This is a genomic window from Sphingomonas citri (genome assembly GCF_019429485.1).
GTDB classification, from domain to species: domain Bacteria; phylum Pseudomonadota; class Alphaproteobacteria; order Sphingomonadales; family Sphingomonadaceae; genus Sphingomonas; species Sphingomonas citri.
Genome location: NZ_JAHXZN010000002.1, coordinates 452,781 through 510,451 on the forward strand (window position 1 = coordinate 452,781; position 57,671 = coordinate 510,451).

Consider the following 57,671-nt stretch of genomic DNA (forward strand, 5'->3'; position numbering starts at 1 on the left):
CTCGCTCGGCAGCTTCGAATCCTCGGAATAGCCGACCTTCTCGCCGTTGACCCAGACCTCATAGGCCGAGCCCGCCGCGCCGATGTGGAGGATCACGTCGCTGCCCTGCCAGCCCGCGGGCACGTCGACGTCGCGGCGGTAGGAGCCGACCGGGTTGGTCGCGTGCGGGATCAGCGGGCGGTTGGCCGGGAACGGATAGGTGACATTGTTATAGCGCGGCTGGTCGAAGCCCTGCGCCTGCCAATCGCCGGGGACCTTGATGTCCTTCCAGCCCGCGACGTCGAAGTCGGGCTTCTCGAACCCCGCGGGCAGGTCGTCCGAGCTGGGGGACAGCGCGAACTTCCACGTGCCGTCGAGTGCGACGTAGCGCGACGAGCGCGCCTCCTCGCCCGCCAGCGCGAGCGCGCGCGTCTCGTACGGGAAACCGGTGGCGTGCGCGGGCATCTTGTTACGCGCGTTGACCGCAGGATTCTCCCAGTCGGGCCGCGCGGGGTCGACCTGCACCGGCTGTACCTGCGGCAGTCCCTGCGCGACCGCCTCCGATCCGAGCGGCATGACCAGCGACGCGGCGGCGACGCCGGCGAGCAACAGCGAACGCATTCCCTCTTTCCTCCCCCTACGGACGGCCTGTCGCCACCCTCTTGTTGTCTGACAATAATACCACGCGGCGTCGGCACAAGCGATCTCGGGCAAGCCGCTGATGTTGATCGCAAACCATTGCTAAGCGATGGCAGAGACTCGGGCGCGGGGCGACGATGTCACGCCAGTTTCACGCGCGCTTCCTAGGGCGACGCGCATGATCCGTCTCGCCCGCGCGCTCGCGCTCGCCACCCTTCTCGCCGCGCCGGCCGCCGCACGCGACGCCGCGCCGCTGCGACTCAACGATGTGCAGGTGATCGGCACGCACAACAGCTACAAGCGCGCGATGCCCGCCGCGACGATGGCGCGGCTGCGCGCCGCCGACCCGAAGCTCGCCGACGCGCTCGACTATGCGCACCGCGACCTGAGCGAACAGCTCGACAAGGGCGCGCGCCAGCTCGAGATCGACGTCAACTACGATCCTCAGGGCGGCCATTACGCGCGCGGGTCGGACGATCCGGCGCTGCGCCGGCCGGGCTACAAGGTGCTTCACATCCCCGGCATCGACAATTCGTCGAGCTGCGTGGTGCTGACCGACTGTCTCACGATCATCCGCCGCTGGTCCGACGCCCACCCGCGCCACGTGCCGATCATGCTGATGTTCAACGTCAAGGACGAGCAGAATGCGGCGCGCGGCGGGATCGACTCGGTCGTGCCCGACGCCGCCGGCTATGACGCGCTCGACGCCGAGATCCGCGCGGTGCTGTCGCCGGCCAAACTGATCACCCCCGACGACGTCCAGGGCCGCTACCCGACACTGCGAGAGGCGGTGCTGGCGAACAACTGGCCGAGGCTCGAACAGGCACGCGGCAAGATCCTGTTCGCGTTGGACGAGACGCCCGCGAAGGTGGCGCTGTACCGCGGCGCGCGGCGCTCGCTGGAGGGACGCGTGTTCTTCATCAACACCGACGAGGACTCGCCCGCGGCGGCCTATCTCACGCTCAACGAGACGATGGCGGAAGCCGCGCGCATCCGCCGCGACGTCGCCGCGGGCTATCTCGTGCGCACCCGCGCCGACGCCGAGACACGCGAGGCGCGCAGCAACGACCCGCGCCGCCGCGACACCGCGCTGGCGAGCGGGGCGCACTATGTGTCGACCGATTATCTCTGGCCCGACCCGCGCTTCCCCGGCGGCTACCACGTGGCGCTGCCCGGCGGTGGCGTGGCGCGCTGCAACCCGGTGCGCCGGCCGAAGGGGTGCGCGATCGGCGAGCGGTGAAGCGGAAAAACGTGAGGACAAGCGAAGCCCTTCTTCAGCGTCATCCGGAACTCGTTTCAGGATTCACCGGGCCGCGAGCACCGATCCGATCGGTCATGCCGCCACGTGGATCCTGAAACGAGTCCAGGATGACGCCAGCTCTCGGCTCAAGTCTCGCGCACCCACGCACGCAGCTAACGCGACCTTTACCCATCCTGGGCTATGCCATTCGGCGATGACCGCGCACTTCCTCATCCAGGTCGACGTGCCGCGCGCGCTGGTGCGCATTACCATGTCGGGCTTTTTCGACGCTGCCGCGATCGCGCGCTTCGTCGCCGCGCGCGACGCCGCCCACGCCCTGCTCACCTGCGGCGCCAACGCGCATGTCACGCTCGTCGACATCCGCGAAATGGACATCCAGGCGCAGGGCAGCGTCGCCGAGTTCCGCGCCGTGCTCGCCGACCCGCGCCACGCCTCGCGTCGCCTCGCCTTCGTCGTGGCGCGCTCGCTCGCGCGCTCGCAGATCCGCCGCGCCGCGGCCGAGCGCGCCGCCTGCTATTTCGAGACGGTCGAGCAGGCCGAGGCCTGGCTGCTCGGGGCGGAGTCGGCGGCGGCGTAGCGGCGAACGCCGGCTCGTCTCACACGACCGCGGCGCAGCGCCGGCACTATGCCGACACAGTCGATGTCCTGGCCCCCGAACACGGTGGTGCCGTGCAGATGGTGGCGCACCAAAGCGAGAAGCGGGATCGGCACGCGCTAAGTGGTCGGTGAGCGTCACGTCCTTCAGACGGGAAGCGGCGTCTACGTCCCCCGGCGAAGGCCGGGCCCTAGGTGGGAAACGGCAGTGACCGCTACTCAGACTCGTCAACTGGACCCCCGCCTTCACCGGGGGATCAATGAGCGACGCTCGCCGCCCTAGCGCCACGAGTGCGCTCCCCTTCCGCGTAGCAGCGCTGCTCGCCATGACCCCCGGGCGCGCCTTTTCCGCCGCGGATCGCCGCTTTGCGCTGTCCTACATGGAACAGGCATGGAACATGGGATCGGCGACGTGACCCGATTCGGTGATCTCGCCCGCAGAGATGGAGGTAAGCCGCCCGCCATGCGCCGACCCGCCACGCCTATCGCCGCGCTCGCCGCCGCGCTGCTGCTCACCGGCTGCGCGACGAACGCGGTGCGCATCCAAGCCGCGACCGACGTCACCGCACGCGGGCGGGAGGCGACCGCCGCCACCGCCGCCTATCTCGACTCGGTCGAGCAGCGGCGCCGCGACGCTGCCGCAGCGCTGGTCGCCAGCGACCCGAGCTGCCTCCCCGCCTCGCCGCTGCGCATCCAGGTGCCGACGATCGCCGCCGCACCACCGGCATCGCTCTGCCCCGAGCGCGACACGCCCGCGCCCGGCTACACCCTCCTCAGCATCGACGTCGGCACCAGCCCACGCGCGCTGCTGGAGCCGCGCGTCGCGCTGCTCGCCGCGGTCGGCGACTATGTCGAGGCGCTGGCGACGATCGTTGCCGCCCCCCAGGCCGACGTCTCGACCGAGCTGACCGCCTTCGCCGAGCGGGTCGGTCGCGTCGTAGCCGCCGCGGGCGTGGCCGACGTCGATCCGGCGACGCCCCGCGGGCAAGGCCTGGTTGCCCTCGCCACCTTCGCCGCCGAGCTCGCGCGCGAGGCGCGCACGGCCGGCCAGGTCCGCGCGCTGGTGGAAGAGCGCGGCGCCACGGTCGACCGCGTGCTGGGCGAGCTGCGCGGCGAAGTCGAGGGCTGGGGTCGCACCGCCGCGCGCAGTGCCGACGATCTGTACGGCAACGCGCTGTTCCGCACCTATCTGCGCCACCGCGCCGACCTCACCGCCGAGCAGCGCGAGCAGCTCGCCGCACGCGTGTTCGCCGCGCGCGAGGCATCGCGCACCGGTCCCGCGCGCGCCGCGGCGGTAGCGGACGCGCTCGCGCTGGCGTCCACCGCCCAGGCCGACCTGCGCGCGGCGCTGTCCGGGCGACTCACCCCGGCGCAGCGCCGCACCGCCGCCAAGCTCAACCTCGACCGGATCGCACGCGCGCTCGCACTGGTCGCCACCGTCGCGCGCCCGCTGTGAGGAGGAAGGCATGACCCGCTACGCCGAGGCACTGGCGGCCGCCGACGCGCTCGCCGAGCAGGTGCAATCCTATGTCGCCGACGGGCGCTTCCTGCCGCGCTATTTCGACCGGTTGTTCGGGCTGCGCACCGCACTGGGTGACGCGCTCGACCATTTCTCGGCGACGCTGATCACCGTGCCGGGCGACGCCGCGGTGTTCGCCGCGGTGCTCGACCGCTCGGTCGAGGCGCGTCGCGCGGGCGAGGAACTGATGCCGAGCGACGTCGCGGTGGAGCGCTACGCGGCCGCGGTATCGCGCGCCACCGCCGCGCTGCGGGCCGAGCCGCCCAACGCCGTCGCTTCGGCCCCGTCCGCGCCTCTGCTGCGCGGCGCGCTGCGGCTGGACCATGCGCGCGACGAGCCGGCACGGCCGGCCCTCGCGCCCTCCCCCGCGGCGGCCCCGATCGAGCCTTATTACACCAGCTTGGCCAAGCTCTTCCCGGTCGAAGCGGTAGCGTTATACCCGCTCGCTACCGGGATCGCGGGCGAGGACCGCTCGGTGCGGCTGATCCTGATCGCGGTGATCGGCGTCTTCGTCGTCGCGCTGCGCTGGCTCGGCACGCAGGACAGCGGGGGCCAGCCCGACCCCGCCGCGATCGCGGTCGCGCTGGCCTCCTTCCTGCTCTACGCCGCCGCGCTCGGCGGGTTCGGCTACCTGCCCGACGGCGCCGAGCAGACGCGCCAGCTGCTCGCGTTCGTCACCATCATCTGGGTCGCGCTCGCACCGCTGTGGCTGCGCCGCGCCCGCCGCTGATCTGCCAAGGAGAGACGCCGATGTGCACGCTCACCCACCGCCACTCCCTCCACTGCATCCTTCCCCCCTACATCCTCTCGCGCATCGCCGAGCACGGCCCACCCGAGCTAAGGGGCACGGCAATCCGCGCGCTGCTGGTCGATCCCTCGATCCGGATCGTCCGCGCCACCACCGCCGGTCCGGTGCTGGGCAGCGTCGCGCGGCTGCGCAGCGCCGCCGGCAACATCCTCACCCCGAGCCCGCTGCGCACGATCCGCGACGCCGGGAACAAGCCCGAGGCGCCCGGCGCCACCGTCGTGCGCCGCGAGGGCGACGCGCCCACCGGCGACCCTGCCGCGGACGAGGCCTATGACGGGCTCGGCGCCACCTTCGCGCTCTTCTGGGAAGCCTATCAGCGCAACTCGATCGACGACGCCGGCCTGCCACTCGACGCCACCGTCCACTATGACCAGGACTATGACAACGCCTTCTGGGACGGCACGCAGATGGTGTTCGGCGACGGCGACGGCGCGCTGTTCAACCGCTTCACGCTCGCGCTCGACGTGATCGGCCACGAGCTTACCCACGGCGTCACCGAGAAGGAGGCGGGACTGGCCTATTTCAACCAGTCGGGCGCGCTCAACGAGAGCATCTCGGACGTGTTCGGCTCGCTGGTCAAGCAGAAGGCGCTCGGCCAGGACGCCGCCGCGGCCGACTGGCTGATCGGCGAGGGGCTGTTCACGCCCAAGGTGAAGGGCAGCGCGCTGCGCTCGATGAAGGCGCCGGGCACCGCCTACGACGATCCCGTGCTCGGCAAGGACCCGCAGCCCGCGCACATGGACGACTTCGTTCGTACCAACCAGGACAATGGCGGCGTCCACATCAACTCGGGGATCCCGAACCGCGCTTTCTACCTGGCCGCGACGGCGATCGGCGGCAATGCCTGGGACCGCGCCGGCACGATCTGGTATAATGCGCTGCTCGACCCCAATGTCAGGGCCAACACCGATTTCGCCGCCTTCGCGCGGGTGACGGTGGACGTGGCCGGGCGATTGTACGGCGCGAGCAGTGCCGAGGCGACCGCGGTCGGCTCGGCGTGGAGCGATGTCGGAGTGAGCTGATGGCGGACGGGTCGGGGTGCGGCGGCGAGGCGCGGATGCGGGTGGAGGGCGGCTTCGCGCATCTGCCCGGCCGCGCCACTGACTCCTGCGTGCCGCTCGAGCGGCTGGGCGGCGACGAGCGCGCCGAACTGGCGCGGCTCGCCGACGAGGCCAGCTTCTTCGACTGCACGCCCGAGGCCGCGGCGCCGCGCCCGGACGCGCGGACCTACACGATCGGGCTCACGATCGACGGCCGCAGTCGCGAGTTGCAGGTCGCCGAGCCGATCCACGATCCGAAGCTCGCCGCGCTGGTCTCGACGGTGCGCCGCATCACGCGCGAGCGCGGCGGCGCCTGATCGCAGCGCTCAGGCGACGGTGGCGACCCGATCGTCGCGCGCTTTCTCGGAGCGGCGGCTGCGCGACGCCATCGCGACCCAGGCGGCCTCGGCGCGCAGGCAGCGGTCGCGCACATTGTCGAGCGTTGCCGCATCAGCTTCCTCGCGGCAGCGCACGGCGTTGGCGGTGAAGGTCTCGCTGTCGCGCATGATAGGCTCCTCGTCTCCGGCGCGGGAGAAGCCCGTGCCGGGGCGGACGCGTCTGCCGCGATGAGGGGGAGCGGAACGCGCTGACCTCTCGTCGTGACGGCCGTGTTCCTCCGCTCGGTGCCTCAACGCGCCATGGCGCTTTCCGGGCGCATCGGGACGGAGATAGCCGGGACACCGGCCCCGGCGCCCGTCAGCTGCCGCGCTGGCGCACCGTCTGCTCCACCGCCGCCAGCAACGTCGCGCCCCGATAGGGCTTGCGCAGCAGCTCGACGCCGTCGGGCAGCACGCCATCGTCCTCGACATGGCCGGTCACCATCAGCACGGCGACCCGCGGCCACTCGGCGCGTATCTGCTCGATCAGCTCCGCGCCCGAGCGACCGGGCATGATGAAGTCGGTCACGACCACGTCGACCGGCTCCCGCGTCGCCAGCAGAGCCAGTGCCTCGTCCACGTCCGCCGCCTCGACGACCGCGTGACCGGCCTCGGCGAGCACCTCGGCCGTGGCGCGCCGCACACGAAGATCGTCGTCGACCAGCAGGATCGTCAGCGCGCTCATGCCCCCCGCCGCCGCGGCGAGCGGCGTCGCGACCGCCGGTCCCGCGCTGCACGGCAGCACGATCCGCGCGCTCGTCCCCCGGCCCGGCTCGCTCTCCAGCACGAAGGCTCCGCCCGACTGCGAGGCGAAGCCGTCGACCATCGACAGCCCCAGGCCGGTCCCCTTGCCGATCGGCTTGGTGGTGAAGAAGGGGTCGACCGCGCGTGCGACCGTCGCCGCGTCCATGCCGCTGCCGGTGTCGGAGACGGTGATCGCGACATAGTCGCCGGCGGCGAGACCCGCGGTGTGGCGCGGCTCGGCGCGCGCGACCGAGAGCCGCAGCGCGCCGCCGTCGGGCATGGCGTCGCGCGCGTTGATGACGAGGTTGAGGATGGCGAGTTCGAGCTGCCCGCGATCGGCCTCGGCGGCGCAGAGCTCGGCCGCGACCGCGACCGTCATCGTGATCGCGGGCGTTAGCGACTTCTCGATGAGGTCCATCAGCCCGTCGACCAGCCCCGCGAGCTCGACCGGCTCGGGCGAGAGCTGCTGCTGTCGCGAGAAAGCGAGCAGCCGGCTGACCAGCAGCCGCGCGCGCTCGGCGCCGGCCATGGCGACGTCGACGTGGCGCGTCGACGCGGCGTCGCCGGCGTGGCGCCGCAACTGCTCCAGGCTGATCATGATCGGCGTCAACAGGTTGTTGAAGTCGTGCGCGACACCGCCGGTCAGCCGACCGAGCGTCTCCATCCGCTGGCGCTGCAGCTCGGAGGCGTCGCGCCGACGCTGCTGCCGCAGCTCGACCGCGAGCAGCCGCGCGAGCAGCGCCAGCAGCAGGATGCACAGCGCCGCCGCGGCGAGCAGCAGCAGCACCGCGCGCCGCACCGGGACGAGAAAAGCCTGCGCCGGCGCGGTGATGCGGATCGACCAGCGCGCGCCGTTCACCGGCATCCACAGCTCGACCGGGCGGGGATCGGTGTGGATGAGCGGAGCGGCGTCGCGCGGCACCATCAGCGCGGCGCCGGCGGGGGTGATGATCGAGGCGGTCCAGCCCGGCGCGAGCGGCTCGACGCGGAGCAGCCGCTCGAGCCGCGCCGCGGGCAGCAGCGCCGCCACGACGTAGCGCACCTGTCCCGCGCGGCCCACCGGCGCGGCGACGGGGAAGACCCGCGCGCCGTCGCTCGCGATCGAGAAGGTACCGATCTGCGGCTCGCCGCGGTCGCGCAGCCGACGCAGCGCCGTCGCGTCGAGGACGGCGAGCGGCGTCGCCGCCGCACCGACCGGCGCCGTACTGAACAGCACGCGCCCCTCGGCGTCTGCCAGCACGATCGCGTGCCAGTCCTGCTGGTTCGCGAGGATGCGGCGCGCCAGCGTCGCGAAGCGCGCCACGTCCGGCGCGGCACCGTCGAGCGCGGGCGATTGCGCCACCATCTCGACCGCGGCGACATTGCTGCGCAGCGTCTGCGAGACCAGAGCGGCGGCGAGATTGGCGTCGGTGCGGCCGCGCGCGGCGACCGCCTCGCGCTCGCTGCGCAACGTCAGCGCGCCGAACGTGCCGCCCAGCGCCACGATCGGGATCACGCCCGCGAGCACGAGCAGGGCGAGCGAGCGCCTCATGCGTCGATCTCCCTCACCCGCGCTCAATCCCCTTCGTCTCGCACGCGCCCGCCCGACCGCGCCTTTCCTGGCCCAGGCTACTGACTTAGCGAGAGAAGAACCAGCGGCGATGGCGCTCGTCACGTTATCGCCGGTAGCGTTGCCTCCGCGGGTGGCACGGCTATCCTCGTGCGATGAGCCCGCTTCCTCCCCTTGATCCACGAACGTCGCCGCTCCGCGTCACGGCTGCCGCCGCGCTGCTCGTGCTCGGCGCGGGGGCCGATGCCACCGAGCCCGACGCAACGCGCTGGCGCCGCCACGCCGCCGCGGCGACGATCACGCGCGACGACTGGGGCATCCCGCACGTCCACGGCCGCACCGACGCGGACGCGGTGTTCGCGCTGAGCTACGCCCAGGCCGAGGACGATCTCGCGCGCGTCGAAGCCAATTATCTCACCGCGCTCGGTCGCACCGCCGAGGCCGAGGGCGAGGCCGCGCTCTGGGCCGACCTGCGCCAGCGGCTGTTCGTCGATGAGGCCGAGCTGCGCGCCGATTATGCCGCCTGCCCGCCGTGGCTGCGCGCGCTGACCCAGGCCTGGGCGGACGGGCTCAACTTCTATCTCGCCACCCATCCCGCGGTGCGGCCGCGCGTGCTCACCCGCTACGAGCCGTGGATGGCGCTGAGCTTCACCGAGGGCAGCATCGGCGGCGACGTCGAGCGCATCCCGCTGAGCGCGCTGCGCAGCTTCTACGACCGCCCGACCCCGCCCACGCCGGAGGAGCGCGGCGTGGTGCCGCGCGAGCCGTCGGGCTCGAACGGCATCGCCATCGCGCCGCGGCTCACCCGCGACGGCCACGCATTGCTGCTGATCAACCCGCACACCAGCTTCTACTTCCGCTCCGAGGCGCAGTTGAGCAGCGACACCGGGCTGAACGTCTATGGCGCGAGCACCTGGGGCCAGTTCTTCGTCTACCAGGGCTTCAACGCGCACGCCGGCTGGATGCACACCTCGTCGACCGTCGACAACGTGGACGAGTTCGCGGAGCGGGTCGAGCGCCGCCGCTCCGGCTGGAGCTATCGCTACGGTCCGGCGCGGCGGCCGGTCACGGCACGCCCGGTCACGCTGCGCTACCGCCGCGCGGACGGCACGATGGCGGAGCGGCGCTTCACCACCTGGCGGACGCATCACGGTCCGATCACCGCGGCGCGCGACGGGCACTGGATCGCGACCGCGCTGATGTGGCGGCCGCGCCCCGCGCTCGAGCAGAGTTGGCTGCGCACCCGCGCCACCGACCTCTCCGCCTATCTGAAGGTCGCCGAGCGCAAAGCGAACTCCTCCAACGACACGATCTTCGCCGACGACAAGGGCGAGATCGCCTTCCTCATGCCGCAATTCATGCCGCGCCGCGACGACCGTTTCGACTACACGCGCCCGGTCGACGGCAGCGACAAGCGTACCGACTGGCACGGCCTGCATGCGCTCGCCACGCTGCCGAGCGTGCTCCGCCCGCGCACCGGCTGGGTCCACAACACCAACGACTGGCCGTGGAGCGCGGCGGGCGCCGACAGCCCGCGCGCCGCCGACTATCCGCGCTACATGGACCAGACCGGCGGCAACGCGCGCGGCGAGCACGCCGACCTGCTGCTCCAGGGCAAGAGCGGCTGGACGGCCGAGACGCTGCGGGCCGCTGCCTATGACTCCTACCTGCCCGCCTTCGCCCGGCTGCTACCGCCCCTGGTAGCGGCGTGGCGAGCGCTACCGGCGACCGACCCGCGGCGCGCGGCGCTGGCCGCTCCGGTCGACGAACTGGCGCGCTGGGATCATCGCTGGACGGCGGAGTCGGTCGCGACCAGCCTCGCGGTGTTCTGGGGGGACCAGCTGTGGCGCGAGGTCGGCGACGCGGCACAGGCCGAGCGCGTCAACGTGCCCGACTATATCGCGACGCGCGTGAACGCGGCGGCCAAGCTCGCCGCGCTGGAGGCGGCCGTGGCGCGGCTCACGCGCGACTTCGGCACCTGGCGCACGCGCTGGGGACAGATCAATCGCTTCCAACGGCTCGACGACTCGATCGCGCCGCATTTCGACGACGCGCGTCCTTCCGTGACGGTGCCCTTCACCTCGGCGCAATGGGGCAGCCTCGCCTCCTTCGGCGCCAAGAGCTGGCCGGGAACGCGGCGCTACTACGGCACGAGCGGCAACAGCTTCGTCGCTGTGGTCGAGTTCGGCCCGCGCGTGCGGGCGGCGGCGGTGATGGCGGGCGGGCAGAGCGGCGACCCGGCGTCGCGCCACTTCGCCGATCAGGTGGGGCGCTATGCGAGCGGAGCGCTGCGGCCGGTGTACTTCTACCCCGACGAGTTGGCAGGCCATGTCGAGCGGCGCTACCGGCCGGGGGAGTGAGGAGGCCGCGCCTCGCCTTACCTGCCGTCATCCTGAACTCGTTGCAGGATCCACGGTGCCGCACAGCCGACGCGTGAGGCGGTCGCGGTCCGGTGGATCCTGAAACAAGTTCGGGATGACGCCGAACGAGTGAAGCTTCGAGGCGAGCAACAAGCTCGCTTCATCCCTTCACCTCCAACCGCGGCACCAGCAGGTGCACCAGCAGCAGCGCCAGCAGATAGGCGCTGCCCGCCCAGACGAATACCGGCAGGTAGCTCCCTACCCGCTCCAGCACCTCGCCGACGTAGCGCGCCATGATCATGCCGCCGACCGCGCCCGCGGCGCCGCCGATCCCCATCACCGAGGCGACCGAGCGCGACGGGAAGGTGTCCGACACCATCGTGTAGAGGTTGCTCGACCAGCCCTGGTGCGCCGCCGCCGCCACGCCGATGATCGCCACCGCCGCCCACAGGCTCGACACGGTCGAGGCGAAGAAGATCGGCAGCACCAGGATCGCGCTCGCCAGCAGCGCCAGCTTGCGCCCGGCGTTGACGCTATAGCCGCGCTTGATCAGCCAGGACGAGAGCCACCCGCCGCCGATGCTGCCGACATCGGCGAGCAGATAGACCGCGATCAGCGGCGGGCCGAAGGTCTTGAGGTCGAGCCCGTGGCGCTTGGCGAAGAAGTCGGGCAGCCAGAACAGGAACAGGTACCAGACCGGGTCGGTCAGGAACTTGGCGACGACGAAGGCCCAGGTGCCGCGGTGGCGGAAGAGCGACGCCCAGGACGGCCGCGGCGCCGCGGCGTTGAGCTCGTCGGCGTGCTGGTCCGAGGTGATATAGGCCAGTTCCTCGGGCGAGACGCGCGGGTGCTGCGCGGGCGCGCGATAGAAAGCGAGCCACGCCGCCAGCCAGGCGAACCCCAGCAGCCCGGTGATGATGAAGGCGGCCTGCCAGCCGTAGCTGATGGCGATGATCGGCACGACGATCGGCGTCGCGATCGCGCCGACATTGGCGCCGGCGTTGAGGATGCCCGCGGCGAGCGCGCGCTCCTTCTTCGGGAACCACTCGGCGACCGACTTGATCGCGGCCGGGAAGTTGGCGGACTCGCCCAGCCCCAGGGCGAAGCGGGCCAGCGCGAACCCGCCCGGGCTGCGTGCGAGCGCGTGGAACAGCGCGGCGAGGCTCCACACCGTGATCGCCGCGGCATAGCCGATCTTGGAGCCGATCCGATCGATCACCGCGCCCGAGACCAGCAGTCCGATCCCATAGGCCGCCTGAAACCAGAAGACGATCATGCCATAATCGACCTCGGTCCAGCCCAGCTCGGTCTGCAAGGTCGGCTTGAGGATGCCGATGATCTGACGGTCGATGTAATTGATCGTGGTGGCGAAGAAGAGCAGGGCGCAGATCACCCAGCGCACGCGCCCGCGCGGCGCCACCGCCGGCGGACTCATCTCAGCTGCTGAACTCACTCGACCCTCCCCGGGGCGACACCCGCCGCCCGCTTGATTCAACCCTCGCGCAGCCCCGCGTGCAGCGCCGCGCGGTCTTCCGCGTCGGCCTGCCAGTGATCAGCGAACAGCCCGCGCTCGCCGAAGAGCGCCGCGACGATCCCGTGCTCGCCAACCTCACGCCACAGGGCCGCGAGCTGCTCCGCCATAGGATCGTTGACCGGCGCGCCGTTGCCGCGGACGTGGCGCAGCCACGCCGCCAGCGCGGTCAGGATCGCCGGGCAGCGCCGCCCCTCCGCGGCATTGGCGCGCAGGGTCGCGAGCCAGCGCTGCGGGATCTTCTGCGAGCCATCCATCGCGATCTGGATCAGCGCGTGCGGCAGCGCCGGGTTGGTGAAGCGCGCAAGCAACGCGTCGGCATAGGCGCCCAGGTCCTGCCCCGGCGCCGCGGTGAGGCTGGCAGCGGCCTCGTCGCGCATCAGTCGCTCGACCGTGGCGCGGATCGCGGGATCGGCCACCGCCTGATGGACGAACTGATGACCGCGCTCCAGCCCGAGGTAGGCGAGCGCGGAGTGTGCGCCGTTGAGCATGCGCAGCTTGGCGAATTCGTATGGCGCGACGTCGGCGACCAGTTGGGCGCCGGCCAGCTCCCAGCGCGGGCGGCGTGTCGCGAACTTGTCCTCGATCACCCACTGCATGAAGGGCTCGGTGGTCACCGCGGCGGCGTCGTACAGGCCGATTGCGGCGGCGGTGCGCTCCAGGTCGGCCTCGCGCGCGGCCGGGACGATGCGGTCGACCATCGTCGACGGGCAGGCGCACTCCGCCTCGAACCACGCGCGCAGGCCGGGATCGGTGCGATCGAGCCAGGCGCCGAGCGAGGCCGCGAGCGCGGCGCCGTTGTGCGCGAGATTGTCGCAGCTCACCAGCGTGAGGCCGCCGGCGCCGGCGCCGCGGCGATCCGCGAGCGCACGCGCGAGATGATGGTAGATCGTGCCGCCCGCCGCCTCGACCGAGGCGATGTCGAGCGCGCCGTCGGGGCCGCGGTGATAGCCTTTCTCGGTGACGGTCAGCGTGACGAGCGAGGTGGTCGGCGCGGCGAGCGAGGCGCGCAGCCGCTCGCCGTCGCGCGGCGCCACCAGCATCTCGCGCAGCGCGCCGACCAGCGCGATCCGCTCGCCCGCGGCGGAGCGCTGCGTCACCGTGTAGAGCCCGTCCTGCGGCAGCAGCGCCTCGGCCACCGCGGGCGAGCGCAGCGACACGCCGGTGATCGCGAAATCGCGATCGCCCGCCGACATCGCCGCGTCGGTGTAGACCGCCTGGTGCGCGCGGTGGAAGGCGCCGAGCCCCAGGTGGACGATCCCGGTCCGTTGCACCGCGCGGTCGTAGCCGGGGCGCTCGACGCTCGCGGGCAGCCGATCGACGGTGGCCGGCGACAGCCGCTCCGCGCCGCTCACAGCTTGTAGGCCTTGCGCACCAGCCCGACGGTGAGATCGCGCGCCAGCTCGGCCGCCTCCCAATCTTCCAGCCGATGCTCGGCGACGAGCCGCGCGAGATAATGGCAGTCGATCCGCCGCGCGACGTCGTGCCGCGCCGGGATCGAGAGGAAGGCGCGCGTGTCGTCGTTGAACCCGACGGTGTTGTAGAAGCCCGCGGTCTCGGTGGTCATCTCGCGGTAGCGCATCATGCCCTCGGGCGAATCGTGGAACCACCACGCCGGCCCCAGCCGCAGGCACGGGTAATGGCCGGCGAGCGGCGCCAGCTCGCGCGCGTAGGTGGTCTCGTCGAGCGTGAAGAGGATCAGCGTGAAGCGCGGGTCGTTCCCCACGACGTCGAGCAGCGGCTGGAGCGCGCTCACGAAATCGGCGCGCATCGGGATGTCGGCACCCTTGTCGCGGCCGTGGCTCGCGAACAGCTGGCGGTTGTGGTTGCGGAAGGAGCCGGGATGCAGCTGCATCACCATGCCGTCCTCGACGCTCATCTTCGCCATCTCGGTGAGCATCTGCGCGCGGAACAGCTCGGCGTCCGCCGCGTCCCAGCCACCGTTCGCGATGCGGCCGAACAGCGCCTCGGCCTCCGCGGCGGAGAGGTTGGCGGTGCGCGCGCTGGGGTGGCCGTGGTCGGTCGCGGTGGCGCCCGCGGCGCGGAAGTCGGCGCGGCGCTTGCGATGCGCCGCGAGATAGCCCTGCCAGCTCCACACGTCCTCGCCGGTCAGCTCGGCGAAGCGCGCCATCGCCGGCTGGAACTGCTCGTGCTCGACGTCGATTACGCCGTCGGGGCGATAGGTCGTGACGACGCGTCCGCCCCAGCCCGACTCGCGGATCCGACGATGCGACTCGAGCGGATCGTCGGCACCCTCGGTGGTGGCGAGGAACTCGATGCCGAACCGGTCGAACAGCGCGCGCGCGCGGAAGGCGGGCGTCGCCAGCTGCTCGTTTATACGATCATAGTATAGGTCGGCGGTGCCAGCCTCCAACGCGACGTCGAAGCCGAACACCTCGGCGAAGACATGGTCGAGCCACAGCCGCGACGGCGTGCCGCGGAAGAGGTGGTAATGATCCGCGAAGACGCGCCACGCCGCGCGCGGGTCGGTCGCGGGCGTGCCCGCGCGCGAGGGGATGGCGAGATCGTCGAGCGCGACGCCCTGCGAGTAGAGCATGCGGAAGACGTAGTGATCGGGCGCGAGCAGCAGCTCGGTCGCGTTCTGCCAGCGCGAATCCTCGGCGAACCAGCGCGGATCGGTGTGCCCGTGCGGGCTGACGATCGGCAGTCCGCCGACCTCGGCATAGAGCGCGCGCGCGATGTCGCGCTGGGTCGAATCGCTCGGGAACAGCCGGTCGGGGTGGAGGCGGAGCGCTCGGGTCATGCCAGCGCCCCCGCGCGCGCGTCGGCGGTGGCGTGCGCGACGCCGCGCTCCACGCCGCGCAGCTCGGCGAGCCCGCGCATCCGGCCGAGCAGCGAGTAGCCGGGATTGGTCACGCGCGAGAGGTCGTCGAGCATCTGGTGTCCGTGATCGGGTCGCATCGGGATCGAGCGATTCTCGCGCTGCTGGAGGCGGTGGACCGCGGCGACGATCGCGGTCATGCCCGCGTCGCCCTCGAGGTGCGCCGCCTCATGGAACGTTCCCCCGCGCGCGTCGCCGCCTTCGCGCTGGACCGAGCGGAGGTGGAGGAAGCCGATCCGATCGCCCAGCCGGTCGACCATGCCGGGCAGATCGTTGTCGGGTCGCGCCCCGAACGAGCCGGCGCAGAAGCAGAGGCCGTTGGCGCGGCTCGGCACGCGCGCGAACAGGTCGGCGACGTCGGCCTCGGTGCTCACCACGCGCGGCAGGCCGAAGAGCGCGAAGGGCGGGTCGTCGGGATGGACCACCAGATGCAGGCCGAGCTCCTCCGCCACCGGGCAGACCGCCTCGAGGAAGGCGACGTGATGGGCGTGGAGCGCGGCGGCATCCACCCCATCATAGGTCGCGAGCGCGGCGCGAAAGTCCTCGATCGAGAAGCTCTCCTCGCTGCCCGGCAGGCCGGCGATGATGTTGCGTGTCAGTCGGCGGCGCGCGTCCTCGTCCATGCCGGCGAGGCGGCGCTCGGCGCGCTCGACCAGGTCGGCGGCATAGTCGCGCTCGGCGCCGTCGCGGCGCAGCAGGAAGAGGTCGAAGGCGGCGGCCGCCTCATGTTCGTAGCGCAGCGCGCGCGCGCCGTCGGGCAATTCCCAGCCGAGGTCGGTGCGCGTCCAGTCGAGCACCGGCATGAAATTATAGGTGACGACGCGGATGCCCGCGGCGGCGAGATGGCGAAGGCTGGTGCGATAGGCGTCGACCAGCTCGTCCCAGCGCGGCCCGCGCGTCTTGATCTCCTCGTGGACGGGCAGGCTCTCCACCACCGTCCAGCCGAGCCCCGCCGCGGCGATCGTGGCGCGCCGCTCGGCGATCGCCGCCGCGCTCCACACGGCGCCGTTGGGCACCTCGTGCAGCGCGGTGACGACCTCGGTCGCGCCGGTCTGGCGGATGTCGCGCAGCGCGACCGGGTCGGACGGCCCGAACCAGCGCATCGTCTGCGTCATCCATCGCACCCGCCCGTCGTGTCGCGCCATCCGCCCGTCCTCGCTGTCGCCCCGAAACATCATCCGCGGCTCAGAACACGAAATTCACCGCCAGCGCAAAGGTGCGGCCGAAATAGGCGGTGTAGAGCGGGTCCTTGCGCACCGTGTCGACGGTGAGCCGGTTGGTCTCGTTGGTGATGTTCTGCACTTCCGCGATGAGTTTCACGTTCTCGGTCAGGTTGTACGAGGCCGAGGCGTCGACGAAGATCGAACTAGCGTTCGAGGTGGAGTCCGCGTCGACCGAGCCGCTCGGCACCGCGGTGAGGAAGGACGAGCGATAGTTCACCGTCGAGCGGATGCTGAAGCGGCTGTCCTCATAATAGAGCGTGCCGCTCGCGGTCTCCGGCGACAGGCCGACCAGCGGCGCGGTGCGCGAGAGCGTCGGGGAGATGATATAGTTGATGTTCGAGCGCACCCGCGTGAAGTTGCCCAGCGCGCCGAAGTTCTTGAGGAAGCCCGGCAGGAAGGTGAAAGGCAGCTGCACGTTCGCCTCGAAGCCGCGCAGCGGGCCGCCCGGCGTGTTGTTGCTGCGCTGGACGGTGAACTGATCGCCGGGGCGCAGCTGCGTGCCGTTGAGCAGCGACAGCGGCAGACCGATGTCCTGGAAGGCGACGCTGGCGCTGGTCGTCTGAATGTAGGTCTCGATGTTCTTGTAGAAATACGCCACCGACAGCAGCGAGCCCGGGCGGAAATACCATTCCAGCGCGGCGTCGAACGTGTTGGCGCGAATGGGGTCGAGGAACGGGTTGCTGAACGAGGCGGTCTGGATCACCAGGTTGGCCGACCCCGAGGGGATCAGCTGCCCGTAGGACGGCCGCGACATCACGCGCGCCGCGGAGAGGCGTGCGATCAGGTCGGGCGTGACGTCCAGCGCCAGGTTCATCGACGGCAGCCAGTCCTCGTAGGAGCGGCCCACCTCGGAAATCACGTAGCGCGACGGGTAGGTCGACCCCGCCGGCGCGGCGGTGGTGATGGGGCCGTAGGTATCGAGGCTGGTGTGGACGTAGCGCACGCCCGCGTCGCCGCGCAGCGTGACCGGCAGGATGTCCTGCGTGTCGAACTTCACCATGAAATAGCCCGACTTGTACTTCTCGTCGACGCCGCCGTAGGTGCCCTTGGCGCATTCGATGCTGCAATAGACGTAGCTGTCGAGCCCAACCGCGTCGCGGAACTTGTCCGGATCGATCGAGACGAAGTCCTGCAGCTGGCCGTCGAGATTCTTGCCGATCCCGGTGGTGGTGAAGGTGATGTCGGCGAGCGAGACGCCGGTCGGCAGCGCCAGCGGGTTGTTGGTGGCGAGCTGGCGCTCGCGCGCGGTATATTTGTTGGTACGATACTGGCCGCCGAACTGGACGGTGAAGCCCTGCGCCGGCTTCCAGTCGCCGTTGAGCTCGAACGTCTTGCTGACGATCGTGTTGCGGCGGATGAAGTTGGAGAGCTGCCCGCGCTGGTCGCCGTTGGCGAGCGGCGGGCCGTATTGGAACAGGGTCGGGTCGGTCGTGTCGATGCCGTAGCCGATCTTGGGAATGTCGGGATTGTCGCGGAAGTCGATCGACCAATTGCGGCTGTCGTTCGAGTCGATCGCCACCTGCAGGCGGTTCACGTCCAGTCGCGATTCGTTGATGCCGGCGAGACCGAACACGCGGAAGCTGTCGGAGAAGCGATGGTCGAAGTTGAAATTGGCCTGCTTATACTCGGAGGTGAAGCGCTCGCTCTGCATCTCCGAGCGCAGGTCGACGCCGTCGAACAGGCCGTGGATCAGCGAGCCATTGTCATCGACCTCGATCTCGCGCACCGAGGTGAGCGGCTGGCCGTTGTTCGAGATCGCGCGGCCGAACGAGCGCGCGTCGAAATAGGTGTCGAGCCGGTCGACCTTGAAGCGCGAGTAGAGCCCGTCGAGCGAGATGTCGGTATTGTCGCTCGGCTTCCACTGGAAGGTCAGCGAACCGGCGAGACGCTGCTGGTCCTGGCTGCTGCGCACCGGGCGCGGCAGGCGCGGCAGGTAGACGCCGCCGCCCGGCCGGCCGTTCACGCCGGTGCGGCTCATGATGTAATCATAGGTCGCCTGGTTGCCGGTGCGCGGGTTGTTGGTGCTGCAATTGTTGGCGTCCGAGCCGATCGAGGCGCCGCTCGGCTGGGTATAACCGACGCCGGGGCTGGTCACCGCGCCGCCCTTATAAGTGTAGCCCACGGGCGTGCAGAAGGGGAAGATCACGCCCGCGTTGGCGCTGCCGGTCGGCTGGGCCAGGCCGTAGACCGTGGTCGGCACGACATCGACCGCCGAATAGGCATATTCGTCGATACGGCGCTTCGAATAGGCCACGCTGGCGAGCACGCCGAACGTGTCGCCGAACTGCTTGGAAACGAGCGCCGACAGGCGCGGGTCGACGTCCTTCTTGATGTCGTTGTAGATCCCGCGCGCGGTGCCGGAGAAGACGAACGACTTCTTCTGGTCGAACGGCTTAGGGGCGCGGAGGTCGACCGTCGCGCCGAGCGAGCCCTCCTCGACGTCGGCCGAGGTGGTCTTGCGCACCGACAGCGCCGAGAAGATCTCGGTCGGGAAGGTCACGAAGTCGAACGAGCGGCCGGTGGCGACGCCGCCGCGGATGTCGCTGCCGCTGACCTGCGACACGCCCTCCATGCCGTTGATGCGGACGCGCGTGAACTGCGCGCCGAGGCCGCGCACCGAGATGTTGCGCCCCTCGCCGCCGTCGCCGCGGGACAGCGCCACGCCGGGGATGCGCTGCATCGACTCGGCGAGGTTCGAATCGGGGAACTTGCCGATGTCCTCGGCGACGATGCTGTCGACCGCGGCGGTCTCGGCGCGCTTCTGGTTGAGCGCGCTGTTGAGCGAGGCGCGGAAGCCGGTGACGACGATGTCGTTGATCTGCGCCTCGCCGCCTTCCTGCACGGGCGATTGCGTGCCCTGCGCGTCGGTCGCGGGGGGAGCGGCGGGGGCGCCGGCGGAGACGACGTCGCCGGTGGCGGAGGGTGGCGGCTGGTCCTGCGACGTGGCCTGTGCGGCGGCGGCGCCCGCGATCAGCGCAGCGAACGCGCTCGACGACACGAACAGAGCGCATTTGTGGCGACGGTGCATGCCCACATCCCCTCTCCAATATGCGCACGCTCGTCTCAGGCTCGCTGTGCGCCGGTGGTGCCGCCGCCGTCTGTGCGGCATGCGGTCGATGCGAGAGAGCTAACAGTTGCGAACCTGTCTGGCAACTGGCCTGACCAGATTGTAGGAAAAGGAGTGCTTAATTCCTCCCCGCCCTGAGGGGGGGCTTGTTACACCGTCCGCCGCGCCAAAGCGCGGCGGCGCTGGTCAGTCTCCTTGCGCGCGCGCTCCACCGCTTCGGTCTCGGTGACGTCGAGCAGATAGTCGATGACGCGGCTGAGATGGTCGCGCATGGCGTTGCGCGCGTCGATCGGCGAGCGCGCCTCCAGCGCGGCGAGAATACGGCCATGCTCGGCGAGCCGGCTCTCGGTGCGGAGGCTCCCCGCCTTCAGCAGCACCTCGCGCGCCAGTGGCGAGCGGAAGCGCATGTCCCAAAAGTCGGTCACCGCCGAGATGATCACGGCGTTGCCCGTCGCCTCGGCGATGGCGATGTGGAAGCGGCGGTCGGCGTCCTCCGCCACCTCGTCGCGCGCCATGTCGCTCAGCAGGCCGCGCAACTCGGCGAGCTGCTCGGCGTCGATCTCGGTCGCCGCCACCGCCGCCACCTCGCCCTCGAGCAGGCGGCGCGCCTCGGTGATCTCGAACGCGCCGATGTCGAGCTCCTGTTCGACGTGCGGCGTCGCGGCGGCGAGCACGAACACGCCCGAGCCCTTGCGCGCCTCCACCAGCCCCTGCATCTCGAGCGCGATCATCGCCTCGCGGATCGTCGGCCGGCTCACGCCGAACCGCTCGGTCAGGTCGCGCTCGGCCGGCAGCCGCGCGCCGACGGGATAGACGCCCGCGGCGATGTCGGCGACGATCGACTGCACGATCCTGCGGTACAATTTGCCGCCATGCTCGGCCACGCGCGTCAGCTCCTCAGCGCCGCGACGCGCCCGTTCCGCCGCTCCCGCATCGCGTGTTCCTCGACCTGACGGGCCGGCGCGTCAAGCCTTCTCGGCAGCTCGCCACGGCAAAATGTCTGACACTGGTCTTGCATGTGGCCCGACCACGTTCTACGCCTAGCTCCGAGAGTGCCGCCTCCGGTATGCCCGGCGAGTGGACACCCAAGCCATGATCGAGGGGAGAGACGGTGGTTCGCACACTCGCGTTGCTGGCGCTGACGGCATGGTCGTCGGCCACCCTCCCCGCCGTCGCGACGGCCCAGTCGGCGCCGGCGCGCAGCGCCGCCGCGCCATGGCAAGCCCTGATGCCCAAGCCCGGCCTCGCCGGCTGGCACCGCACCGGCGGCAACGCCACCTATGAAGTGGTCGGCGACGAGCTGGTCGGCCGCGCGGTGGTCGGCAAGGGCAACAGCTGGCTCGTCTCGGACCAGCTCTACGGCGACTTCATCGTCGAGTTCGACGCCAAGACCGACCCGACGCTCAACTCGGGCATGATGATCCGCGGCCAGAGCCGCCCCGATTACCGCAACGGCGTCGTCTTCGGCTATCAGGCCGAGATCGACCCCTCGTCGCGCGCGTGGAGCGCCGGCCTATACGACGAGCAGCGGCGCCAATGGCTCTACACGCTCGGGCGCAACGAGGCGGCGCGCAAGGCCTTCCGCTCGAGCGACTGGAACCATTATCGCGTGGAGGCGATCGGCAACCGGCTGCGCACCTTCGTCAACGGCGTGCCCGCCGCCGACATCGTCGACGACACCGACGCGCGCGGCTTCCTCGCCTTCCAGGTCCACGCGCTGCCCGACGACGTCGCCGCCAAGGGGCCAGAGGTGCGGTTCAAGGGCCTGCGCATCATCACGCAGGACCCGAAGCGCTACGCCATGCCCGAGAACAGCCTCGAGCAGCAGGGCTGGCAGTCGAACGCGCTCACCGCGGCCGAGCGCCGCGCCGGCTGGACCCTGCTGTGGGACGGGCGCTCGTCGAAAGGCTGGCGCGCGGCCAAGGGCGGCGGCTTCCCGGCGCACGGCTGGACCATGGCCAACGGTGTGCTGACGGTCGAGAAGAGCGCGACCGAGGCGGCGCGTGGCGGCGACATCGCTACGGCGGCGACCTACCAGGATTTCGAGCTGTCCGTCGACTTCCGCCTCTCCGAGGGCGCGAACAGCGGGATCAAATATCTGCTGCCGCCGGGGCCGAACGGCGGCGTGTCGAACGTCGGCTTCGAGTATCAGCTGCTCGACGATGCGCGCCACCCCGACGCCAAGATGGGGCGCGACGGCAACCGCACGCTCGCCTCGCTGTACGACCTGATCCCGGCGCGCAACCTCTCGGACCCGGACAGCCCGGGCAAGCGCGCCAACCCGCCGGGCGAGTGGAACCGCGCCACCGTGCTGGTGCGCGGCAACCACGTCGAGCACTGGCTCAACGGCTTCAAGGTGGTCGAGTATGAGCGCGGCTCGGCCGAGCTGAAGGCGCTGATCGCGCAGAGCAAGTTCGCGAAAGCCGCAGGCTTCGGCGAGACCGCGGACGGCGCCATCCTGCTGCAGGACCACGGCGACAAGGTCGACTTCCGCTCGATAAAGCTGCGCAGGTTCTGATGGTCGATCGATGACTTCTTCGAGTACCACCATCCCGGCGCACGCTCGGGTCCAGGTGGAAGACGACGGTGAGTCTCACCACGGCTTTCCCAACTGGGCCCCGGCGTTCGCGGGGCGGCGACCGAGCGCTAGGAACACAAGCACCCCAGGGGAGGCATCACGATGTTCGACCGTCGAACGATGATCAAGGGCGGCGCCGCGACGATCGGCGCGCTGGCGTTCACCGCCAAGAGCTACGCGCAAATCAAGGGCGCCAACGACCGCATCCGCGTCGGCATCGTCGGCGTCAACGGGCGCGGCCAGGCGCATATGAGCGCCTTCTCGAAACAGCCCAACGTCCAGGTGACGCACTTCGCGGACGTCGACTCTGACGTGCTCGCCAAGCGCGCCGCCGAATTCGCCGAGCGCTCCGGCACCAAGGTCAAGACCGTCGGCGACTATCGCAAGCTGCTCGACCGCAAGACCGTCGACGTCGTCACCGTCGCGACCCCGGATCACTGGCACGCCAAGGTCGCGATCGACGGCATGGACGCCGGGCGCAACGTCTATATCGAGAAGCCGATCGGCATCGCCCCCGCCGAGGGCGAGGCGCTGATCGCCACCCAGCAGCGCACCGGGCGCGTGCTCCAGGTCGGCAACCAGCAGCGCTCCAGCATCGAGACGCGCCAGCTGCTCGACCTGATCCGCGCCGGCGAGCTGGGCGACGTCTACGAGGCGCAGACCTGGTACGCCAACAACCGCAAGTCGATCGGCAAGGGCGAGGAGATCGCGCCCCCACCCAACCTCGACTGGAACATGTGGCAGGGGCCGCGCCCGCGCGGGCCGTATCGCTCCAACCTGGTCCATTATAACTGGCATTGGTTCTGGAAGTACGGCACCGGCGAGATCTGCAACAACGCGATGCACGAGCTGGACGTCGCGCGCTGGCTGATGGGCGTCACCTATCCCAAGACCGTGACCGCGCGCGGCGACCGCCGCTTCTTCCGCGGCGACGACTGGGAGATGTACGATACGCTCGCGCTGACGCTCGGCTATGACGACGGCCGCGTGATCCGCTGGGACGGCGAGAGCTGCAACGGCATGCTGCGCTACGGCCGCGGGCGCGGCACGCTGCTGCTCGGCACCAAGGGCTCCGCGGTGGTCGATCGCAACGGCTTCGAGCTGTACGACCTCGCCGGCAAGCAGGTGCGCGAGGTGAAGGCGGCGGCCTCGTCGGAGACCACCGGCACGGTCGGCGAGGGCGCGCTCGACGTGCTCCATGCCGCCAACTTCCTCGCGGTGGTGCGCGGGCAGGAGCAGGCGCTCCACTCACCGATCCAGGAGGGCCATATCAGCACGACATTGTGCCACCTCGGCAACATGGCCTATCGCACCGGCGGGTCGCTCACGGTCGACCCGGCGACCGGCAAGCCCAGCGAGGCGGCGGCGCAGAAGCTCTGGTCGGTCGACTATGAGCCCGGCTGGGAGGTCCGCGCCTGAGGTGACCGAGGTGGAGGCGAGCGTCGCGCGGTTCGCCGCGATGGGCACGCGGGTCGAGCTGCACCTGTTCGGCCGCGATGACCCGGACGCGCTCGCCGCCGCGCGCGCCGCTGTGGAGGCGGTGGAGGACTCGCTGACGGTGCGGCGCGAGTCGCCCGCGGCGGCGCTCAACCGAGTGTTGGCGAGGGGCGGCGAGACGGTGGTGGCGGACCCGCTGCTGTGGGAAGCACTGCTCGCCGTGGACGCGATGTGGCGCGCGACGGGTGGGCTGTTCGACCCGTGCGTGGGGGGTGACGTGCCTGCGCGCGGGTGGCGCGGTGCCGCTGCCAATCCCTTCAAACCTGTTCCCCGGCGGACGCCGGGGCCCAGTTGGGAAGGCTGTAGTGACTCGTGCGAGACGTCCCCCACCTGGACCCCGGCGTCCGCCGGGGTGGCACGTGAGGGGGAGGAGACGATCTTCCGCCAGCGTTCCACCAGCGGCGACATGGCCGGCGTCGCGTCGTCGTCACCTCCGCCTTCCCCACTGGATCCCGGCCTTCGCCGCTGGACAAGTGCGCATGGCGCCGACGATACTGCCCCCGTCCCCCGCTGGTCCGCGCTCCGCATCGATCGCGCCACCCGCCGCGTGGCCGCCACCCGCCCGCTCGCGCTCGACTTCGGCGGCTTCGGCAAGGGCTATGCGCTCGACCGCGCCGCCGCCGTCCTGCGCGCCGCGGGCGTCACCTCGGCCTTCCTCTCCGCCGGCGAGAGCTCGATCGCGGTGATCGGCGAGCACCCGCTCGGCGGCGGATGGCCACTCGCCATCCCGCATCCCGAGATCGACGGCGTCTGGCTGACCGAGCTCGAGCTCACCGACGCCTCGCTCTCGGTCTCCTCCACGGTCGGTGCCGGTGCCGCCAAGCCCGGCCGCGCCGCGATGGTGCGCCCCGCCGACGGCGCGATCGTCACCCGCGCCGCCACCGCCGTCGCGGTCGCAACCACCGGCGCCGAGGCCGAGGCGCTCAGCACCGCGCTCCTCGTCGCCGACGCGCCCGCGCTCGGCCATCTCCGCGCCGCGGCGCCCGATCGCCGCTTCCTCTTCTCCCATGACGCGCCGACGCGCGCCGACCGACCGATGGAACTCACCGCATGACCGACGACGATTTCGCGCTCTCGCGCCGCTCCTTCCTCGATCGCGTGCTGGTCGCCTCGGCGGGCGTCGGGATGAGCGTCGCCGCGCCCTGGACCGCGCTCGCCGCGGCGGAGCCCGCGAGCGGCCCGCGCGTGCGCCTCGGCGTGATCGGCACCGGCGACCGCGGCCGCGCGCTGATCCAGAACATCAACAAGACGCGCAACTGCACCGTCGCCGCGCTATGCGACCCGTTCGCGCCGCACATGGCCAAGGCGCGCGCGCTGGTGCCCGCCAACACGCCCGTCTTCACCGATCACCGCGCGATGCTCGACGCCAAGGGGATCGACGCGGTGGTGATCGCCACCCCGCTCGACCTGCACGCGCGCCAAACGATGGACGCGCTCGACGCGGGCTATCCGGTGTTCTGCGAGAAGGCGATGGCGCGCACGATCGCCGACTGCGGCGCGATGGTCACGCGCGCGCGCCAGCGCGGCAAGGTGCTCCAGATCGGTCACCAGCGGCTGTTCAACCCGACCTATCTCAACGCACTCAAGCGCGCCAAGTCGGGGGAGATTGGCACGATCACGCAGATCCGCGCGAGCTGGCACCGCAACCGCAGCTGGCGCCGCGACGTCCCCGCCGGCGGGCAGGAGCGCGAGATCAACTGGCGGCTGTACCGCGCGCGCTCGGCCGGGCTGATGACCGAGCTGGCGACGCACCAGCTCCAGGTCGCCAATTGGTTCATGGACGGGTTGCCGACGCGCGTTATGGGCTCGGGCAGCATCTGCTTCTGGAAGGACGGGCGCGAGGTCTACGACCAGGTCGCGCTGATCTACGATTACGCCGAGGGGCGGAAGGTGATCTATACCTCGATGCTCAACAACGCGCGCTACGGCTGCGAGGAGCAGATCCAGGGCAGCAAGGGCACGATCGAGCCCGAGCTCGGCCGCATCTACCAGGAGGTCCAGCCAGCCGCCGTCCCCGCGCTCGCCAAGATGCGCAAGGACGTCCAGGCCGGGCGCAAGAACACCGTGCCGATCGGCGGCGCCACCTGGTTCCCCGAGCTGCCCGTCACCACGCCGGGCGACTCGCTCGGCTGGGGCGAATATGACGAGACGATGCTCCAGTTCGAGGGCTTCGGCGAGGCGGTGCGCAGCGGCAAGGAGGTGCCCGGGCTGCTCGCCCAGGCCTATTACGCCAGCGTCGCCTCGCTGCTCGGCGAGCAGGCGATCGACACCGGCCGCGCGCTCGACTGGCCGACCGACCTCGTCACCGTCTGACCCTCCTTCTCCTGAGGACCTGTAGCCATGGACATGATCGATCGCCGTCTCCTGCTCGCCGGTGCCGGGCTCGTCGGCGCGGGCCTCGCCGGCGCGGCGGGGGCGCAGTCGACCTCGGCGGGCAACGGCGTCTCCGCCGAGGGCGCGCCGACCGGCCCCGACCCGAGCGCCAAGAACCGCCTGCGCTTCGCCGTCATCGGCCTCGACCACTCGCACATCTACGCCATCACCGATGCGCTGATCCGCGGCGGCGGAACGCTGGTTGCGGTGCACGCCGGCGACCCGAAGCAGCTCGTCCCCTTCCGCAAGCGCTACGGCGACGTGAAGGTGGCGCGTACCGAGGAGGAGATCCTCGCCGACAAGGCGATCCAGGTCGTCGCCAGCGCGTCCATCCCCAACCTCCGCGCGCCGCTCGGCGTGCGCGTGATGCGCGCGGGCAAGGACTTCCTGTCGGACAAGCCCGGCATCACCAGCCTGGACCAGCTCGGCGAGGTGCGCCGCACGATCGCGCAGACCAAACGCAAGTTCGCGATCATGTACTCGGAGCGGCTCGAGGTGCGCGCCGCGGTCAAGGCCGGCGAGCTGGTCCATGCCGGCGCGATCGGCCGCGTGGTGCAGACGATCAACATCGCGCCACACCGCGTCAGCGCGCCGAGCCGCCCCGAGTGGTTCTGGGACGTCAAATATTACGGCGGCATCCTCACCGACATCGGCAGCCATCAGGCCGACCAGTTCGTCTTCTACACCGGCTCGACCGAGGCCTCGGTGGTGGCGTCGCAGGTCGGCAATTTCGCGACGCCGCAGCATCCCCGGTTCCAGGACTTCGGCGACATGATGCTGACCGGCAACGGCGGCGCGGGCTATGTCCGGGTCGACTGGTACACGCCCGATGGGCTGCCGACCTGGGGCGACGGGCGCGTTTTCATCCTCGGCACCGAGGGCTATATCGAGCTGCGCAAGTACGTCGACATCGAGGGTCGGCCGGGCGGCAACCACCTGTTCCTCGCGGACAAGAAGGGCACGCGCTACATGGATTGCAGCAAGGTGCCGCTGCCGTTCGGGCCGCAGTTCGTCACCGACGTGGTCGAGCGCAGCGAAGTGGCGCAGAACCAGGCGCAGGCGCTGCTCGCCGCCGAGCTGGTGCTGACCGCGCAGGACAAGGCGCGCACGCTCTCGGGCGCGCGGCCGCCGGTGCAGGGCGGCTGAGCGGGGGGCGCTAGCGGGTCACGACATCATTCCTCCCCGCTCGCGGGGAGGCGTACCATGCGCAGCATGGTGGAGGGGGTTCTCCACGCAGCGCAGCACTCGCGGAGCCCCCTCCACCACGCCCCTCGGGCGCGGTGCCCCCTCGCCGTGCCGGGGAGGATCTAGCTCCCGCCCCGCTTACGCCGCCTTCGGCAGTGACGCCGGCAGCAGCGCCGGCTCCCCCGCCGGCATCGCCACCGGCGCCTCGCCTGCGTCGACGCTGCCGGTGCGCTCGAGCTTGCCCCAGCCCACCTTGGGCCCGGTCAGCGCGGCATAGGTCGCGCGCAGCACCACCGCGTAGAGGATCTGGCGGTACCCGAAACGCTGCAGCAGCAGCCGCAGCGCGGGAAAGCCTGCCTCGCGGCGGTCCAGCCGGAAGGCGATCCAGCCGCAGGCGAGATCGATCGCGGTGAACGCGAGCCAGAACGCCGCCACCGTCGCCGCGTCGCCGCCCGCCGCGTCCCAGCCGCGGTCATACACCCGCCATGCGGTGCCGCCCACGCCGGCGACCAGCCCTAGGTCGATCAGCGGCGCCACCAAGGTGAAGCCGAACTGGAACAGCAGCGCTTGCGGCAGGCCGATCCAGGCGAGCCCGCGCGGCCGCCCGCGCCCGATCAGCGCGCGGTGCTTCCACAGGCACTGCAGCGTGCCGAAGGCCCAGCGGAAGCGCTGCTTGAACAGAGCGCGCACCGTCTCGGGCGCCTCGGTCCACGCCACCGCGTCATTGTCGCAGGCGACGCGCCAGCCGGCGCGCTGCACCGCGATGGTGAGGTCCTGGTCCTCCGCCAGCGTGTCCTCGGGATAGCCGCCGACCTCGTCCAGCGCGACACGCCGCCACGCCCCGACCGCGCCCGGCACCACCGTCACTGCCCCCAGCGCGGCGAGTGCACGACGCTCGAGCTGTTGCGCCGTGACATATTCCAGCGCCTGCCAGCGCGTGATCAGGTTGACGGGGTTGCCGACCTTGGCGCAGCCCGCCACCGCGCCGATCGCGGGGTCGGCGAACCAGCGCGTTAGCTTCGCGATCGTGTCGGCTTCGAACTGGGTGTCGGCGTCGAGCGCGATCACCACGTCGCCGCGCGCCTGCGCCAGCGCGGTGTTGAGCGCGCGCGCCTTGCCGCCGTTGCTCAGCGTCAGCAGCCGCACGCGCGGGTCGATCGCGAAGGCGGCGCGCACCACGTCGGAGGTGCCGTCGGTCGAACCGTCGTCGATCACGATCACCTCGACGCGCACGCCCTCGCTGGCGAGGATACGTCGCACCGACGATACGATCACGCGCGCCTCGTTGAAGGCGGGGATCAGCACCGAGACGAAGCCGGGCACGCGATGCGGCGCCGGCACGGGCACGGCGTCGCGGCGGCGCCACAGCGCCAGCGCGGTGAGCGACAGCGAACGCGCGATGCCCAGCGCGATCGCGACCGCGAACAGCCAGCCGAGCGAGTCGCGCAGCCAGGCCGCACCGTCGAAGAGCGTCCGCGCGCCCGCGGCGCGCACGCCGGTGCCGGCGGCGAGCCGCGGCATGACCATCTCGCGGGAGAGGCCGGCGAGCGTCGAGACGGGCACCAGCTCGTAGCCGCGCGCGCGCAGCCCGCGGATGATCGCGGGCAGCGCGGCGAGCGTGTGGGTGCGATCGCCGCCGGAGTCGTGCAGCAGGACGATCTGGGCGGGATGCTCCGCGGTGCCGGCCGCGACGCCGGCGATGACGCGGCGCGCGATCGTCGCGGCGTCGGGCTTCTCCCAGTCGAGCGGGTCGACGTTCAGACCCACGGTCAGGTAGCCGAGCCGCGACGCGACGCGGCTGGCATGAAGCTCGTCGCGCCGATCGGGGTCGGCGTCACCGAGGAAGGGCGGGCGGAACAGCGTCATCGCGCGCCCGGTGTAAGCCTCGACCAGCCGCTCGGTGGCGCGCAGCTCTAGGGCGATGTCGGCCTCGGATCGGCGGCCGAGATTGGCGTGGGTGGTGGAGTGGTTGCCCAGCTCGCTTCCCTCGGCGACGATGCGGCGCAGCAGCGGCCCCTGCCCCAGCGCGTTGGCGCCGGTGATGAAGAAGGTCGCGGGCGCGCGCTCGCGGCGGAGCACGTCGAGCAACCGCGGGGTCCAGCGCGGGTCGGGGCCGTCGTCGAAGGTCAGCGCGACCAGCCGGCGCCGCGCACCGGTGCGCTCGACCACGTCGGGTCCGGGCAGCCGCCCCCAGCGCTCGTCGCGGATCAGCCCGTCGCGGGCGACGAAGCCGCGCTCCCCCGGCGACGCCGCGGCGGCGAGGCGGAGCAGCTCGCCCTTGCCCTCGACAGCGACCGTATCTTGCGCGGGCAGCGTCTCGCGCGCGGGCAGCGCACGGCCCGCGAGCAGCGGCCACACCGCCGGATCCTCGCTGCCGAGCCGCCACAGCGCCACACCCGCGGCGCCGGTACGGCGCACCGCGGCGAGCTGGTTCGCCGCACTGGCGGCGTCGAGCAGCCACACGTCGTGCTTGGCCGCGCCGAGCTGATAGGAGAAATGGCTGTTGCCGCTGACGGGATCGAAGACGGGCGCGGTACCGGCGCGCCGTGCGATCGCCCAGGCGTCGGCGACCGAGCGCGGCTCGGTGCTGTGCCCCGCCCAGTCGTAGGCATAGCTGCCGATCGCGACGATTGCCTTGCCCGCGCCGGCGCGCGCCACCGCCTGCGCGACCACGCGCGCGAACCACGGCTGCGACGCGATCGGCCCGGCCTCGCCGCCCATCCAATGCTCGTCATAGGCCATCAGCACGACCCGGTCGGCGGCACGCGCGTAGGCGGCGAGGTCCCAGTCCGGGTCGGCGACCGGTGCGGCGAGCATCACCACCCAGCCGCGCGGGGCGAAGCGCGCACGCAGATCGCCGAGGAAGCGGAGATAATCGGGATGCGCTGAAGCGGGCAGGCTCTCGAGATCGAGCATCACGCCCGCGCCGCGCTGCTGCGCCACCAGCGTCTCCAGGTGCGCGGCGAAGGCGCGACGCGCGCCCCCGTCGGCCAGCAGCGCGGCGGTGGCGGCACCGTCCCACTGGCCGTCGGCACGCGCATTCTGCACCATCGGCAGCAGGCGCGGCCGGTGCTTCGCTCGCGCGAGCAACGGGGCGAGCGTCGCGTCGCCCTCGACGGTGAGGCGGTGATCCGCGCCGGTGACGGTGGCGACGCCGGGGACGAGCCAGTCGAGCCCGCCGAGATGTGCCGCGAGCGAGGCGCGCGAGGGCGCGTCCCACGGCATGTAGAAGCCCATCGTCTCGCGCTTCAGCGCGGCGCCCGTCGCGGTGGGCAGCCACGCGCCGGGGGCGCTCGCGACGCTCGCCGGAGCGAGCGCGCGCGGCGTCGTGCCCCCGTCGGCGAAGCGCGGCGCGACGCGGTCGAGCGGCTGCACCAGCAGCGCTATCAGCAGCGCGAGCGCGGCGAGCGGCACCAGCGCCGCGAGCGCCAGGGTCGCGCGAACGCGGCGCCCGCGTCGCCCGCTGGCATCGTAGAAGATGGACACGCTCGCTGTGGCTCCCGGTAGGTCGGGGCGCCGCCTAGCGAATCAGGGTAAACAACGGGTTGCGACGTGGAGGCGCATCGGCCGTATCGGGTGAGCGCTCGCAGCCAGAACCTTGGTAGCGCGATCTCTGGCAACCCTAGCGTTAGTGTAACGCGAGAGGCTTAATCGCATCGCCATCCGTCCTCCCGCGTCAGCCCCATTGCCCTGTCTCGTCATCCCGGACTTGGTTCGGGATCCAGCCTTCCACGAACGCCGACGCCGCTGCTCGTGCAGAGGAGTGGATCGCGGAACAAGTCCGGCATGACGACAAGATGACGACAAGAGGTGGTCGAGCCCAGCGAGGGACGGCTTCCGCTACCCCCGCCCCGCCTCGACCGTGCTGCTGATCGATCGCTCGGGCTGGGGCGAGAGCGTGCGGACGATCGTCTCGAACCGCCCTCCTGACACGCGGATCTCGTTGAACGCCGGTGGAGTCGCGCGCGTGCGCTTGGACAGCGTGCCCGCGCCGATCAGCCGCAGCGTCCAGCCGCCGCGCTCATACGGCACGTCGAACGGATCGTGCACGTGCCCCGACAGCACCGCATGCACCCCCGCTTCGGCGAGCGCCTCCAGCGCGGCGTCACCGTTCCGGGTCTTCGCGGTACCCTTGGTGCCGCCCTCGATCAGCGGATGGTGGCCGGCGACGAAGATGAGATGATCCTTGGGCGCCTCCCGCACCAGCGCCAAGGCGCGGCGCAGCGAGCCGCGGCTCACCCGGCCCTTTGACCAGTTCCAGCGCCACTGCGCGCGCGCGGTGGTCTTGAGCGGCACGACGGTGATGCCTGCGACATCGAGCGGCTTCTCGATCATCCGCTCCACCGCAGCGTAGCGCGAGTATGGCGAGAACAGCCGGCGGATCGGATCCCAATAATAAGGGATGTCGTGGTTGCCGACCTCGAGCGTCACCGGCACGCCGAGGCTGCGCAGCCACGCGCCGCCCGCCTCGAATTCGCCGGGCGTGGCGCGCATCGTCAGGTCGCCGGTCATGATCACCGCGTCGGGCTTCTCCGCGGCGACGAGGTCGCGGAACCACGCCACCGCCTCCGGGTCCTCCGCGCCGAAATGGACGTCGCTCACGTGAAACAACTTGGTCATGCGTCGCCCTTGTTCGTCAGAAGGATAGGACGCGAGCGCGCGCGCACGGTTCCGCCGCGCCTCACACCCGCACCGGCTGGGCGATCCGTCCGTCCGCGCCGAACACGCGCAGGTAGCGCTCGATCTCGGCCGGTGCGCCGGTCGCCTTGGCGGGGTTGTCGCTGAGCTTCACCGCGGGGTGGCCGTCCGCCTCGGTCACCTTGCACACCAGCGAGATCGGCTCGAGCCCGCCCGCGCCATCGGGGTCGCAGCCGCGGAAGTCGTTGGTGAGGTTGGTGCCCCAGCCGAAGCTCATCCGCACCCGGCCGTGGAAGTGGCGGTAGACGCGCTCGATCGAGTCGACGTCCATCCCGTCCGAGAAGATCAGCAGCTTGGTGCGCGGGTCGCGGCCGTGCTTCTGCCACCAGCGGATGATCTGCTCGCCCGCCTCGATCGGCGGCGCGCTGTCCGGACGGAAGCCGGTCCAGTCCGCCACCCAGTCGGGCGCGGCGCGCAGGAACGCCGCGGTGCCATAGGCGTCGGGCAAAGCGATCAGCAGGTTGCCGCCGTAATGCCCCCGCCACTGTTCGAGCACACGATAGGGCGCGCCCGCCAGATCGGCGTCGTCGCGCGACAGCGCCGCCTCCACCATCGGCAGCTCGTGTGCGTTGGTGCCGATCGCCTCAAGGTCGGCGTCCATCGCCAGCAGCACGTTCGAGGTGCCGATGAAGCGATCGCCCAACCCCTCCTTGAGCGCCTCGACGCACCAGCGCTGCCACAGGAAGCCGTGGCGGCGGCGCGTGCCGAAGTCGGAGATGACGAGCTCGGGCAGCTGGCGCAGCCGCTCGACCTTGTCCCACAATTTCGCCTTGCCGCGCGCGTAGAGCACGTCGAGCGCGAAGCGGTCGTGGTCGCGCGTCGCGGCGCGCGAGCGCAGCTCGTTGATGATCGCGAGCGCCGGGATCTCCCACATCGTCGTCTCGCACCAGAGCCCGGCGAAGGTCAGCTCATACTGGCCGGCGACTCGGCGCAGCTCGTACTCGGGCAGGCGAAAGTCGGCGAGCCAGGCGAGGAAGTCGGGTGCGAACATCCGCGCCTCGCCGTAGAAGCTGTTGCCCGCCAGCCAGATCAGCTCCTTCTTGGCGAAGCGCACCGTGCGCGCGTGGTCGAGCTGGGCGCGCAGCTCGGCCTCGTCGATCACCTCGGCGAGGCGGACTGTCTTCGTGCGGTTGATCAGCGCGAAGGTTGCGCGCGTCTCCGGGTGGAGGCGGCGGATCATTTGCAGCATCAACAGCTTGTAAAAGTCGGTGTCGAGCAGGCTGCGGACGATCGGGTCGAGCCGGAAGCTGTGGTTGTAGGTCCGCGTCGCGATGTCGGTGACGGTGGTCATGCCGGGGGGCATAAGCGGTGCACGCGCGGGGATGAAGGGGGTGGCGGCGAAGGCGAGTTCGCAGACCACCGATCGCGGTCGCTGGACGCCGCGGCGCCGCCCGCCATCCCGGACTTGTTCCGGGATCCAGCCTTCCGCGTACGCCGACGCCGCCGCTCTCGCGGAGGAGTGGATCCCGGAACAAGTCCGGGATGACGGGGAGTAACGGGACGACCGGGAGTAGCGAGCGGCGTGGGTCGTCGGCGCCCACCTCTCCGCCCCTCTCACCCCCCGAAGGAGCGTCCCCCGCCCCAGCCACCGCTCGACCGCGCCGAGACGCGCCCGCCGAAGCCGCCGCGCGACACCACCGAGCTGCGCGTCTGGATCCGCTGCGTCGTCACCGGCGCGGTCACCGCGCGCGAGCCGACCTGGTAGGAATAGCCGCGCCCACCATAGCCGCCGCCGTACAGCCAGGCGCCGCCCGGCGTGTAATAGCGGTCGTCGCGCCCGCTGCGGTACAGGCCCGAGTAGCGGTAGCCCGGCCCGTTCAGCAGGCGCCCGATCATGAAGCCGGTCAGCAGCGGCACGAAGAAGCTTTGCCCGCCCTCGTTGCGGACGAGGCATTTGCCCGCGCCGAACTGGTCCTCGCACACGTCTCGGTCGGCGAAGCGCGGCGCGGTCTTGCTGTCCTCGGCCGCGGCGTTGCGGGCGGCCTCCTCGCACGTCACCTGCGCGAAGGCGCCGCTGGCCTTGCACTCGTCGACGTTGTTGAAGGCAGCGACCTCGGTGGGCGCGCCGTAGCGCTCGCGCGAGACCTGCTCGTCGCTCGGCTGCGGGTCGCAGGCGGAGAGCATTGCCAGCGCGCTCGCGGCGGAGAGACCCGCGGCGGCGGAGCGCAGGCGGCGGCGCGGAACGGTCGATTCGGTCATGGCGACCTCAATAGGTCATGCTGGCGGCGTTGAGCAGCCCGACCGAGATCGACGTCGCCGCGGCATAGACGCCGCTGGCGACATTGCCCTCCTCCAACCGCCGCGCCATGTCGCGCACCACCAGGCGGCGCACCACCAGGCTGGCGAGCACCTGGATCGCGCCGGCGAGCACCGCCCAGGCGACGAACTCGATCGGGTCGGTGGTCTCGCTCAGCGCCGAGGCGAGCGGCAGCGCGAAGCCGACGATCGCGCCGCCGAAGGCGAGCGCGGCGGCGACGTTACCCTGCGCCACCAGCGCGCGCTCGTCATAGGGCGTGGATTTCTGGTAGATCGCCTTGAACAGCGCGAGCAGTACGCAGGCCAGCCCGAACGCGAGCAGGAAATGGCCCACGCCGGCGAGATAGGCGGGAATGTCGAGCGTCACGATGGCGTCTCCCGGGTCAGTGGCGGGGCGGGTGGTCAGGTGAGGTCAGCGCGAGGGAGCGTCACTCAATCTACGTTCGTGCTGAGGAGGCACTGAGCGAAGTCGAGGTGCCGTCTCGAAGCACCGTCGCGAGGGTCGTGGCAGTGCTTCGAGACGAGGCTTCGACAGGCTCAGCCTCTCCTCAGCACGAACGGTGGCTGTTCGCGCGCTCGGTCGGCCGGCCGTCGGCGCCCTCCCTCCGCTCACGCGCTGAACTCCGCCGGCGACAGCGGCAACCCCACCATCAGGTCGTGCGTGGTATCGCCGCCCTCGGGGCTGGTGGCGACCGCGAGCAGCAGCTCCTGCCCCTCGGGCGCGAGGTCGCGCGCGTAGAGCATGCATTGCTGGCGGATGTGCTTCATCGGCGCGCCGTCACGCTCATAGTAGAGCGCCTCCCACAATTGCACCGGCGGCTGGACACGGTCGTCTCCCTCGTACCAATAGCGGCGGAACGGCGGCAGCCCGCCCTCGACCCACTCGGGCCTGGTCATGCGCTCGCGGAAGGCGGCATCGTCCCAGCCGCCGCTGGCGTAGGTCGACGACCACGGGCGGAACAGCGTGAAATCGTCGGCATCGCTGCCGTCCGCCTGCTGGCTCACCGCCTGGAGCATCAGCTCGTCGTCGGTGTAGAAGCGGTGCACATAGCCGCCGTCGTCGAGCTTGATCAGCCCCTGCGCGGTGATCTCGAGCGTATCGCGGTCGAGCGTGAACACGCCGCCGCTCAGCCGTCGCCACGCCAGTGGGTCGAGCCGCACCATCCGCCCGATCGTAATGTCGCGCACCACCGCCACGCTGGGTCGCGCCGCCTCGTCGCGCCCGCCGCCGAAGAGGCTGCCGAAGATCATGCCGTCACCCGTCGCGCCTTTCCTTGCCTCCGGGTGCGGGCTAATGCGGGGGGTGTCAACAGGCGTGAACGGCAGGAGCAGCGATCGGTGAGCGACACGGCGCGGGTATGGACGATCGGTCGGCTGGCGGACGCGCTCGGCGCGCACCGCGAGGAACTGAGCGTCGAGCGAATCGAGTCGGCCGAGCCGGTGCTGCGCGTGACGATGCACGACCACGGCGACCTCGCGGTGTTCGTCAGCTGCGCGGGCGAGCAGATCGTCGTCTCCACCCTGCTGTGGCCGGTCGACGAGCAGCCCGAGGCGGAGAAGTTCAACCGCTTCCTGCTCAAGGCGCAGAAGCTGGTGCCGCTGTCCAACTTCGCGATCACCGAGCTGGACGGGCGCGAATATTACGAGCTGATCGGCGAGCTCTCGATCGAGTCGAGCGAGCGCGAGATCCTGATCGAGCTGCGCGTGCTGGCGCAGAACGCGCTGGACGCCGCGGCCGACCTGCGCGACGCCTTCGCCGCCGCCTGACCCTCATTCCCTCAAGGACCGATCCGTCATGTCGATGTGGAAGCAGTTCGTCACCCTGGTGCGCGGCACCGCGCACGAGGCGGGGCAGTCGGTGGTCGACGCGCGCGCGCTGACGATCCTCGACCAGCAGATCCGCGACGCCGGCGCGGCGCAGGCCAAGGCGCGCGACGACCTCGCCACGCTCACCGCCAAGCGTCGCCTGATCGAGAAGGACATCGAGGCGCTCGCCGCGCAGCAGGAGAAATATGAGGCGTCGGCGCGCGCGGCGATGGCGCGCGGCGACATGGACCTGGCGCGCGAGGTGGCGCAGCGGCTGGCGGGAATCGAGCAGGAGCTCGGCGGCAAGCGCCCGCAGGTGGAGGAGATGCGCACCGCCGAGGACCGGATGCGCGGCATCATCAAGTCGGGCGACGGCAAGATCGAGTCGCTGCGCCGCGAGGTCGACGTGGTGCGCGCCAACGAGAGCGTGCAGCAGGCGCAGGCGGCGATCGCCGCCAACACCAGCGGCGCCTCGTCGCAGCTCGGCTCGGCGGCGGACAGCCTCAAGCGGCTCAAGGAGCGCCAGGCGGTGCGCGAGGAGAAGTTCCGCGCCGCGGCCGAGCTGGAGGACATGCGCACCGGCGCCGACCTCGACGCCAAGCTCCAGGCCGCCGGGCTGCTGCCGGGCTCGAGCAGCGCCGACGACATCCTCGCGCGGCTGGCGGCGCCGAAGGACGGCGGCGCGCCGCTGCGGCTCGACGACCGCAGCCGCGACACGTCGCGCGACTGAGCGGGCGGCGGCGGGTGGAGCGGATCGTCGGCGGCGAGCGTCCCGGATGGGAGGAGATCGCGCGCGCGATGGGCTTCACCTTCCACCATCTCGACGGCCAGCGTTACTGGGACGAGCGTGCTTATTACCGTTTCTCGCTCGACGAGATCGAGGAGCGGATCGAGGCGCCCTCTGGCGAGCTGCACCAGCTCTGCCTCGCCCTGGTCGAGGAAGTGGTGGCGAGCGACTCGCTGATGCAGCGACTCGCCATCCCGGCCGAGATGCGCGACATGGTGGCGGCGTCGTGGCGCGCCAAGGCGCCGTCGCTCTACGGCCGGTTCGACTTCGCCTATGACGGCACCGGCCCGGCCAAGCTGCTGGAGTATAACGCCGACACGCCGACCAGCCTGTACGAGACCGCGCTGTTCCAATGGCAATGGCTCGAGGACCGTGTCGCCGACGGCACGCTGCCGGCCGAGGCCGACCAGTATAACCGCCTCCACGACGCGCTGCTGGAACGGTTCGCGACTCTGTTCACGCCGCGCAGCCTCGTCCATTTCAGCAGCGTGCCGGACTCGATCGAGGACCGGCAGACGGTGCGCTACCTCGAGGAGGTCGCGCGCCAGGCCGGGCTCGACCCGCAGTTCGTCGCGATCGACCGGATCGGGGTCGACGCCGAGGGTGCCTTCGTCGACGACGAGTCGCTGCTGATCGGCGCCCTGTTCAAGCTCTACCCGTGGGAGGACATGCTGCGCGAGCCCTATGCCGCGCAGCTGCCGACGACGAAGACCTTGTTCCTCGAGCCGGCGTGGAAGGCGCTGCTGTCGAACAAGGGTATCCTGCCCCTGCTGTGGGAGCGCCACTGCGGCCACCCCAATCTGCTCCCCGCCGCCTTCGCCGACGACGCCGCGGGCATCGCCGCGATCGGCCCGCGCCACGTCCGCAAGCCGTTGTTCTCGCGCGAGGGCTGGGACATCGCCCTGGTCGACGTCGGGGACGGCGTCGCGGCCGCGCCGCTGGCGGGCGGCTATGGCGAGGAGGGGCATATCGTCCAGGCCTATCATCCGCTGCCGGTGTTCGACGGCCAGCACGCGGTGGTGGGATCGTGGATCGTCGGCGACGAGCCCGTGGCGCTGTCGATGCGCGAGGACGACGGCCCGATCACGCGCGACCTCGCCCGCTACGTGCCGCACGCCATCGTGTGACTCGGTCGTATGGCGCCGGTGTGGGGTGCGATCGCGGCGGCATGGCTCCACTATCCGCCAGCGTCATCCTGAGCTCGTTCAGGATCCACCGTGCCGCACCTTCACAGCAGGAGGGTGTTTCGGGACCGTGGATCCTGAAACGAGTTCGGGATGACGGAGAGGTGATGGGGCGGCCTATGCCAGCAACGGGGTCGAGCCTTCCCGCCCGCCACCATTCGCCCCGCCCTTCCCACCACCCGCTCGGCCGATCGCGCGTGAGTTTCGCCTTCCCCCCGCCTAAGAAGGAGTGGCCGGGTAACGAGGACGCGATGAAGCTGCTGATCGTCGAGGACGACGAAGATTACGCCGCGGCGCTGCGCGAGGATCTCGTCGCGCTCGACCATCAGGTGACCGTCGCCGACAATGGCCGCGACGCGCTGCTCGCGCTGGAGCGCGACCGCTACGACGCGGTGATCCTCGATCGCATGCTGCCGCAGGTGGACGGCGCGGCGGTGGTGCGCCTCGCGCGCGAACGCGGACAGACACTGCCCGTGCTGATGCTCTCCGCGCTCGGTCGATCGGTCGAGAAGGTCGACGGGCTGGAGGCGGGCGCGGACGATTACGTCGTCAAGCCAACGCCCGCCAGCGAGATCGAGGCGCGGCTGCGCGCGCTGCTGCGCGCGCGCGGCTGGCAGCAGCAGGGCGGCGAGGGCGACACGCTGCGCGCGGGTGACATCGTCGTCAGCCCCGGCCAGCACCGCGCCTGGCGCAACGGCCGCGCGCTCGACCTCGCCAAGCTCGAGTTCGGCCTGCTCGCCGAGCTCGCGCGCCACGCCGGCAGCTATCTGACCCGCGCGATGCTGATCGAGCGCGTCTGGGGCTACGACTTCGAGCCCAGCACCAACATCGTCGACGTCCAGGTGCGCTCGCTGCGGCGCAAGTTGTGCGCGCCCGGCGAGACCGACCCGATCGTCACCAAACGCAGCGTCGGCTATATGCTGCGCGCCTGAGCATGTCGTCGCTGCGCGCGCTGACGCTGTTCTTCCTCGCCGCCTTCGCCGCGGCGGCGGTGCTCGCGGGCTATCTCACCTATGCCGCGTCGCGCGCCGCGGTGGTGAGCGCGGTCGACCGGCGCATCGAAGAAGTCGGCGACGCGATGCTGAGCGCGGTGGCACCGGGTGACTCGCGCGCGATCCTGCGCCGCATCGACGCTTTCTCCCGCCGCCGCGACACCGGCGACATCGGCTTCGAGCTGGAGGACTCGCGCGGGCGCCGGATCGGCGGCAACGTCGTGCTGGAGCGCGCGGTGCCACTCGGCTTCACCACGCTGATGCGGCGCGACGGCATCGTCGGGCTGAGCGCCGGTCGCGCGCAGGCGCGCGACGCGGGCGGCGGGCTGCGGCTGATCACGATCGCGGAGACCGAGCCGATCGACGGCTATGGCCCGACGCGCGTGCGGCTCTATCTGATCGGCTTCGGCGCGCTGCTCGCGGTGGTGCTCGCGGGCACCGCCAGCTTCGGCTGGATCGTCCGTCGCCGTATCGGCGAGGTGCGCGCCACCGCCGCGGCGATCATCGACGGCGATCTCAACCGGCGCGTCCCCGTGCCGGCGCGCGGCGGCGCCTTCGCCGCCCAGGCCGAGGCGTTCAACCGCGCGCTCGATCGCATCGCCGCGCTGGTCGAGCAGCTTCGCGGCGTCAGCAGCGACGTGGCGCACGACCTGCGCACGCCGCTTGCACGGTTGCGCGCGCGACTGGCGCGGCTCGCCGAGCGGCCGAGCGTGTCCGGCGAGGAGCTCGAGGCGGTACTGGCGGCGTGCGACGACGTGCTCGCGCTATTCGGCGCGATCCTGCGCATCGCCGAGGTAACCGCGGGTGAGCGCCGCGCCGGCTTCCGCCCGGTCGACCTCGCCGCGCTGGCCGAGCAGGCGTGCGAGACGCTCGCCGCGGCCGCGTCGGAGCGCGGCCAGCGGCTGAGCGGTGGCCCGTTCGCACCGCTGACGGCGCGCGGCGACCCGCAGTTGCTGAGCCAGGCATTGCTCAACCTGATCGAGAACGCGCTCCACCACACGCCGGCGGGGACGAGCGTGGCGGTGACGCTGGCGCGCGAAGGGAGGATGGCAGCGCTGCGCGTGCGCGACGACGGACCGGGGATACCGGCCGAGGCCCGCGCGCTGGCGCTGCGCCGCTTCGGTCGGCTGGAGACCAGCCGGCATCGGTCCGGCCATGGGCTGGGGTTGCCGCTGGTCGAGGCGGTGGCGCGGCTCCACGGCGGAACGCTGACCCTCGCCGACGCCGCGCCGGGGCTGGACGCGATGATGACGCTGCGGGTGGAGGAGGCGTAGGCGCGAGGGGGCTGGCGGTGTGGCTCAGGCGGATCAGCGGCACGCTGGTGCGCGATCGATAGTGCTGCCCCTCGGCCGGCGTCATCCTGAGCTCGTCTCAGGATCCACTGTGCCGCACACGCGAAGCAGGTGGGTGCGCGGAAGGGTGGATCCTGAAACGAGTTCGGGATGACGGCATTGCGTGAGGGAGAGTCAGGGCTAGCGCGCCCCGTAGGCGAGCCGCCCCGCCCCTCGGCTTAGAAGTTCAGCAGCGCTTCCAGTCCGAACGTCCGCGGCGCGTTGAAATTGCCGTAGTCGCCCAGCACGTTGTTGATGTTGCCCGCGCTCACGCTGCTGGTCGGCGCCGCCGGTAGGCTGTTCGACGGATCGCGGCGATAGACGTACTGCTCGTCGAACAGGTTGCGGCCCCACAGCGCGACCTCGAGCTTCTGCTTGCCCTCGCCCAGTGCGATGTCCGCCAGCGCGATCCGCCCGTTGAAGATCAGCGAGGCGTCGGCGCGCGTGGCGAACTGGTCGAAGGCCTGTGTCGACTGGGCATAATTGCCGTCGAAGTGGACGCGGAAGATGGTGCTTCCCTCGCCCACGGGCACGCGATAGTCGATCGCGCCGCTGGCGGTGTTGCGCGGCGTGAAGACGATGTAGAAGTTCTGCGCGACGCTGCTCGTCAGCCCGCCCGCGGTATAGTTGATCAGCACCGGCGGGATCCTGGTATAGGTGTAGGCATAGGATCCGTTGAGCGTCAGCCCCTCCACCGGGTTGAGCGTCAGATCCGCCTCGAAGCCCCTGATCTTGGTCGTGCCCGGCGCGTTGATCGTCACCAGATTGTTGAAGTTGCTGCCGTTGAACGGCTGAATCGAGCTGATGTCGACCTGGCTGTCCTTGCGGTCCATGATATAGCCCGCGAGGTTCAATCGGGCGCGATGGTCCCAGAAGTCGGACTTGAGGCCGATCTCATAGGACTTGATGTCCTCCGGCCCGAACGACTGGTAATTGGCCGTGCGCGAGCTGGCGCCGCCGGCGCGATAGCCAGTGGCGTATTTGGCATAGGCGTGGACGTCCTGGGTGACGTCGACCGCGACGGTGAACGCCGGGTTGAAGCGGTTCCAGGTGCGATCGAGCGGTTGGTAACCCGCCGCGCTGGCCGCCGCGGTGTTCACGTCATAGTTCACGTTGCGCGAGTAATGCAGCACGCCGCGCTTGGTGTCGTGCGTGTAGCGCCCGCCCGCGGTGAGGTGGAGCACGTCGAGCGGGTTCCAGGTGATCTGGCCGTAGCCGGCGTAGCTCTTCGACCAGACCTCCGAGGCGCGATCGATCGAGCGGCAGCCCGGCTGCGAGCCGAAGCCGCTCGAGCCGCGGCAGGGATCGAGGATGACGTAATTGGCGCCGGTCACCTGGCCGGCAGCGTTGAGCACCGCGACCGCGCCGTTCGAGTTGGGCGTCGCCGCGTCGTCGGTGACGTGCTCGTTGAAATAGTAGAGGCCGGCGACATAGTCGAAGCGGTCGATCGTGCCGACCGCCTGGAACTCCTGGCTGAACTGGTTCTGGTGCAGGTCGGCGAGGCTATAGCGGCTGAAGCCGCACGGCGCCGCGGCGGTGCAGGCGGCGGTGAGGTTCACCACCGGCACGCGGTGCGCGCCGCCCGAATTGTCCCATTGCGTCGCGTTGACGCCGCGCCACGCCGTGATCGAGCGCAGCTCCACCTCGGGCGAGGCCTTGTACTTGAGCAGATTGGTGAAGCCGTGCGTCTGGTCGACGCTGGGCTGCTGCGGCACGCCGATGTCGGCCGTCTTCATGCGGCTGGTGCCGTCGACCACCACGCCCGGCAGCAGCGGCTTCACCGTGCCGGTGAGCGAGCTGTAGCTGGTACCCGGCAGCACGCAATTGGGTGCGTTGCTCACCGGCCCGGCGGTGCAGCCGTTCGGGTTGTAGTTGAGCAGCTGGCTGTAGAAGGGCGAATTCTTGTCGAGCCCATAATCGTAGGAAAAGTCGTTGGTCAGCCCCTCGAACGGCTTCCAGCGTGCGGCGATGCGGCCGCCACGGCGGTCGTAATAGTTGAAGCCGGTCTGACCCGCGAGCGGGTTCTTGGTGGTCGGCCCCTGGTACTGGACGACGCCGTCCACCTTGACGCTGACGTTATGGTATTCGGGCAAGTCTAGGTGGAGTTCGCCGGTGTAGGCGCCGTAATTGCCGATGCCCGCGCGCACCCGCCCCTCGAACTCGCCCGACGGTGCCCGGGTGACGATGTTGAGCGCGCCGCCCTCGGTGTTGCGCCCGAACAGCGTGCCCTGCGGACCTTTGAGCACCTCGACCCGCTCGACGTCGAACAGCGCGGCGTTGAGGCCGTGCTGGCGGCCGAGATAGACGCCGTCGATATAGATGCCGACGCCCTGCTCGCGCGCGGGCTGGTTGGCATCCAGCGGGACGATGCCGCGGATGCCGACCGTGAGCGCCGACTGGCGCGCCTCGAAGGTGGCGACGCGCAGCGAGGGCACCGCGCCGTCGGCGAGGTCGTACAGGCTCTGCACGTGGCGGTCCTGCAGCGCCTGGGTGCTCAGCACGTTGATCGCGACCGGGGTCGATTGCAGGTTGGTCTCGCGCCGCGTCGCGGTGACCACCACCTCGTCGAGCCCGCCGGGCTGCGCCGCATCGGGAGCGGCGGCGTCGGGCGCGGCGGTCGGGTCGGCGGCGGCGATGGGCGCGGCCCCGCCGGGCGCGGCGAACGCATGGCCTGGAAAGGCGAGCGCGGCGATGCCCGCGAGCAGATGCAGGCGGCGACGCGATAGATACGACATGGACTTCAACCCCTCTACGGCACATTGGCCTGTGCGGGGCCGATAGGAGGGTTGCGCGGCGCTACCGTTACGGTTCGGTGACGCACGGCGACTTCTTCATCTCATCTTATTTTCATCTTTCGTCATCTGGGACATTCGTCACTCTACTTGGAGCGGTCTTTCGCCGCCGCCCGGACGGCGTCGCACCGCGCGGCGAAGCGGGCTCCGTCCCCGGCGGCAGCGGGGCGTCACGCAGCCGCTGCCCCAGCCGCTCGAACGCGGCGGTGGACTCCACCGCCACGTCGATCGCCGCCTCCAGCGCGCGATAGGCCGCGAGCACCTCGCGCCCGTCGTCGGTCAGCCGCGCCCCGCCGCCGCCGCCGCGCCCGGTCGCGACCAGGCGATCGTGCCAGCAGCGGTTCATCTCATCGACCAGCAGCCAGGTGCGGCGATAGCTCATCCCCAGCGCGCGCCCTGCCGCCGAGATCGATCCGTGCGCGTCGATCGCGTCGAGCAGGTCGGCCTTGCCCGGTCCGAACGCGATCGAGTCGCCGCAGAGCAGCTGCGCCTTCAGCTTGAGCGGGCCGTGCCGCACGCGCGCGAGGGGGAGCGCCGGCGGCTCAGATCGCCGCCAGCGCCTGCTCCATGTCGGCGATCAGGTCGTCGGCATCCTCCACGCCGATCGAGATCCGCACCAGATTGTCGGTGATTCCCAGCGCCTGCTTACGCGCGTCGGGCACCGACAGGTGGGTCATCGCCGCCGGATGGCTCGCCAGCGTCTCGGTACCGCCGAGGCTGACCGCCAGCTTGGCGATCTTGAGCGAGTCGAGGAAGCGGAACGCCTCGGCCTCGCCGCCCTTGAGGTACAGCGAGAAGGTCGAGCCGCCACCGGTGCAGTGGCGCCGGTAGATGTCGGCCTGTCGCCCCTCCGCCTCGGCGAGGAAGCCGAGGTAGCCGACATGCTCCACCTTGGGGTGATCGCGCAGAAAGGCGCACACCTTGGCGGCATTCTCGCCGGCGCGGCTCATCCGCAGCTCGAGCGTCTCGAGGCTGCGCAGCAGCATCCAGGCGGTGTTGGGATCGCAGATCGTGCCGATCGTGTTGCGCATCGCGCGGATCGTGTCGATCACCGCCTTGGACCCGAGCACGCCGCCCGCGACCAGGTCGGAGTGGCCGCCGGCATATTTGGTGAGGCTGTACACCACCACGTCGGCGCCGTGCTGGAGCGGCTGCGACCAGAGCGGGCCGAGAAAGGTGTTGTCGATCGCGATGGGTGGCTTCTCCGCGGCACTACCCCAGATCGCGTCGCGGCTGGCGGCGACCGCCTCGACGTCGACCAAGGCGTTGGTCGGGTTGGCCGGGCTCTCGAGATAGATCAGCGCGACCCGGCCCGAGGCGGCCTTGGACAGCACATTGTCGATCTCCTCGCGCGTCGCGCCCGCGGGAAAGTCCAGCCAGTGGACGCCGAAGCGGCCGAGCACGCGCGCGATCAGTGTCTCGGTCGCGGCGTAGAGCGGGCCCGAGTGGACGATCGTGTCGCCCGGCCGCACCAGCGACAGGAACAAGGTGGCGATCGCGGCCATGCCGCTGGAGAAGGTCAGCGCGTCCTCGGCGCCCTCCCAGATGCCGAGCCGGTCCTCCAGGATCTCCTGGTTGGGGCCGTTGAAGCGCGAGTAGACCAGCCCCGCCGCGCCGCCGGGGCGCTTGCCTGTGACACCCTCGAAATGGCGCTTGCCCGCCGCCGCATTGGGGAAGACGAAGGTGGAGGTGAGGAACACCGGCGGCTTGAGCGCGCCTTCCGAGAGCGTCGGGTCGTAGCCGTGGCCCATCATCAGCGTCGCGGGCTTGAGCCTGCGCCCGCCGATCGCGTCGACCTCGGGCTTGGGCGAGACGCGGGTCTCGACCCCGGTCAGCTCCTGCTCAGTGGGTTCGTCGGCCATGCGATCGTTTCTCCTGATACTTACGGCGCACGGTAGGGCACGAAAGCGCCGAGCGCGCAACTGCCCGTGGGAATGCGCGCGGGCAGATCGACCGTCTGCGCGATGTCGCCGCGGCACAGCCGGGTCTGATATTGGCGCGTGACCAACGTGTCGCCGCGGCGCACCCGCTCGCACCCGCCGCCAGTCTCGCTGACATAGACCAGCTTGTTGCTCACTCGATAGACCAGCTTGGTGCCGTAGGCGGAGAGGTCGGGTCGGGTGAAGCGCGTGTCGATACACTCCTGCGGCTTGCCGGCGGTTTTGCCGGCCACGAGCTTCTGATAGTCGGCGTCGGGCGCGCGGTCGCGCGGGGCGGCGGCGATCGCGCCCGCGCTCAGCAGCGCTGCCGCGGCGAAAGTGGGGAGGAAACGCATGACCTTACCTCGTTCGTCTCAGGAGCCCCCGCGGGCAGTCTAACGCACGAGGCGGCGAGTCGGGAACACCGGTACGTCATGCGACGCGACGTGTCGGCGCGCCCGTGACGTCGCCGAGAAATAGACCGCAACATTTCACGATCCCGACACAATCGCGTCCTAGCGCGTGCCCCGCGGGGGGAACCGCATGGATCGAGGGGCCGCCAGGGGGCCTCGTGCGACGGTGACGCGGTGCGCTGACCGCACCGCGGCGTCGCCCCATGCCTCTTGCCGCGAACAGACAAGAGGACATCATGCGCTCACCCAAGTCGATCCTGCTCGCCACCGCCGCCATCGGCCTCGCCGCGCTGACCCAGCCCGCGCTGGCGCAGGACGTGCCCGCCACCGCGCCCGCCGCGAATGCGGCCGACGACGGGCTGGGCGAGGTGGTCGTCACCGCCGAGCGCCGCAGCGAGAACATCCAGCGCGTGCCCGTCTCGGTCGCGGTGGTGGACGGCGACTCGCTGCGCACCTTCCAGGCCGGCGGCGAGGACGCGCTCGCGCTCGCCGGGCGCGTCCCCGGCCTCTACGCCGAGACCACCACTGGCCGCATCTTCCCGCGCTTCTACATCCGCGGCCTGGGCAACATCGACTTCTACCTCGGCGCGTCGCAGCCGGTGTCGATCATCCAGGACGACATCGTGCTCGAGCATGTCGTGCTCAAGTCCAACCCGGTCTATGACGTCGCCAACGTCGAGGTGCTGCGCGGCCCGCAGGGCTCGCTGTTCGGGCGCAACACCACCGCGGGCATCATCAAGTTCGACACGATCCGCCCGGGCCAGACGTGGAGCAGCCGCTTCAACGCCTCCTACGGCAGCTACAACACCGTCACCTTCGACGGCGGCGTCGGCGGCCCGATCGTGCAGGACAAGATCGCGATCCGTCTCTCCGGCCTGTACCAGCACCGCGACAATTGGGTGGACAACAGCTTCACCGGCACCGGGGCGGACGGCACCCGCGGCGGCCGCGACCAGCTCGGCGGCTTCGACGAGCGCGACGCGCGGCTCCAGCTGCTGTTCACGCCGACCGAGGACCTGTCGGTCAACGTCTCGGGCCATGTCCGCTCCTACGAGGGCACCTCGACGATCTTCCACCGCGGTGCGCTGCTGCGCGGGCAGAACAACATCAACCGCGAGCCGCGCGACCGCGTCGCGCTCGACGAGGCCGACGGCAACCCGCAGGCGTACAAGACCTATGGCGGCTCGGTGAACGCCGCCTGGGATTTCGGCGCGGCCACGCTGACCTCGATCACCGGCTATGAGACCACCTCGGGCTACAGCCGCGGCGACACCGACGGCGGCGCCGCGGTCAATTTCGGCGGTGTCGGCTTCGGCCAGAGCGAGGGCCGCGTCCGCGACCTCGACCAGTGGACGCAGGAGCTGCGCCTCGCCAGCAACGGCGACGGCGCGTTCAAGTGGCAGTTCGGCGGCTTCTACTTCGACAGCCGCGACGTCACCGACTTCTACCAGCGCGGCTTCTTCCTGCGCCCGGGCACGACCGGCTACAACCCGAACAACTGGGTGCGGCTGCACAACGTCAACACCAGCTGGGCGGTGTTCGGTCAGGCGAGCTACCGCCTCGCCGACCGGCTGACGCTGACCGCGGGCGCCCGCTACACCGAGGACGACAAACGCACCGAGCTGGTCCGCTCGGGGCGCAACGCTGCCGGCACCACCGAGACTTTCCCGGCGAGCGCGCCGCGCAGCGTGAAGCTCTCCGGCAAGGAGCCGAGCTGGGACGTGTCGGCGCTGTACGAGCTGGACGATGCCACCAGCGTCTACGCCCGCGTCGCGCGCGGCTTCCGCGGCCCGACGATCCAGGGTCGCTCGGCGGTGTTCAACACGCCTTTCACCACCGCCGACTCCGAGACGATCATGTCCTACGAGGCGGGCGTGAAGTCGCGGCCGACGAGCAACCTGCGCCTCAACGCGACGGCCTTCACCTATCGCGTCAAGGACATCCAGCTCAACGGCAACGACGCCGACGGCAACGGCGTGCTGTTCAACGCCGACCATGCCGATGCGTACGGCGTCGAGGCCGAGCTGGAATGGCGGCCGATCCGCAACATCACCTTCTCGCTGGGCGGCAGCGCGATCCACACCGAGATCAAGGACAAGCAGGTCTATGCCCAGGTCTGCGCCTTCGGCGGCGTGGTGACCTGCACGGTGCAGGACCCGACGATCACGCGCACGATCTTCGGCCAGCCCGCGGTGCTGGCGCAGATCGACGGTAACCCCCTGCCCAACGCGCCGCGCTGGCAGCTCGATGCCGCGGTCCGCTACGACATCCCGCTGACGAACGAGGGCAATCTGTTCGTCTCGAGCGACCTCAACGTGCAGGGCTACACCAACCTGGTGCTGTATAAGACGCGCGAGTTCTACGCCGACGGCAATCTCGAGCTGGGGCTCAAGGTCGGCTACACCACCGCCGACGGCAAGTATGAGATCGCCGCTTTCGCGCGTAACATCACCGACGAGAAGAACCTCAAGGGCGTGATCGAGAACTACAACGCCGCGGTGTTCAACGAGCCGCGCGTGGTGGGCATCTCGCTCGCGGGCCGCTTCAATTGAGGTGACGGCGCGAGGGGAGGCATCCTCCCATCTCGGCGCGAGTGTCTGCTGATCGCGGCCCCACTCAAGCCGCCACCCCGGCGAACGCCGGGGTCCAGGTGGGAAGGCCGTCGTGAGACTCGCGCACGTCGCCCAGCTGGACCGGCGTTCGCCGGGGTGGCGGCGTGCTTGGAGGTGAAGCGTTCGCACGGCTAACGCTTCACCAGCGGGGTCGCCCTCCCCTCACAGCGCCGCGATCCAGTCGGGCAGCTCGCCCAGCCGCGCGAGCTGGCGGAAACGCGGGTGCGCCGTCGGGGCGGCGGCGACCTCGTGGCTCCACGCCAGCGGCTGCGGGATGTAGGCGCCCCACGCCCCCGCCGCCAGCGCGGGCAGCACGTCCGAGCGCATCGAATCGCCCGCCATCACCGCGCGCTCGGGCGCGCAGCCGTAGCGATGGAACACCCGGACGAACGTGTCGGCGCGCTTGTCGCTGACGATCTCCACGCCGGTGAACAGCTGCCCCAGCCCGGAGGCGGCGAGCTTGACCTCCTGGTGGAGCAGGTCGCCCTTGGTCACCAGCACCAGCCGAGCGTGCGCGGCGAGCCGCTCCAGCGTGGCGGCGACGTCGTCGAGCAGCTCCACCGGATGGTCGAGCAGGGTCCGCCCGATCTCGAGCAGCCGCCGCACGCTCGCCGCCGGCAGGTCGTCGCCGGCGAGCTCCAGCGCGGTCTCGATCATCGAGAGCGTGAAGCTCTTCGCGCCATAGCCGTAGCGCTTGAGGTTGCGCACCTCGATCGCCTCCATCCGTGCGCGCGCCGCGGGTGCCGCGGCGAAGGGCGCGACCAGCTCCGCGAACGCCTGCTCGGCCGCGTCGAAGAAGCGCATGTTGTGCCAAAGGGTGTCGTCCGCATCGAGGCACACGAGGTCGATGGTCATGGCAGCAGGTCTCCGCAGCCGCGCTTAGGCGAGCGCGCGGCGCGTGTCAGCCGGGCGCGTCGAGCCAGTCGCGCGCGAGGCGCTCGGCCGCGGCCCGGTCCGCCGCGGCGGCGATGGGGTAAGGCCAGGGGCTGCGGCCGCCGGCGGCGTCGAGCCGCGCCTGCCACGCCGCGCGCTCGTCGGCGTCGGGTACGACGAAGACCGCGCCGCGGACCAGCGTCGCCGACACGTCGCGCCGCGCCTTGAGCCACCGCGCAAGTGGCCGCCCCGCCTCCGCCGAGGGCCGGTGCGCCCCATCGAGCAGCAAGGCCAGCTTCGTGCCAGCGGCGAGCAGCGCGTCATCGTCGCCGGTCCAGCGCTCGCCGTCGGCGGCGGTGATCAGGGCGCGATCGGTCGAGCGATAGAGGCCGGGCGCGACCGCGGTGAAGAAGGCTTCGGTCACGCCAGCGCCGCCATCACGCGTGCCGAGCTCAGCGCGCCCGCGAACAACTCGCGTCGCTCGGGACAGGCTCTACAGGGCGGCAGTCGATCGAGCCGCGCCGGGTCGGCGAACAGCGCGCACAGCAGCGCCTCGTCGCCGTCGGGACCGATCGGGCAGCCGCGGCACAGCTGACGCCCGAGGCAGGCCTCGCCGATCGTCATCACGCTGTCGATCACCGGCGCCATCATCTCATAGCCGAGCGGGGCGAGCAGCGCGTGGAGCCGCTGCTGCACCGGCGCGCGCTGATCGCGGGCACAACGCCAGCAGCGCGCCGCGCGCGCGAGCAGCGCGGCGGGAAGCGGGGGAGCGACGCTCATGACCGCACTCCCCACCGCCCGACTCAAACGCAATAAGCCTCGTAACCGCCGCCGAAGCGCTGACGCATCGTCGCCTTTTCCCGCGGCACGCGCAGCAGCCACGGCGCCGCCATTTCCGGGATCACCACCGCGTCGGCGACCAGGTTGTGGGCCAGCAACGGCTGTGTCAGCGCGGCCACGAACAGCGCCAGCGTGGCGAGCAGCAAGAGCTGCCCTTTCACACCCGCCGGCCGCGGCGTGCGCGGGCTCAACATCGTCGCGGCGTGATCGTCGGGCGTAGCACTGCTCCTTAACGCTACTGCGAGTCTCTAGCACATTAACTGAGCTCTTGCTACTCCGCATGTGCTCGATCCTGTCGCTACGAAGACCGGTTGGCGCGCGGATCGCCTGGCAGGGCACTGCGTTATCGACCCATGACCGATGATCGCCACCGCACCGCCGACCCCGCGCACCGCCGTCAGCCAGCGTTCGACAAGGACGAGGGCACGTTCGGCCAAGGCTTCAGCCGCGAGGACGAGCGCAGGCTAGGCGAGCAGATGCCGGCCGGATCCGTCGCGCCCAGCGAGTCGCGCGTCGATACGGTCGACCCAGCGCTGCCGCCCGAGAATGGGCGCCGCGCGTCCTTCGACCCGGCGACCGGCGAGGTGCACGGCAGTGGATCGGGTGCAGGCGGCGGCAACCCCGGCGAGGACTTCGAGGAAGACCGCAGCGGCGGCGACGGTCTCCCGCTCACCGGCAAGGCGGACGGCGAGCGCTAGCTTTCGCTACTGAGCGGGGATGCCGCCTCCGTCACAGCGGCACCGCGTCTCACGCCGCCGCCCGTAGCTCGCCCACCGCTTCCCGCAGTTCGTCGTTCGCGAGCGCCGCGCGCGACAATCGATCCTCCAGCATAGCGGCGAGCTCGCCGAGTCGTTCGTGACCGAACAGCCGCGCGGTGCCGGCGAGCTTGTGGAGCCCGTCGAGCGCCTCCTCCCGACCGCCGCCTCCGGCTGCCAGTGCTTCCAGCGCGGCGAAGGTCGCCTCGGTCCGCGTCGCGAAACGGGCCCGTAGCGCCGGGCTGATCGCCGGCGACGATGGCGCGGGCGCCGCCCGCGTCGGGGCGAAACGCGCGACCGTCTCGGCCAAATCAGAAGCGCGCAACGGCTTGGCGACATGCGCCTGCATTCCCGCGGCGCGACAGGCCGCGACGTCGTCGACGAAGGCGTTGGCGGTCAGCGCCACCACCGGCAGCGTCGCGGCGTCATGCCCGGCGGCGCGCAGCCGGCGCGTCGCCTCGAGCCCGTCCATGCGCGGCATCTGCATGTCCATCAGCACCAGCGCATAGGGGCGCCCCGCCGCGTTCGCCGCGGCGATGGCGGGCAGCACCTCGTCGCCGTCGCTCACCAGCGTGGCGTCGAGACCGATCTGGCGCGCCACCGCGAGCACCAGCTCCTGGTTGATGTCGTGATCCTCCGCGATCAACACGCGCGCGCCGCCGACCGCTCCCGCGGGGGTCGGGCGCGGGCCGGCAAGCGCAGCGTCCTCCGCCGGCGCCACGGCGCGCAGCGGCACGTCGAGCGTGAAGGTCGCGCCCTCGCCCGGCGCACTCGCGACGCCGAGCGTGCCGTTCATCAGCGCCGCCATCTTCGCGCTCACCGCGAGTCCCAGACCGGTCCCGCCATAGTGCCGCTCGGTCGTGCGGTCCGCCTGCGCGAACTCCTCGAAGATCGCGCCGAGCCGCTCGGGCGCGATCCCGATCCCGCTGTCGGCCACGCTGACGCGCAGGCGCCCGTCGCCGACGTCGGCACGCACCACCACCTCGCCCGCGGCGGTGAACTTGATCGCGTTGCCGAGCAGGTTGAGCACGATCTGGCGGTAGCGCAGCGGATCGCCGAGAAGGCGAGGCGGCAGCGCGGGCGCGAGCTCGAGCCGCAGCACCAGGCCCTTCTGCTCGGCCACGGCGGTCATCAGCCCGACGCAGCGCCGCAGTACGTGGCGCAGGTCGAGCGGCTCCTCGCTCAGCCGCATCTCGCCGGCCTCGACCTTGGCGAGATCGAGGATGTCGTTGAGCAGCCGCATCATGGCGCGGCCGGAATCGGCCATCAGCTCGAGGTAGCGGCGCTGCTCCTCGGTCGGCGCGGCGGCGAGCAGCAGGTCGGTGAAGCCGAGCACGCCGTTCATCGGGGTGCGGATCTCGTGGCTCATGTTGGCGAGGAAGCTCGACTTGGCCTGGGTCGCCACCTCGGCGCTGGCGCGCGCCGCCTCCAGCGCCAGCTCGAGTCGCTTGCGCGCGGTGATGTCGCGCACCGCCGCGATCACGCCGCGCGGCGGTCGGCCCGGCGCGTCGACGATCGCGCGAACGCTCGCCTCGAGCCAGCGCGGCGTCTCCTCGCCCTCAACCCGCTCGTCGACCTCGCGCGGGGCCTGTCGGCAGGTCACCACGTCGCGCAGCGCCTCGCCCGCGATCAGCCGGGCGAAGCTGGCGGCCACTGCGCCGCGATCGTCGCGGTGGACGAAATGGTGGAGCGGCTCGCCGATCAGCGCCGCGGGCGCCACGCCGAACGTCTCCTGCGCCGAGGGCGAGGCGTAGAGGCACAAGCCGTCGCGCCCGAGCCGGATCACCGCGTCGGTGGCGTTGTCGGCGAGGAGCGCCAGCTCGGCCTCGGCACGCTCGCGCAGCCGCATGTCGCGCTCGAGCCGCGCGTGTGTCCGTTCCAGGTCGGCGAACTGGCGGCGTCGCTCGCGCAGCACGAAGGCGGCGAGCACGAGCAGCAGCGTCGCGCTGGCGAGCCCGGTCGCGATCCCGAGCCGCTCCAGCCGCGCGGTGCGCGCCTTGCGCGCCACCAGCAGGCGCTGCTCGGCGTCGCGCACGCGCGTCAGCGCCGCCACCACGATCGCGGTCTCGCGCTTGCCCGCGGCCGAGCCGGTGAGCGCGACCGCGGCGGCGGTTCGGCCTTGGTCACGCCAGCGCACCGCCAGAGCCATCTCGTCGAAGCGGCCGTTCAACCGACCGCGCAGCGCCGCGACATTGGCGCGCTGCGCGGGATTGTCCGCCACCATCCGCTCGAGCCGCGCCAGCGCGGGCCGCGCGTGCGCGACCGAGCGCGCGTAGGTGGCGCGCTGCGCTGCGTCGCCGGTCATGACATAGCCGCGCCGATTGATCTCGGCACGCATCGCCTCGATCTGCACCGTGTCGAGCATGGCCCCGACCTCGAACGTGTGCTGCACCCAGCCGAAGGCGGAGCGGCTCTGCACCGCGAGCAGCGCGGCGCTGCAGCCGCAGCTCAGCAGCAGGGTGAAGCCGGCGACGAGCGAGGGCCCGGAGCCCATCAGCGAGGCGAGAACAGGCGAGCGGCGCATCGCCGATCGGGTAGCGGCCTATGGTTAACTTACCGATAGCGACGGCGGAACGGCTTGTTCACGCCCGGGCGCTAAGAGCGAGACGCCCTCCACCGGCGAGTCACCATGCGTCTCTGGTCAAGCCTGCGTGCCCCTCCTCCGCCTTCCCCGTCGATGGCGCGTGTCGCGCGCGCCGACTGGGAGCGCCTCGCCGACGAGCTCGACGAGATCGCCGCCGCGGCGGCTGGGCTGATCGGCACGCCGGCCGCCCTCGTCACGATCGTCGACGAGCGGCTGTGGGTCGCCGGCCGCTTCAATTCGCGGCTGCACGGGCTCGAGCGTGACGAATGCGTCTGCGCTCATGGCATGGCGGAGCCGGAGAGCGTGCTGTGCGTCCCCGACCTCCAGGCCGACGCGCGTTTCGCGCGCATGCCGATCGCGCAGGGGCCTGAGGCGGTGCGGTTCTATGTCGGTGCGGCGCTGGTCGACGCGAACGGCGCGGCGCTCGGCATGCTGTGCGCGGTCGACCAGCGCCCGCGCGCCGCGCCACCCGAGCCGCGATGCCGCGCGTTGCAGCGGCTCGCCCGCGGTGCCGCGATGCGGCTGGGCGCGTGACGGCGCGTTCTCGCGGAATTTGACCTATCACGCGTCATCCTGAGCTTGTCTCAGGATCCACCGTGCCGCACGACCAGGTGCCCGCGGCGATCGCGGTATGGGGATCCTGAAAGAAGTTCAGGATGACGGCGGTCTGGGTCTAGCGTTTCGCGCGGGCGAGCGCCTCGCGCCATCGCCCGCCGCTCACGCTACCTCGGCCGGCGCCTCCGGATAGGCCGCGATCACCGCTCCCAGCGCCACCTCCAATGGCCCGAGATGCGCGGCGAAAGGACGCCAGGCGCGGTCGCCGCCGCGGAAGAGCGGCTGGCGCACTTGCTCGGACGAGGCCGTGCGCACCGCGCGCTCGGTCGCGTGGAAGCTGAGGCACGTATCCTCGAAGGCCAGCCCGCACGCTGCCAGCAGCGCGCGGATCTGCGGCTCAGGCGAGTCGACCAATTCCTCGTGGATCACGCGATGCACCACGCCGGGCTGGACCGCGTCGACGCGCGCCATCAGCCGAACATAATCGCGATAATAGCGCCCCATGTCGGTGAGATCGTAGCTGAACCCCTGCCCGCGCGCGAAATGCTGCTTGTAGTTGGAGAAGCAGCAGGCACGCGGGTCGCGGCGCGCGTCGATGATCGTGGCGTTGGGCAGGATCAGGCGGATCAGCGGCACGTGCGCCCAGTTGTTGGGCAGTTTGTCGACGAAGTAGGGCCGGTCGGTGCGCCGCTGCACCGCGGCGCGGCGCAGATAGTCCTCGCCCAGCTCGCGCGCGCGCTCGGCGGTGAGCGAGGCGAGGCCTTGCGGGTAATCGCCGACCCGCCGCGCGATCGCGGGCAGGTCGGGCAGCTCGGTCGTCCCCTCGACCTGGCTGTGCGAGGCGAGGATCTGCTCGACCAGAGTCGAGCCCGCGCGCGGCATGCCGAGCACGAAGATCGGATCGCGCGCCGCGCAGCCCCAGCCGGCGCGCGCGGCGAAGAAGTCGGGGTTGGCGAGCGTGATGCTCGCGTCGACGAACGCCTCGGTCGCATCCGCGTCATAGACGATGCCGCGCCGCCGCAGCGCGTTGCCCGCGGCGTAATGCGCGAAGGCGCGATCGACGTCGCCGCGCTCCTCCCACGCCTTGCCGAGCGCGAAGTCGAGGTGGAAGCGGTCCTCGTCGTCGCCCGCCTCGGCCAGCGCGCGCTCCATCGCGGCGACGTCATCGTCGGGGAAGCGCACCGTCTTGAGGTTGGCGAGGCTCCACCACGCCTCGCCCAGCACCGGCCGCAGCGCGATCGCGCGGCGATAGGCGGCGACCCCCTCGGCCTGTCGCCCCACCGTCTTGAGCATATGCCCGAAGCTCATCCACACCTTGGGCTGCGCGGGCGCGGCGGCGAGCACGCGTTCGTACAAAGCGATCGCCTCGTCGAAGCCGCCGAGCCGCCCCAGCGCCGCGGCCTTGAGATTGGCGTGGCCGAGATGCTCGGGCTCGATCGCGAGCAGCGCGTCGAGCTCGGCCAGCGCCTCGGTGGGGCGATTCTGGCGATAGAGCACGATCGCGAGATTGGCGCGCGCCGCGGCGAAGCCGGGCGCCAGCTCCAGCGCGCGGCGCAGCAGCGTCTCGGCGTCGCGGTTGCGCCCGAGCCGCCCCGCCAGCTCGGCGAGCATGCGGATCGCGCGCGCGTCGAACGGATCCCGCTTAAGATAGCTCCGGAGCAGCGGCTCGGCGACCTCCAGGCGATTGTCGTGGAGCGCCAGCGCCGCGTCGACTAGCAGGGGCGGCAGACGCCGGGGTTCGCGGACAGACACGAGGGACATGGAAGACCGAGACAATCACGCCGAGGCCGCGCGATCAAGCCGCGCGCTCACCTTCTGGGGCGTGCTGGCGCTGGTGATGGGCAATCTGATCGGCTCGGGCATCTACCTGTTGCCCGCGACGCTGGCGCCGCTGGGTGCCAACGCCACGCTCGGCTGGGTGGTGACGATCGCGGGGGCGATGACGCTGTCGTTCGTCTTCGCGCGGCTCGCCGCGGCGATCCCGCGCGCGGGCGGGCCTTATGCCTATGCCGATGCCGCTTTCGGCCCGGTGATCGGCTTCGCTACCGCCTGGAGCTATTGGACGCTGGTCTGGGCGGGCAACGGCGCGGTGGCGGTGGCGGTGGTGAGCGCGCTCAGCCTCGCCTTCCCCGCGCTGGCGCCGCACGCCGCGATCGCCGCGGTGGTGCTGGTGTGGCTGGCGGTGCTGGTCAACATCCGCGGCGTCGACCTCGCGGTGAAGCTGCAGATGACGACGATGGTGATCAAGCTGGTGCCGCTCGCCGCGGTCGTGCTGCTCGCCGCCTGGCTACTGCTGACGCGCGGCGCGGCCGTGTCGCATGAGGTTGCAGTGCCACTGACGGTGACGGGCACCGCGGGTGCTGCGGCGCTGACCTTCTGGGGCTTCCTTGGCGTCGAGTCCGCGACCGTGCCGGCCGATCGCGTCGCCGACGCGCGCCGCACCGTGCCGCGCGCGACGCTGATCGGCACCGCCGCTGTAGGGGCGATCTACCTGATCGTGTCGAGCGCGATCACCGCGCTGATGCCGCGGGCCACCGTCGCCGCCTCGCCCGCGCCGATCGCGGCGTTCCTCGGGCTCGGATTCGGCGACGGTGTCGCGCAGCTCGTCGCGCTGTTCGCCGCGATCAGCGCGCTCGGCACGCTCAACGGCTTCGTGCTGCTCCAGGGCGAGGTGCCGCGCGCGATGGCGCAGGGCGGTGTCTTCCCGCGCTGGTTCGCGCGCGAGACCGCTCAGGGCACGCCGGCGCGCGCGCATGTCGTCGCGGGGCTGCTCGTCACCGCGGTGACGCTCGCCAATTTCACCCGCGGCATGGGCGACCTGTTCGCCTTCGTCGCCTCGGTGTCGCTCGCCGCGGGCATGCTGGCCTATCTCGCCAGCGCGCTCGCCGCGGTGAAGCTGCTGCGCGACGACCCCGCCGCGCGCGTCGTCGGTGTGATCGCGGCGGTGTTCGTCGGCTGGCTCTCCTACGGGCTCGGCGCGGAGGCGAACGGCTGGGCGCTGGTGCTGCTGCTCGCCGGCGTGCCGGTCTATCTCGCGGTCAGGCGCGGCGGCGCCAGCGCGCGCTGAGCCGGCGGTCGGCGAGGATGGCGTGCGCGGCATTGTGGCCCGGCGCGCCGGTCACGCCGCCGCCCGGGTGCGCGCCCGAGCCGCACATGTAGAGCCCGCGGATCGGCGCGCGATAGTCGCCGTGGCCGAGCACCGGACGCGCCGACCACAATTGGTCGAGGCTCATCCGCCCGTGGAAGATGTCGCCGCCGATCAGCCCGAACTTGCGCTCGAGGTCGAGCGGCGAGTGGATCTGGCGCGCGATCACGCTCGCCTTGAAGTTGGGCGCGTGCGCGGTGACGGTGTCGATGATGCGGTCGGCGACCTGCTCGCGGACGTCATCCCAGCTACGTCCATCTGGCAGCTCGGGCGCGAACTGCTGGCAGAACAGGCTGGCGACGTGCTGCCCCGGCGGGGCGAGGCTGTCGTCGACCGTGCTGGGGATCTTCATCTCGACGATCGGCTGGCGCGACCAGCCGTGGACGCGCGCGTCGTCATAGGCGCGGTCCATATAGTCCATGCCCGGCGCGATGATGATCCCGGCGGTGTGATGCTCGGCGCGGTCGCGCCCGGGCAGCACGGTGAAATCGGGCAGCTCGCTCAGCGCGACGTTCATCCGGAAGGTGCCCGAGCCGATCTTGAACCCGGCGATGCGGCGGCGGAAATCCTCGGGCAGCTCGTGCCCCGCGACCATCTGGCGGTACAGCATCGCCGGCCCGACATTGGCGGCGACGATTGGCGCGACGATCTCCTCGCCGCTCTCCAGCACCACGCCCGCGGCGCGCCCGCCGTCGACCAGCACGCGCGCGACCGGCGCCTCGACGCTGATCTCGACGCCCTCGGCGAGGCACGCCGCCGCCATCGCCTGGGTGATCGCGCCCATGCCGCCGACCGAATGGCCCCAGGCGCCGTACTTGCCGTTCACCTCGCCGAAGACGTGGTGGAGCAGCACATAGGCGGAGCCCGGCGTCGACACGCCCGCGTAATTGCCCACCACCGCGTCGAAGGCGAAGGCGGTCTTGACGTGGTCGTCCTCGTACCAGCCGTCGAGGAAGTCGCGCG

General features: G+C 71.2%; 47 protein-coding genes (2 of these 47 cut by a window edge). 21 read left to right on the forward strand and 26 right to left on the reverse strand.

Translation table 11 applies throughout. The annotated features are described in order from the left end of the window. Positions 1-600, reverse strand: the start of a protein-coding gene (locus tag KZ820_RS10185) for a glycoside hydrolase family 2 TIM barrel-domain containing protein (RefSeq protein WP_219748491.1). The gene continues 2,634 nt to the left of window position 1, outside the view; 600 of the gene's 3,234 nt are visible here — the first part of the coding sequence; it begins with the start codon at positions 598-600; its stop codon lies beyond the left edge, outside the window. Positions 601-796: 196 nt separating this feature from the next. On the opposite strand from KZ820_RS10185, the gene KZ820_RS10190 reads away from it, so the two are divergent. The 6 genes from KZ820_RS10190 to KZ820_RS10215 all read left to right on the forward strand — a co-directional run bounded on the left by KZ820_RS10190 (position 797) and on the right by KZ820_RS10215 (position 6,157). Further along, positions 797-1,858: a phosphatidylinositol-specific phospholipase C1-like protein gene (locus KZ820_RS10190; RefSeq protein ID WP_219748492.1), complete on the forward strand. Its 1,062-nt coding sequence runs from the start codon at positions 797-799 to the stop codon at positions 1,856-1,858. Between the two features lie 214 nt (positions 1,859-2,072). Then, positions 2,073-2,456: a hypothetical protein gene (locus KZ820_RS10195; RefSeq protein ID WP_219748493.1), complete on the forward strand. Its 384-nt coding sequence runs from the start codon at positions 2,073-2,075 to the stop codon at positions 2,454-2,456. 480 nt (positions 2,457-2,936) lie between these two features. Further along, entirely contained in the window at positions 2,937-3,929 is a 993-nt protein-coding gene (locus KZ820_RS10200; RefSeq protein ID WP_219748494.1) for a hypothetical protein, read from the forward strand. 10 nt (positions 3,930-3,939) lie between these two features. Next, positions 3,940-4,722, forward strand: a complete 783-nt coding sequence (locus KZ820_RS10205; protein WP_219748495.1) for a hypothetical protein — start codon at positions 3,940-3,942, stop codon at positions 4,720-4,722. A 20-nt stretch (positions 4,723-4,742) separates the two neighbouring features. Next, positions 4,743-5,822, forward strand: a complete 1,080-nt coding sequence (locus KZ820_RS10210) for a M4 family metallopeptidase (protein WP_219748496.1) — start codon at positions 4,743-4,745, stop codon at positions 5,820-5,822. Next, a complete protein-coding gene (locus KZ820_RS10215) occupies positions 5,822-6,157 on the forward strand; it encodes a protealysin inhibitor emfourin (protein ID WP_219748497.1) in 336 nt (111 codons plus the stop codon). Before KZ820_RS10210 ends, KZ820_RS10215 begins: the two co-directional genes overlap by 1 nt. Positions 6,158-6,166: 9 nt before the next feature. Here KZ820_RS10215 and KZ820_RS10220 read toward each other — a convergent pair whose 3' ends face one another. Beyond that, entirely contained in the window at positions 6,167-6,346 is a 180-nt protein-coding gene (locus tag KZ820_RS10220) for a hypothetical protein (protein WP_219748498.1), read from the reverse strand. 190 nt (positions 6,347-6,536) lie between these two features. After that, positions 6,537-8,492, reverse strand: coding sequence for an ATP-binding protein (locus tag KZ820_RS10225; RefSeq protein ID WP_219748499.1), 1,956 nt, complete (start codon positions 8,490-8,492; stop codon positions 6,537-6,539). 173 nt (positions 8,493-8,665) lie between these two features. Between KZ820_RS10225 and KZ820_RS10230 the strand changes: the two genes are divergently transcribed. Beyond that, complete coding sequence (locus KZ820_RS10230; RefSeq protein ID WP_219748500.1) at positions 8,666-10,870, forward strand: penicillin acylase family protein; 2,205 nt, start codon at positions 8,666-8,668, stop codon at positions 10,868-10,870. A 160-nt stretch (positions 10,871-11,030) separates the two neighbouring features. Here KZ820_RS10230 and KZ820_RS10235 read toward each other — a convergent pair whose 3' ends face one another. From KZ820_RS10235 to KZ820_RS10260, 6 genes are all read right to left on the reverse strand, one after another. Next, entirely contained in the window at positions 11,031-12,305 is a 1,275-nt protein-coding gene (locus KZ820_RS10235; protein ID WP_219748501.1) for an MFS transporter, read from the reverse strand. A gap of 56 nt (positions 12,306-12,361) precedes the next feature. Beyond that, positions 12,362-13,756: a mannitol dehydrogenase family protein gene (locus tag KZ820_RS10240; protein WP_219748502.1), complete on the reverse strand. Its 1,395-nt coding sequence runs from the start codon at positions 13,754-13,756 to the stop codon at positions 12,362-12,364. Continuing rightward, positions 13,753-15,165, reverse strand: a complete 1,413-nt coding sequence (gene uxaC, locus KZ820_RS10245) for a glucuronate isomerase (protein WP_219748503.1) — start codon at positions 15,163-15,165, stop codon at positions 13,753-13,755. The genes KZ820_RS10240 and uxaC overlap by 4 nt, the downstream gene beginning before the upstream one ends. After that, positions 15,162-16,388, reverse strand: a complete 1,227-nt coding sequence (uxuA, locus tag KZ820_RS10250) for a mannonate dehydratase (protein WP_258048021.1) — start codon at positions 16,386-16,388, stop codon at positions 15,162-15,164. The genes uxaC and uxuA overlap by 4 nt, the downstream gene beginning before the upstream one ends. Positions 16,389-16,428: 40 nt before the next feature. Continuing rightward, entirely contained in the window at positions 16,429-19,494 is a 3,066-nt protein-coding gene (locus KZ820_RS10255) for a TonB-dependent receptor (RefSeq protein ID WP_219748504.1), read from the reverse strand. A gap of 188 nt (positions 19,495-19,682) precedes the next feature. Next, positions 19,683-20,417 (reverse strand): FadR/GntR family transcriptional regulator, encoded by a 735-nt coding sequence (locus KZ820_RS10260; protein ID WP_219748505.1) that lies wholly within the window; start codon positions 20,415-20,417, stop codon positions 19,683-19,685. Positions 20,418-20,644: 227 nt separating this feature from the next. Between KZ820_RS10260 and KZ820_RS10265 the strand changes: the two genes are divergently transcribed. From KZ820_RS10265 to KZ820_RS10285, 5 genes are all read left to right on the forward strand, one after another. Then, positions 20,645-22,051 carry a 3-keto-disaccharide hydrolase gene (locus tag KZ820_RS10265; RefSeq protein ID WP_308462187.1) on the forward strand — a complete coding sequence of 469 codons (1,407 nt, stop codon included), beginning with the start codon at positions 20,645-20,647 and terminating at the stop codon, positions 22,049-22,051. Positions 22,052-22,213: 162 nt separating this feature from the next. Next, a complete protein-coding gene (locus KZ820_RS10270) occupies positions 22,214-23,530 on the forward strand; it encodes a Gfo/Idh/MocA family protein (RefSeq protein WP_219748506.1) in 1,317 nt (438 codons plus the stop codon). 1 nt (position 23,531) lies between these two features. Beyond that, a complete protein-coding gene (locus KZ820_RS10275; protein WP_219748507.1) occupies positions 23,532-24,662 on the forward strand; it encodes an FAD:protein FMN transferase in 1,131 nt (376 codons plus the stop codon). Continuing rightward, positions 24,659-25,921, forward strand: a complete 1,263-nt coding sequence (locus tag KZ820_RS10280) for a Gfo/Idh/MocA family protein (protein WP_219748508.1) — start codon at positions 24,659-24,661, stop codon at positions 25,919-25,921. Before KZ820_RS10275 ends, KZ820_RS10280 begins: the two co-directional genes overlap by 4 nt. A gap of 27 nt (positions 25,922-25,948) precedes the next feature. Further along, complete coding sequence (locus KZ820_RS10285) at positions 25,949-27,127, forward strand: Gfo/Idh/MocA family protein (RefSeq protein ID WP_219748509.1); 1,179 nt, start codon at positions 25,949-25,951, stop codon at positions 27,125-27,127. A gap of 177 nt (positions 27,128-27,304) precedes the next feature. On the opposite strand, the gene KZ820_RS10290 is transcribed toward KZ820_RS10285, so the two are convergent. From KZ820_RS10290 to KZ820_RS10315, 6 genes are all read right to left on the reverse strand, one after another. Then, positions 27,305-30,652, reverse strand: coding sequence for a trifunctional glycoside hydrolase family 18/polysaccharide deacetylase/glycosyltransferase family 2 protein (locus tag KZ820_RS10290; RefSeq protein ID WP_219748510.1), 3,348 nt, complete (start codon positions 30,650-30,652; stop codon positions 27,305-27,307). Positions 30,653-31,006: 354 nt separating this feature from the next. After that, complete coding sequence (locus KZ820_RS10295) at positions 31,007-31,786, reverse strand: metallophosphoesterase family protein (RefSeq protein WP_219748511.1); 780 nt, start codon at positions 31,784-31,786, stop codon at positions 31,007-31,009. 61 nt (positions 31,787-31,847) lie between these two features. Next, positions 31,848-33,155 (reverse strand): nicotinate phosphoribosyltransferase, encoded by a 1,308-nt coding sequence (pncB, locus tag KZ820_RS10300; protein WP_219748512.1) that lies wholly within the window; start codon positions 33,153-33,155, stop codon positions 31,848-31,850. Positions 33,156-33,418: 263 nt separating this feature from the next. Further along, positions 33,419-34,063, reverse strand: a complete 645-nt coding sequence (locus KZ820_RS10305) for a DUF1190 domain-containing protein (RefSeq protein WP_219748513.1) — start codon at positions 34,061-34,063, stop codon at positions 33,419-33,421. 7 nt (positions 34,064-34,070) lie between these two features. Then, complete coding sequence (locus KZ820_RS10310) at positions 34,071-34,487, reverse strand: DUF350 domain-containing protein (protein ID WP_308462188.1); 417 nt, start codon at positions 34,485-34,487, stop codon at positions 34,071-34,073. Positions 34,488-34,729: 242 nt separating this feature from the next. Next, the gene (locus KZ820_RS10315) at positions 34,730-35,371 is read right to left on the reverse strand and encodes a DUF2491 family protein (protein ID WP_219748514.1); all 642 of its coding nucleotides are present in this window, start codon (positions 35,369-35,371) and stop codon (positions 34,730-34,732) included. Between the two features lie 87 nt (positions 35,372-35,458). On the opposite strand from KZ820_RS10315, the gene KZ820_RS10320 reads away from it, so the two are divergent. The 5 genes from KZ820_RS10320 (at position 35,459) to KZ820_RS10340 (ending at position 40,163) form a co-directional block, all read left to right on the forward strand. Then, on the forward strand, positions 35,459-35,887 hold the full coding sequence (locus KZ820_RS10320; RefSeq protein ID WP_219748515.1) for a YjfI family protein: 429 nt from the start codon (positions 35,459-35,461) through the stop codon (positions 35,885-35,887). A 28-nt stretch (positions 35,888-35,915) separates the two neighbouring features. Next, on the forward strand, positions 35,916-36,656 hold the full coding sequence (locus tag KZ820_RS10325) for a PspA/IM30 family protein (protein WP_219748516.1): 741 nt from the start codon (positions 35,916-35,918) through the stop codon (positions 36,654-36,656). Between the two features lie 14 nt (positions 36,657-36,670). Beyond that, on the forward strand, positions 36,671-37,840 hold the full coding sequence (locus tag KZ820_RS10330; RefSeq protein ID WP_308462189.1) for a glutathionylspermidine synthase family protein: 1,170 nt from the start codon (positions 36,671-36,673) through the stop codon (positions 37,838-37,840). Between the two features lie 308 nt (positions 37,841-38,148). Beyond that, positions 38,149-38,829 carry a response regulator transcription factor gene (locus tag KZ820_RS10335; protein WP_219748517.1) on the forward strand — a complete coding sequence of 227 codons (681 nt, stop codon included), beginning with the start codon at positions 38,149-38,151 and terminating at the stop codon, positions 38,827-38,829. Positions 38,830-38,831: 2 nt separating this feature from the next. Further along, on the forward strand, positions 38,832-40,163 hold the full coding sequence (locus tag KZ820_RS10340) for a sensor histidine kinase (protein ID WP_219748518.1): 1,332 nt from the start codon (positions 38,832-38,834) through the stop codon (positions 40,161-40,163). A 236-nt stretch (positions 40,164-40,399) separates the two neighbouring features. Here the strand turns inward: KZ820_RS10340 and KZ820_RS10345 are convergent, their stop codons facing one another. The 4 genes from KZ820_RS10345 to KZ820_RS10360 all read right to left on the reverse strand — a co-directional run bounded on the left by KZ820_RS10345 (position 40,400) and on the right by KZ820_RS10360 (position 45,287). Next, positions 40,400-42,955, reverse strand: coding sequence for a TonB-dependent receptor (locus KZ820_RS10345; protein WP_219748519.1), 2,556 nt, complete (start codon positions 42,953-42,955; stop codon positions 40,400-40,402). Positions 42,956-43,067: 112 nt separating this feature from the next. Beyond that, entirely contained in the window at positions 43,068-43,529 is a 462-nt protein-coding gene (locus KZ820_RS22310) for a winged helix-turn-helix domain-containing protein (RefSeq protein ID WP_219748520.1), read from the reverse strand. A gap of 25 nt (positions 43,530-43,554) precedes the next feature. Then, positions 43,555-44,874 (reverse strand): cystathionine gamma-synthase family protein, encoded by a 1,320-nt coding sequence (locus KZ820_RS10355; RefSeq protein WP_219748521.1) that lies wholly within the window; start codon positions 44,872-44,874, stop codon positions 43,555-43,557. A 20-nt stretch (positions 44,875-44,894) separates the two neighbouring features. Beyond that, positions 44,895-45,287, reverse strand: a complete 393-nt coding sequence (locus tag KZ820_RS10360) for a hypothetical protein (RefSeq protein WP_219748522.1) — start codon at positions 45,285-45,287, stop codon at positions 44,895-44,897. Between the two features lie 293 nt (positions 45,288-45,580). Between KZ820_RS10360 and KZ820_RS10365 the strand changes: the two genes are divergently transcribed. Beyond that, positions 45,581-47,896, forward strand: a complete 2,316-nt coding sequence (locus tag KZ820_RS10365) for a TonB-dependent receptor (protein ID WP_219748523.1) — start codon at positions 45,581-45,583, stop codon at positions 47,894-47,896. Between the two features lie 222 nt (positions 47,897-48,118). Here KZ820_RS10365 and KZ820_RS10370 read toward each other — a convergent pair whose 3' ends face one another. Genes KZ820_RS10370 through KZ820_RS10385 form a run of 4 tightly spaced genes read right to left on the reverse strand, consistent with a single transcriptional unit; the run spans position 48,119 to position 49,815 of the window. Continuing rightward, positions 48,119-48,811, reverse strand: coding sequence for an HAD family hydrolase (locus KZ820_RS10370; protein ID WP_219748524.1), 693 nt, complete (start codon positions 48,809-48,811; stop codon positions 48,119-48,121). A gap of 46 nt (positions 48,812-48,857) precedes the next feature. Continuing rightward, entirely contained in the window at positions 48,858-49,253 is a 396-nt protein-coding gene (locus KZ820_RS10375) for a hypothetical protein (protein WP_219748525.1), read from the reverse strand. Next, on the reverse strand, positions 49,250-49,609 hold the full coding sequence (locus KZ820_RS10380) for a hypothetical protein (RefSeq protein WP_219748526.1): 360 nt from the start codon (positions 49,607-49,609) through the stop codon (positions 49,250-49,252). Before KZ820_RS10380 ends, KZ820_RS10375 begins: the two co-directional genes overlap by 4 nt. A gap of 23 nt (positions 49,610-49,632) precedes the next feature. Then, positions 49,633-49,815 carry a hypothetical protein gene (locus KZ820_RS10385; protein WP_219748527.1) on the reverse strand — a complete coding sequence of 61 codons (183 nt, stop codon included), beginning with the start codon at positions 49,813-49,815 and terminating at the stop codon, positions 49,633-49,635. 207 nt (positions 49,816-50,022) lie between these two features. On the opposite strand from KZ820_RS10385, the gene KZ820_RS10390 reads away from it, so the two are divergent. Further along, positions 50,023-50,367 (forward strand): hypothetical protein, encoded by a 345-nt coding sequence (locus KZ820_RS10390; RefSeq protein WP_219748528.1) that lies wholly within the window; start codon positions 50,023-50,025, stop codon positions 50,365-50,367. 49 nt (positions 50,368-50,416) lie between these two features. Here the strand turns inward: KZ820_RS10390 and KZ820_RS10395 are convergent, their stop codons facing one another. Next, the gene (locus KZ820_RS10395; protein WP_219748529.1) at positions 50,417-52,948 is read right to left on the reverse strand and encodes a hybrid sensor histidine kinase/response regulator; all 2,532 of its coding nucleotides are present in this window, start codon (positions 52,946-52,948) and stop codon (positions 50,417-50,419) included. A 153-nt stretch (positions 52,949-53,101) separates the two neighbouring features. On the opposite strand from KZ820_RS10395, the gene KZ820_RS10400 reads away from it, so the two are divergent. Further along, complete coding sequence (locus tag KZ820_RS10400) at positions 53,102-53,542, forward strand: GAF domain-containing protein (RefSeq protein ID WP_219748530.1); 441 nt, start codon at positions 53,102-53,104, stop codon at positions 53,540-53,542. 183 nt (positions 53,543-53,725) lie between these two features. Here KZ820_RS10400 and KZ820_RS10405 read toward each other — a convergent pair whose 3' ends face one another. Next, the gene (locus KZ820_RS10405) at positions 53,726-55,324 is read right to left on the reverse strand and encodes a tetratricopeptide repeat-containing sulfotransferase family protein (protein ID WP_219748531.1); all 1,599 of its coding nucleotides are present in this window, start codon (positions 55,322-55,324) and stop codon (positions 53,726-53,728) included. On the opposite strand from KZ820_RS10405, the gene KZ820_RS10410 reads away from it, so the two are divergent. Next, entirely contained in the window at positions 55,323-56,630 is a 1,308-nt protein-coding gene (locus tag KZ820_RS10410) for an amino acid permease (protein ID WP_219748532.1), read from the forward strand. The genes KZ820_RS10405 and KZ820_RS10410 overlap by 2 nt on opposite strands. On the opposite strand, the gene KZ820_RS10415 is transcribed toward KZ820_RS10410, so the two are convergent. Beyond that, positions 56,602-57,671: the 3' portion of a phytoene desaturase family protein gene (locus KZ820_RS10415; protein WP_219748533.1), read on the reverse strand. It continues 544 nt past the right edge of the window; only the last 1,070 of its 1,614 coding nucleotides appear in the window; its start codon lies off the right edge, out of view; it ends in the stop codon at positions 56,602-56,604. The genes KZ820_RS10410 and KZ820_RS10415 overlap by 29 nt on opposite strands.

Coding starts and splice junctions, on each gene's coding strand:
- KZ820_RS10195 (WP_219748493.1), top strand. CDS start 2,073: ATGACCGCGCACTTCCTCATCCAGGTCGACGTGCCGCGCGCGCTGGTG.
- KZ820_RS10365 (WP_219748523.1), top strand. CDS start 45,581: ATGCGCTCACCCAAGTCGATCCTGCTCGCCACCGCCGCCATCGGCCTC.
- KZ820_RS10360 (WP_219748522.1), bottom strand. CDS start 45,287: ATGCGTTTCCTCCCCACTTTCGCCGCGGCAGCGCTGCTGAGCGCGGGC.
- KZ820_RS10230 (WP_219748500.1), top strand. CDS start 8,666: ATGAGCCCGCTTCCTCCCCTTGATCCACGAACGTCGCCGCTCCGCGTC.
- KZ820_RS10395 (WP_219748529.1), bottom strand. CDS start 52,948: ATGCGCCGCTCGCCTGTTCTCGCCTCGCTGATGGGCTCCGGGCCCTCG.
- KZ820_RS10255 (WP_219748504.1), bottom strand. CDS start 19,494: ATGCACCGTCGCCACAAATGCGCTCTGTTCGTGTCGTCGAGCGCGTTC.
- KZ820_RS10270 (WP_219748506.1), top strand. CDS start 22,214: ATGTTCGACCGTCGAACGATGATCAAGGGCGGCGCCGCGACGATCGGC.
- KZ820_RS10285 (WP_219748509.1), top strand. CDS start 25,949: ATGGACATGATCGATCGCCGTCTCCTGCTCGCCGGTGCCGGGCTCGTC.
- KZ820_RS10280 (WP_219748508.1), top strand. CDS start 24,659: ATGACCGACGACGATTTCGCGCTCTCGCGCCGCTCCTTCCTCGATCGC.
- KZ820_RS10325 (WP_219748516.1), top strand. CDS start 35,916: ATGTCGATGTGGAAGCAGTTCGTCACCCTGGTGCGCGGCACCGCGCAC.
- KZ820_RS10370 (WP_219748524.1), bottom strand. CDS start 48,811: ATGACCATCGACCTCGTGTGCCTCGATGCGGACGACACCCTTTGGCAC.
- KZ820_RS10215 (WP_219748497.1), top strand. CDS start 5,822: ATGGCGGACGGGTCGGGGTGCGGCGGCGAGGCGCGGATGCGGGTGGAG.
- KZ820_RS10345 (WP_219748519.1), bottom strand. CDS start 42,955: ATGTCGTATCTATCGCGTCGCCGCCTGCATCTGCTCGCGGGCATCGCC.
- KZ820_RS10225 (WP_219748499.1), bottom strand. CDS start 8,492: ATGAGGCGCTCGCTCGCCCTGCTCGTGCTCGCGGGCGTGATCCCGATC.
- KZ820_RS10315 (WP_219748514.1), bottom strand. CDS start 35,371: ATGATCTTCGGCAGCCTCTTCGGCGGCGGGCGCGACGAGGCGGCGCGA.
- KZ820_RS10305 (WP_219748513.1), bottom strand. CDS start 34,063: ATGACCGAATCGACCGTTCCGCGCCGCCGCCTGCGCTCCGCCGCCGCG.
- KZ820_RS10380 (WP_219748526.1), bottom strand. CDS start 49,609: ATGAGCGTCGCTCCCCCGCTTCCCGCCGCGCTGCTCGCGCGCGCGGCG.
- KZ820_RS10355 (WP_219748521.1), bottom strand. CDS start 44,874: ATGGCCGACGAACCCACTGAGCAGGAGCTGACCGGGGTCGAGACCCGC.
- KZ820_RS10405 (WP_219748531.1), bottom strand. CDS start 55,324: ATGTCCCTCGTGTCTGTCCGCGAACCCCGGCGTCTGCCGCCCCTGCTA.
- KZ820_RS10200 (WP_219748494.1), top strand. CDS start 2,937: ATGCGCCGACCCGCCACGCCTATCGCCGCGCTCGCCGCCGCGCTGCTG.
- KZ820_RS10390 (WP_219748528.1), top strand. CDS start 50,023: ATGACCGATGATCGCCACCGCACCGCCGACCCCGCGCACCGCCGTCAG.
- KZ820_RS10210 (WP_219748496.1), top strand. CDS start 4,743: ATGTGCACGCTCACCCACCGCCACTCCCTCCACTGCATCCTTCCCCCC.
- KZ820_RS10410 (WP_219748532.1), top strand. CDS start 55,323: ATGGAAGACCGAGACAATCACGCCGAGGCCGCGCGATCAAGCCGCGCG.
- KZ820_RS10340 (WP_219748518.1), top strand. CDS start 38,832: ATGTCGTCGCTGCGCGCGCTGACGCTGTTCTTCCTCGCCGCCTTCGCC.
- KZ820_RS10400 (WP_219748530.1), top strand. CDS start 53,102: ATGGCGCGTGTCGCGCGCGCCGACTGGGAGCGCCTCGCCGACGAGCTC.
- KZ820_RS10220 (WP_219748498.1), bottom strand. CDS start 6,346: ATGCGCGACAGCGAGACCTTCACCGCCAACGCCGTGCGCTGCCGCGAG.
- uxaC (WP_219748503.1), bottom strand. CDS start 15,165: ATGACCCGAGCGCTCCGCCTCCACCCCGACCGGCTGTTCCCGAGCGAT.
- KZ820_RS10295 (WP_219748511.1), bottom strand. CDS start 31,786: ATGACCAAGTTGTTTCACGTGAGCGACGTCCATTTCGGCGCGGAGGAC.
- KZ820_RS10190 (WP_219748492.1), top strand. CDS start 797: ATGATCCGTCTCGCCCGCGCGCTCGCGCTCGCCACCCTTCTCGCCGCG.
- KZ820_RS10335 (WP_219748517.1), top strand. CDS start 38,149: ATGAAGCTGCTGATCGTCGAGGACGACGAAGATTACGCCGCGGCGCTG.
- pncB (WP_219748512.1), bottom strand. CDS start 33,155: ATGACCACCGTCACCGACATCGCGACGCGGACCTACAACCACAGCTTC.
- KZ820_RS10235 (WP_219748501.1), bottom strand. CDS start 12,305: ATGAGTCCGCCGGCGGTGGCGCCGCGCGGGCGCGTGCGCTGGGTGATC.
- KZ820_RS10205 (WP_219748495.1), top strand. CDS start 3,940: ATGACCCGCTACGCCGAGGCACTGGCGGCCGCCGACGCGCTCGCCGAG.
- uxuA (WP_258048021.1), bottom strand. CDS start 16,388: ATGGCGCGACACGACGGGCGGGTGCGATGGATGACGCAGACGATGCGC.